47 protein-coding genes and 1 pseudogene (2 of these 48 cut by a window edge) are annotated in these 57,671 nt (G+C 38.5%); 15 read left to right on the plus strand and 33 right to left on the minus strand.

Annotated features, from left to right (window positions below; genetic code table 11):
• The 8 genes from asnB to OQX61_RS01500 all read right to left on the minus strand — a co-directional run.
• Window positions 1-1,606: the 5' portion of an asparagine synthase (glutamine-hydrolyzing) gene (asnB, locus tag OQX61_RS01465; protein ID WP_265839864.1), read on the minus strand. The gene continues 239 nt to the left of window position 1, outside the view; 1,606 of the gene's 1,845 nt are visible here — the first part of the coding sequence; it begins with the start codon at window positions 1,604-1,606; the stop codon falls past the left edge of the window.
• A gap of 19 nt (window positions 1,607-1,625) precedes the next feature.
• Entirely contained in the window at window positions 1,626-2,729 is a 1,104-nt protein-coding gene (locus tag OQX61_RS01470; protein ID WP_265839865.1) for a glycosyltransferase, read from the minus strand.
• Between the two features lies 1 nt (window position 2,730).
• Window positions 2,731-3,327: a sugar transferase gene (locus tag OQX61_RS01475; protein WP_265839866.1), complete on the minus strand. Its 597-nt coding sequence runs from the start codon at window positions 3,325-3,327 to the stop codon at window positions 2,731-2,733.
• Window positions 3,328-3,360: 33 nt separating this feature from the next.
• Window positions 3,361-4,038 (minus strand): methyltransferase domain-containing protein, encoded by a 678-nt coding sequence (locus OQX61_RS01480; protein ID WP_265839867.1) that lies wholly within the window; start codon window positions 4,036-4,038, stop codon window positions 3,361-3,363.
• 90 nt (window positions 4,039-4,128) lie between these two features.
• Complete coding sequence (locus OQX61_RS01485; protein ID WP_265839868.1) at window positions 4,129-5,229, minus strand: glycosyltransferase; 1,101 nt, start codon at window positions 5,227-5,229, stop codon at window positions 4,129-4,131.
• 40 nt (window positions 5,230-5,269) lie between these two features.
• Window positions 5,270-6,133, minus strand: coding sequence for a glycosyltransferase (locus tag OQX61_RS01490; RefSeq protein WP_265839869.1), 864 nt, complete (start codon window positions 6,131-6,133; stop codon window positions 5,270-5,272).
• A 63-nt stretch (window positions 6,134-6,196) separates the two neighbouring features.
• A complete protein-coding gene (locus tag OQX61_RS01495) occupies window positions 6,197-7,657 on the minus strand; it encodes a lipopolysaccharide biosynthesis protein (RefSeq protein ID WP_265839870.1) in 1,461 nt (486 codons plus the stop codon).
• A gap of 5 nt (window positions 7,658-7,662) precedes the next feature.
• Entirely contained in the window at window positions 7,663-8,955 is a 1,293-nt protein-coding gene (locus OQX61_RS01500; RefSeq protein ID WP_265839871.1) for a nucleotide sugar dehydrogenase, read from the minus strand.
• Between the two features lie 714 nt (window positions 8,956-9,669).
• Between OQX61_RS01500 and OQX61_RS01505 the strand changes: the two genes are divergently transcribed.
• The 8 genes from OQX61_RS01505 (at window position 9,670) to OQX61_RS01540 (ending at window position 15,385) form a co-directional block, all read left to right on the plus strand.
• Entirely contained in the window at window positions 9,670-10,080 is a 411-nt protein-coding gene (locus tag OQX61_RS01505; RefSeq protein ID WP_265839872.1) for a helix-turn-helix transcriptional regulator, read from the plus strand.
• Window positions 10,081-10,365: 285 nt separating this feature from the next.
• Window positions 10,366-11,322 (plus strand): helix-turn-helix domain-containing protein, encoded by a 957-nt coding sequence (locus OQX61_RS01510; protein WP_265839873.1) that lies wholly within the window; start codon window positions 10,366-10,368, stop codon window positions 11,320-11,322.
• A gap of 110 nt (window positions 11,323-11,432) precedes the next feature.
• Window positions 11,433-12,413: a helix-turn-helix transcriptional regulator gene (locus OQX61_RS01515; RefSeq protein ID WP_265839874.1), complete on the plus strand. Its 981-nt coding sequence runs from the start codon at window positions 11,433-11,435 to the stop codon at window positions 12,411-12,413.
• Window positions 12,414-12,611: 198 nt separating this feature from the next.
• On the plus strand, window positions 12,612-13,253 hold the full coding sequence (locus OQX61_RS01520) for a hypothetical protein (protein ID WP_265839875.1): 642 nt from the start codon (window positions 12,612-12,614) through the stop codon (window positions 13,251-13,253).
• Between the two features lie 106 nt (window positions 13,254-13,359).
• Window positions 13,360-13,824 (plus strand): hypothetical protein, encoded by a 465-nt coding sequence (locus OQX61_RS01525; protein ID WP_265839876.1) that lies wholly within the window; start codon window positions 13,360-13,362, stop codon window positions 13,822-13,824.
• Between the two features lie 124 nt (window positions 13,825-13,948).
• The gene (locus OQX61_RS01530) at window positions 13,949-14,560 is read left to right on the plus strand and encodes a MauE/DoxX family redox-associated membrane protein (RefSeq protein ID WP_265839877.1); all 612 of its coding nucleotides are present in this window, start codon (window positions 13,949-13,951) and stop codon (window positions 14,558-14,560) included.
• A gap of 101 nt (window positions 14,561-14,661) precedes the next feature.
• Complete coding sequence (locus OQX61_RS01535; RefSeq protein ID WP_265839878.1) at window positions 14,662-14,982, plus strand: hypothetical protein; 321 nt, start codon at window positions 14,662-14,664, stop codon at window positions 14,980-14,982.
• A 67-nt stretch (window positions 14,983-15,049) separates the two neighbouring features.
• Window positions 15,050-15,385, plus strand: a complete 336-nt coding sequence (locus OQX61_RS01540) for a hypothetical protein (protein ID WP_265839879.1) — start codon at window positions 15,050-15,052, stop codon at window positions 15,383-15,385.
• A 17-nt stretch (window positions 15,386-15,402) separates the two neighbouring features.
• Here OQX61_RS01540 and OQX61_RS01545 read toward each other — a convergent pair whose 3' ends face one another.
• The 5 genes from OQX61_RS01545 to OQX61_RS01565 all read right to left on the minus strand — a co-directional run bounded on the left by OQX61_RS01545 (window position 15,403) and on the right by OQX61_RS01565 (window position 24,015).
• Window positions 15,403-16,941, minus strand: a complete 1,539-nt coding sequence (locus OQX61_RS01545; protein WP_265839880.1) for a TlpA disulfide reductase family protein — start codon at window positions 16,939-16,941, stop codon at window positions 15,403-15,405.
• A gap of 2 nt (window positions 16,942-16,943) precedes the next feature.
• Window positions 16,944-18,341 (minus strand): RagB/SusD family nutrient uptake outer membrane protein, encoded by a 1,398-nt coding sequence (locus OQX61_RS01550; protein WP_265839881.1) that lies wholly within the window; start codon window positions 18,339-18,341, stop codon window positions 16,944-16,946.
• A 10-nt stretch (window positions 18,342-18,351) separates the two neighbouring features.
• Window positions 18,352-21,861: a SusC/RagA family TonB-linked outer membrane protein gene (locus OQX61_RS01555; protein WP_265839882.1), complete on the minus strand. Its 3,510-nt coding sequence runs from the start codon at window positions 21,859-21,861 to the stop codon at window positions 18,352-18,354.
• A gap of 316 nt (window positions 21,862-22,177) precedes the next feature.
• Window positions 22,178-23,281 (minus strand): FecR family protein, encoded by a 1,104-nt coding sequence (locus OQX61_RS01560; RefSeq protein WP_265839883.1) that lies wholly within the window; start codon window positions 23,279-23,281, stop codon window positions 22,178-22,180.
• Between the two features lie 146 nt (window positions 23,282-23,427).
• The gene (locus OQX61_RS01565; protein WP_265839884.1) at window positions 23,428-24,015 is read right to left on the minus strand and encodes an RNA polymerase sigma-70 factor; all 588 of its coding nucleotides are present in this window, start codon (window positions 24,013-24,015) and stop codon (window positions 23,428-23,430) included.
• 1,234 nt (window positions 24,016-25,249) lie between these two features.
• Here OQX61_RS01565 and OQX61_RS01570 point away from each other — a divergent pair.
• Both OQX61_RS01570 and OQX61_RS01575 read left to right on the plus strand, forming a co-directional pair.
• Window positions 25,250-27,721, plus strand: a complete 2,472-nt coding sequence (locus tag OQX61_RS01570; RefSeq protein WP_265839885.1) for a transglycosylase domain-containing protein — start codon at window positions 25,250-25,252, stop codon at window positions 27,719-27,721.
• 144 nt (window positions 27,722-27,865) lie between these two features.
• Window positions 27,866-31,051, plus strand: coding sequence for a basic secretory protein-like protein (locus OQX61_RS01575; RefSeq protein ID WP_265839886.1), 3,186 nt, complete (start codon window positions 27,866-27,868; stop codon window positions 31,049-31,051).
• Window positions 31,052-31,159: 108 nt separating this feature from the next.
• Here OQX61_RS01575 and OQX61_RS01580 read toward each other — a convergent pair whose 3' ends face one another.
• Window positions 31,160-31,510: a GIY-YIG nuclease family protein gene (locus tag OQX61_RS01580; RefSeq protein WP_265839887.1), complete on the minus strand. Its 351-nt coding sequence runs from the start codon at window positions 31,508-31,510 to the stop codon at window positions 31,160-31,162.
• A gap of 134 nt (window positions 31,511-31,644) precedes the next feature.
• Between OQX61_RS01580 and OQX61_RS01585 the strand changes: the two genes are divergently transcribed.
• The 3 genes from OQX61_RS01585 (at window position 31,645) to bioD (ending at window position 34,254) form a co-directional block, all read left to right on the plus strand.
• On the plus strand, window positions 31,645-32,421 hold the full coding sequence (locus OQX61_RS01585) for a helix-turn-helix domain-containing protein (RefSeq protein WP_265839888.1): 777 nt from the start codon (window positions 31,645-31,647) through the stop codon (window positions 32,419-32,421).
• 95 nt (window positions 32,422-32,516) lie between these two features.
• A complete protein-coding gene (locus OQX61_RS01590; protein ID WP_265839889.1) occupies window positions 32,517-33,641 on the plus strand; it encodes an 8-amino-7-oxononanoate synthase in 1,125 nt (374 codons plus the stop codon).
• A 1-nt stretch (window position 33,642) separates the two neighbouring features.
• Entirely contained in the window at window positions 33,643-34,254 is a 612-nt protein-coding gene (gene bioD / locus OQX61_RS01595; protein ID WP_265839890.1) for a dethiobiotin synthase, read from the plus strand.
• A gap of 106 nt (window positions 34,255-34,360) precedes the next feature.
• Here bioD and rplT read toward each other — a convergent pair whose 3' ends face one another.
• The 8 genes from rplT to OQX61_RS01635 all read right to left on the minus strand — a co-directional run bounded on the left by rplT (window position 34,361) and on the right by OQX61_RS01635 (window position 42,734).
• A complete protein-coding gene (gene rplT, locus OQX61_RS01600; RefSeq protein WP_265839891.1) occupies window positions 34,361-34,705 on the minus strand; it encodes a 50S ribosomal protein L20 in 345 nt (114 codons plus the stop codon).
• 74 nt (window positions 34,706-34,779) lie between these two features.
• On the minus strand, window positions 34,780-34,980 hold the full coding sequence (gene rpmI / locus OQX61_RS01605; protein WP_062547998.1) for a 50S ribosomal protein L35: 201 nt from the start codon (window positions 34,978-34,980) through the stop codon (window positions 34,780-34,782).
• Between the two features lie 28 nt (window positions 34,981-35,008).
• Window positions 35,009-35,578 carry a translation initiation factor IF-3 gene (gene infC / locus OQX61_RS01610; protein WP_008238148.1) on the minus strand — a complete coding sequence of 190 codons (570 nt, stop codon included), beginning with the start codon at window positions 35,576-35,578 and terminating at the stop codon, window positions 35,009-35,011.
• 13 nt (window positions 35,579-35,591) lie between these two features.
• Window positions 35,592-37,517: a threonine--tRNA ligase gene (thrS, locus tag OQX61_RS01615; RefSeq protein ID WP_265839892.1), complete on the minus strand. Its 1,926-nt coding sequence runs from the start codon at window positions 37,515-37,517 to the stop codon at window positions 35,592-35,594.
• 439 nt (window positions 37,518-37,956) lie between these two features.
• The gene (locus OQX61_RS01620; protein ID WP_265839893.1) at window positions 37,957-38,694 is read right to left on the minus strand and encodes a (Fe-S)-binding protein; all 738 of its coding nucleotides are present in this window, start codon (window positions 38,692-38,694) and stop codon (window positions 37,957-37,959) included.
• Between the two features lie 32 nt (window positions 38,695-38,726).
• Window positions 38,727-40,031 (minus strand): MFS transporter, encoded by a 1,305-nt coding sequence (locus OQX61_RS01625; RefSeq protein ID WP_265839894.1) that lies wholly within the window; start codon window positions 40,029-40,031, stop codon window positions 38,727-38,729.
• A 44-nt stretch (window positions 40,032-40,075) separates the two neighbouring features.
• A complete protein-coding gene (locus OQX61_RS01630) occupies window positions 40,076-40,786 on the minus strand; it encodes a head GIN domain-containing protein (protein ID WP_265839895.1) in 711 nt (236 codons plus the stop codon).
• Between the two features lie 55 nt (window positions 40,787-40,841).
• Window positions 40,842-42,734: an ATP-dependent DNA helicase RecQ gene (locus OQX61_RS01635; RefSeq protein WP_265839896.1), complete on the minus strand. Its 1,893-nt coding sequence runs from the start codon at window positions 42,732-42,734 to the stop codon at window positions 40,842-40,844.
• 72 nt (window positions 42,735-42,806) lie between these two features.
• Between OQX61_RS01635 and OQX61_RS01640 the strand changes: the two genes are divergently transcribed.
• Entirely contained in the window at window positions 42,807-46,049 is a 3,243-nt protein-coding gene (locus OQX61_RS01640; RefSeq protein ID WP_322973518.1) for an amidohydrolase family protein, read from the plus strand.
• Between the two features lie 89 nt (window positions 46,050-46,138).
• Here the strand turns inward: OQX61_RS01640 and OQX61_RS01645 are convergent, their stop codons facing one another.
• The 10 genes and pseudogenes from OQX61_RS01645 to tssD (OQX61_RS01690) all read right to left on the minus strand — a co-directional run bounded on the left by OQX61_RS01645 (window position 46,139) and on the right by tssD (OQX61_RS01690) (window position 54,907).
• Window positions 46,139-46,741 (minus strand): hypothetical protein, encoded by a 603-nt coding sequence (locus OQX61_RS01645; RefSeq protein ID WP_265839897.1) that lies wholly within the window; start codon window positions 46,739-46,741, stop codon window positions 46,139-46,141.
• A 37-nt stretch (window positions 46,742-46,778) separates the two neighbouring features.
• Window positions 46,779-47,435: a hypothetical protein gene (locus OQX61_RS01650; RefSeq protein ID WP_265839898.1), complete on the minus strand. Its 657-nt coding sequence runs from the start codon at window positions 47,433-47,435 to the stop codon at window positions 46,779-46,781.
• Window positions 47,436-47,444: 9 nt separating this feature from the next.
• Window positions 47,445-48,062 carry a hypothetical protein gene (locus OQX61_RS01655; RefSeq protein ID WP_265839899.1) on the minus strand — a complete coding sequence of 206 codons (618 nt, stop codon included), beginning with the start codon at window positions 48,060-48,062 and terminating at the stop codon, window positions 47,445-47,447.
• Window positions 48,063-48,135: 73 nt separating this feature from the next.
• A complete protein-coding gene (locus tag OQX61_RS01660; protein WP_265839900.1) occupies window positions 48,136-48,798 on the minus strand; it encodes a hypothetical protein in 663 nt (220 codons plus the stop codon).
• Window positions 48,799-48,978: 180 nt separating this feature from the next.
• Window positions 48,979-49,686: a hypothetical protein gene (locus tag OQX61_RS01665; RefSeq protein WP_265839901.1), complete on the minus strand. Its 708-nt coding sequence runs from the start codon at window positions 49,684-49,686 to the stop codon at window positions 48,979-48,981.
• 143 nt (window positions 49,687-49,829) lie between these two features.
• Window positions 49,830-50,489 (minus strand): hypothetical protein, encoded by a 660-nt coding sequence (locus OQX61_RS01670; RefSeq protein ID WP_265839902.1) that lies wholly within the window; start codon window positions 50,487-50,489, stop codon window positions 49,830-49,832.
• A 3-nt stretch (window positions 50,490-50,492) separates the two neighbouring features.
• The gene (locus OQX61_RS01675; RefSeq protein ID WP_265839903.1) at window positions 50,493-52,061 is read right to left on the minus strand and encodes a polymorphic toxin-type HINT domain-containing protein; all 1,569 of its coding nucleotides are present in this window, start codon (window positions 52,059-52,061) and stop codon (window positions 50,493-50,495) included.
• A 6-nt stretch (window positions 52,062-52,067) separates the two neighbouring features.
• Window positions 52,068-53,951: a phage baseplate assembly protein V gene (locus OQX61_RS01680; protein WP_265839904.1), complete on the minus strand. Its 1,884-nt coding sequence runs from the start codon at window positions 53,949-53,951 to the stop codon at window positions 52,068-52,070.
• Between the two features lie 226 nt (window positions 53,952-54,177).
• Window positions 54,178-54,489: pseudogene (tssD, locus tag OQX61_RS01685) on the minus strand (type VI secretion system tube protein TssD); the annotation flags it as partial.
• 22 nt (window positions 54,490-54,511) lie between these two features.
• A complete protein-coding gene (tssD, locus tag OQX61_RS01690; protein WP_265839905.1) occupies window positions 54,512-54,907 on the minus strand; it encodes a type VI secretion system tube protein TssD in 396 nt (131 codons plus the stop codon).
• Window positions 54,908-55,402: 495 nt separating this feature from the next.
• Here tssD (OQX61_RS01690) and OQX61_RS01695 point away from each other — a divergent pair, with 495 nt between their 5' ends.
• Window positions 55,403-56,257, plus strand: a complete 855-nt coding sequence (locus tag OQX61_RS01695; RefSeq protein ID WP_265839906.1) for a cupin-like domain-containing protein — start codon at window positions 55,403-55,405, stop codon at window positions 56,255-56,257.
• 186 nt (window positions 56,258-56,443) lie between these two features.
• Here the strand turns inward: OQX61_RS01695 and OQX61_RS01700 are convergent, their stop codons facing one another.
• On the minus strand, window positions 56,444-57,671 hold the 3' portion of the coding sequence (locus OQX61_RS01700; RefSeq protein ID WP_265839907.1) for an aminoacetone oxidase family FAD-binding enzyme. It continues 2 nt past the right edge of the window; 1,228 of the gene's 1,230 nt are visible here — the last part of the coding sequence; the start codon is cut by the window's right edge — 1 of its three bases falls inside, at window position 57,671; its stop codon occupies window positions 56,444-56,446.

Here is a 57,671-nt window from a genome sequence, read left to right on the forward strand (position 1 = left end):
TAAAACCTGATTTGGGACGGTCAAAGTAAGTTGCAGGTACATGCTCAAATAACAAATCCTTTAAAATACGTTTCTGATTATTGATCTGGTATTTAAAATCACTTGGTAAAGTCCTGGAGAATTCTATAATTCTATAATCCATTAATGGTGAACGTGATTCCAGGGAGAAAGCCATAGATGCCCGATCCACTTTTGTATTGATATCACCATTTAAATACGTTTTAATATCGAAATCGGAAACACGTTCTAACATGGGCTTGGAAGCATGGATCAACTGGTGCATGTGTGGACTTTCAAAGGCCAGACTTTGATTTAATATCCAGGAATCTTCCATGCTTCCGAGTAATTTAACATATAGGCTTTCTATTTCTGGCAAAGAAATACCCATAGCGATCAGTTTATGTCGGTAATTGGAGGAACGGCTTAGCAATGCAGCCATACTTCTGCGGACACCATGTGGCAATTTAAATATCCACTGCACTTTATCAATCCACCTATAGCGGTGATAACCTAGAAAGGCTTCATCCCCTGCATCACCACTTAAGGCTACTGTGACATGCTGTCTGGTATATTTACTAAGTAACATGGAGGGAATTGCACTGGAATCTGCAAATGGTTCATCGTAATACTTTGTTACATTTTCGATCAAATCGATTCCCTCATCATAATTACATTCTATAGTATGGTGTTCTGTACCTAAATGTCTGGCCACCTTTTCCGCATATACACTTTCATCAAACCCTACTTCATTAAATTTTATTGAAAAGGTCTTTAAATTACTGACCTGTTTTGAGGCGATCGCTGAAACAAGTGAAGAATCTATTCCTCCGGATAAAAACACCCCCAATGGTACATCAGCAAACATTCTTATTTTTACCGCATCGTTCAATAGTTCTGAAAGTTGATCTTTAGCATCCTGGTAACTCCCAATGAACTTATTGGTCCAATTGTAGTCTAAATCCCAATACCTGGTCAGCTTCAAGTCGCCCCGCAGCAAATCAAATTTAAAATAATAACCTGCGGGTAGCTTTTTAACTTCAAGATAGATAGAGTTGGGTTCGGGAATATAATTCCATACTAAATACGATGCTATTGCATTCTCATCAATACTTAAATTATTTTCTATATCAATTTGTGAAGGCTGACTTGCAAATTCGAAGGATCGACCCGAATGCATATAATAAAATGGCTTCTTGCCTAAACGATCCCTTGCACCGAATAACTCATTGTTTAAAGTATCATAAATTACAAAAGCAAACATGCCATTGAAATGTTGAAGGCATGCTGCTCCATATTCCAGATATGCGGCACAAATGACCTCAGTATCTGAACTGGTTTGAAATTGATAATTCCTGAGTTCCAGTTCTTTTTTTATGCTTTGGTAGTTGTAGATTTCCCCATTAAACACAATATGAAGATGCAGATAGGAAAATGGCTGATTAGAACGGGCATCTAAATCAATAATAGCTAATCTATTATGAGCAAAAAGTACGTGCTCATACCTTTTTATTCCTGTATAATCTGGTCCCCGAAAACTAATCCTTCCCATTTTCTCCCGAATGGTATCATCTGAGTAAGGCAGAGTTGTACCGTATATTCCACACATAATGCGATGCTTTAAAGTGTTAATGGATTAATTCCTCATACTTGGCACTGATTAGCCCCAAGGCGTATTTCTGATAAACATTGTGCTTAATTTCAACTGCATTCCAGGTATCTACGGTACAAGCTGAAATTATACTCCTCTTAAAACCCTGAAAATCACCTTGCTCTAAAACATAACCATTAAATCCGTTGATGATCAGCCCTGGTATTCCACCCACTTTAAAGGTGACCACCGGAAGCCCAACATTCAGGGCTTCCAATACTACATTGGGAAATCCTTCGGTGTAAGAACTAAGTACCATCAAATCATGTTGCATCATCACTTCCTGGGTATTGCTGATCTGTCCTAAAAACTCAACCCTTGAAATCAGACCTAATTCTTTTACTTTCTGAATGATTTCATTTTTCAGCACTCCAACTCCTACCAGACTTAAATGATAATTATCAGGTAGGTCCGCTAAAATATCAATCAGCCTGTCCAGTCCTTTTTCTAAGGTAAACCGGGCAACCACCAATAGTTTATAGATTTTAGTCCGCTTCTTCACTTCTTTTACTTTCAGTGTTTGAAGCACTGGATTCCCAATTACTGTGATCAGCTTAGGATTAACCGCATAGGTATTCACTAGACTTTGCTTCATTTCCTCCGATTGGCAAACGATGTGTTTATAACCTTTGTAGCTCAATCCGGTAAAATGCTCATAAAACCGAAATTTCGAACCTTCAAACAAGCGTAGTTCATGAGGAATATTTGATGCTCTGGCCACCAGAACAGGAATCTTTAAAAACAGGCTGACTAATGAGACTAAAATATTGATATGGTCTGTTGTAGAAAAAACTGCATAAGGCCGTTCTCTCTTCAAAACCGAATAAAGAGCGAAAAATGACCTGGAGGCTCTTTTAGTCTTAAGATCGATAAATCTCACCTGATCCAGATCCATTGAAAAACAATTTTCAGAAGCATCCAAAATGACAATGGTTACCTCAAATTTGCTTTTATTAAAGCCCTGAGCGAGGTTCCAAAACACTCGCTCAGAACCACCTGATGCCAGAGAACTTAAAACAAAAAACACTTTCCTTTTGGGTACAGGCGTTAGATTAACAGCCTCTTTTTCTTCAATACGCATATCAGTTGAGAATAATCTTGTTAATAGTTAACCATATTATTTTAAAATCACCTACCAGGTTATTATGGTTTATGTACCTCATGTTTTGATGAATTTTTGCTGGAATAATATTTTCTATATAATAAGCCTCGGGATCTGGTACTTTTTCAAGTAGCTCATTCTCATTGCAAAATTCCAATGAAGCCCAGTCAGTGATACCCGGTTTAACTGACAATACTTTTATTTGTTCCTCATTATATAAGTTCACATATTTTCTAACTTCAGGACGAGGTCCTACAAAACTCATATTTCCCCTTATAATATTTAATAACTGTGGTAGTTCATCCAACTTGTATCTCCGTAAAACCTCACCAACCTTAGTTATCCTACGATCATGATTTCCTATGGTCAGCAAATTTTGATCTGCAGGGTGAACATACATGGTCCGAAACTTATACAGATTAAAGTCCAGCATATTTTTACCTACCCGAATCTGGCGATAAAACACGCCCCCCTTAGAATCTATAAGAATCAGAACACTTATAATAATGAAAATTGGTGCTAATACAATTAGCCCAATTGTAGCTAATAAAAGATCGAAAACCCGTTTAGTGTCCATGTCTAATGTTTTTTTGTGCAATGATTCTTTAACTTACTTGGTAGCAATACCTATAATAATGTATCGGCACTTCCTGGGAATCATCCAATCAAAAAACTTATCTAGTTTCCCAAGGAAAATCCGTTGAGATTCATTTCTGCCAAAACAGCCGAAAAAACCTACCGTAGTATACTTTACATCACTAAAAGAGGAGAAAACAACATCCATATCACTTAATTTCAAATAATTCCAGTTTTTAGTGCCAAACCAATACCTTAAGATTTTATGAAAAATTGACGCCGATAAGTTTTCAGCAAATAATAATTTACCTCCAGGCTTAAGCGAGGTATGGATTTGGTTAATGGTCTTAATTTTTACCTGCTGGCCATCCACCCCTGGTATTCCTCCTAGAATTGATTTAAATGTTATAAAATCAAAATGATCAGCATATGGAATATTGGTTGCATCTATCGCTTCGTAAGCTATGTATGACAAACAATTATATTGATGATGAATCTTTTTCGTATTTGCATCTGGTATCTCAAGGTTTGAGCAGATCACACGGTTTTTATTCAGAGCCAACCATAAGGATAAACCGCCGCCATATGCCCCCAGTTCTAAACACTTATTATCACGCTGTTTAAGCTGTCCTAATTTTTCCCAAAAAGGAATTGCTCTTGACCAATTTTCTGTATCCCACCCTATAATGTCTCTTTTTAAATAGTCCTTCATAATGAATTTGTTAGGTAAAACATGACATGTTATATATGACTGTTTTATGGTTAAAATTTAAAAACCGTTATGCATACTCCACAACAAGAGTCAACCCTGATTTAAGATTAAACGGCCCCAGTTGGCTGAAATACTTTTTACTGAATTCGTTTTTTTTATTAATTGAGCATTACCTGCAATTTTTTTTCTGAGACTCTGGTTCGTTATTAGTTCATTCATAGCTTCGGTAAGTTGAATCTGGTTGAAATTTTCAACTAAAAGCCCGTTTACTTCATGATCTATAATTTCTGAAGGACCATATTCACAATCAACAGCGATACAAGCACAGCCAAAACTCATTGCTTCTATTAAAGCGTTAGGGTAACCTTCATTTCTCGATGACAATACAAATAACTCAGCCTGATGATAGTAATCTTGCAGGTTATCTTTAACACCTAATAATTTAACCCTTCCTACCAGGTTTAACTTTTCAATCTGTGCGTTTAATTTTTCAAATTCATTCCCATTCCCAACAATGATTAAATCAACATTTTCGGCATTAATTTTACTATATGCGTCAATTAATAAATCAAATCCTTTGATAAAATTGAGCCTTCCTACACCAAGAATAAATGTTTTGTCATTTACACTGGTATTAGACGGTTTGGGAAATACGTGTATTGGGTTCCTAATGATCTTAAAATTATTCAGCTCTTTATAAGATTCATTTCTTTTAATACAGTCAGCAATTCCTATCGCCGGAACGACAATAGCTTTAGATTTCCGATAGATTAAAAAAGATAGTTTTCTAAAAAAATAGTTAAAAGAATTAATGGTTCGATCTGGCATCGTGCGCTCTGAAACCACAAAGGGGACATTTGTCAGGCTACAAGTTAACCCTGTCCACAGATTTGCAGCGGTCATAAAAGAAACCACACAATAAGGTCTTTCTTTAATGAGCAAGGCGATTAACCTGAAGTAAATCAATCCCGCGTACCTGATTCTATTCCAAATATGCTCAGTACCTCTGCCCTTCAATAGGTTCACCCTCCTAATTTCAGGTGAGATTTTAAAAGCCGGTTCAGCTTCATTGAGGCAAACCATAAATACATTATAGCCTTGCTTGCTGAACTCATTGGCCAAAATAGAGATGACTCTTTCCGCCCCTCCACCCTGAAGATTATTAATAACAAAAAACAATTTTTTTTCCATGATTCCTCAATCCCCATTATTGAAATGGCATCAGTTAACTTTACAGTATCGTCCTCATTGTACCCAGGGCCCCCTGCAGACTACGTTCTTTCACCTCAAACAAAAAGTATTTCTTTATATAGAGGGCAAAAAGCTTAATCCTTTGGTTCCAGGAATATTTGAAAATTTTAATGATCAGATGCAAATCATGAAGTTCTTTTTGTTTTAAACTTCTAGGTTTTAATGAACTCCAGATCCCACCGGGATGCATCCTATAACAACTCATAGTTTCAGGCAGAATATAAATGCCTTTACCAGATACAAACGTTGTATAAAGTTTGATGAATCTATCCGGCGCGTTGCATTTTAAAAACCAATCTGCAGTATACATTTTCTTAATCTCGGCTGAGTTTCTAAATACAATGGTCAAAGTGGAAATTTCCGTTTTATTCTCAGTCATTACATCATTAAAAGAATAAATAAGCGGTGTAGGATTAAAATTCATATAATGAATTTCATTGTTTTCCGAGATCTTTTTAGAATAATGACCACACATGACAAAGGCTTCATTTTGTTCCAGGAAATCCACTTGTTTTTGTAGTTTTAAAGGATCTGTCCAGTAATCGTCCCCATCGCATATCGCAATGTACTTGCCCCTTACTGCTTTAAACACTCTGACAGCATTGTTATTCGCCCCCACATTAGATGGAGAGGTAATTAGTCTGATCTTATCCGGATATCTGGAAGCATATCCATCCAGAATTTGCCGGGTTCTATCCGTAGAGCAATCCTCACCGATGATAATCTCAATGGGGAAATTTGTTTGCTGCATCACAAAACCTTCAACTGCCTGAGCAATGTATTTCTCATGATTATAGGTTAGGCAACATACACTAACCATAATTTCCTGATTATTTCTTTCCATCTTATTTTTAATAAATCCGTCAACTTTCGGTACACAAGCCCTATAAACAATTTTACACAGACACTATAAAGTAGATAAGGGAGCTAGTCTTTTGAGAACTAATTGTTTGAAATCAATAATTGCTGATAATTTAAAGAGATAGCAGACTGCAAAATAGCTGATGAAATAACTAAGCCCTAAAACCATAATCCGGAGTAGATCGCCAAAATCAAATCTCAGCAGCACTTTGTCCAGAAAAAAACAACCTATCCCTATAAAACCTGATATAAATAAAGTGGGCAAAATATCTTCAACTTGCTTTTTAAATGGATAATTGATAAATCTGGCGCTATAACTAGAATTGATGTAAAAAGCGAAAAAGCTAAAGATCAACTGGAAATAAAGCAGCCCATATATACCTAATGGAAACACACAAAATATCCCTATCACACATAATACCTTCTTGATAATTTCCAATCTTAGAAATAAACTTGTTTGCCCTTTTACTTTTAAAATGTTCAGGTTATAGGCATGTATGGGATACATCACACCGGCGACACATAAAATTTGAAAGTAAGGAACAGCGGGTAACCATTTATCTGTTAAAACCAATCTGAATAAAGGTTCAGCTATGACACACAAAGCGATTAAACTGGGTGCCATCCAAAAAAGAACCTGCAGCATTATTTTTTTATACACATTCAAAAGTTGTTCAGCATCATCGGCAATTTTAACGAACATTGGAAAAGTAACTTTATTAATTGCGGATGAAATGATCCCAATTGGAAGCTGACTAATTGAATCGGCTCTGGAATAAAAGCCCAACTGTGCCGGGACGTAAAACTTGCCAATGAGAATCGCGTAAATATTTTGGTATAATTTATCCAGCAAACTGGATAAAGTGAGCTTATACCCGTAACTAAAATGATTTTTGAAGCTTTTGGAATCAAATAAAAGGATGGGCCTCCAATTAGAAAAGTACCAATGCAGCATTGTAGATATCAACGAATTAATTAGGCTCATCCATACCAGACTCCACACTCCGTAACCCAGTTTCGCTAAAACAATTCCTAAAATCCCTCCACCTAAAACAGATGGAATCTGGATCATGGTCATTGTTTTGAATTTCATTTCCTTAACCAGAAGTGTTTGCTGAATCCCGAAAAATGCATTGATGATGAGTGCTATTCCATAAACGCGGACAACATTTGTAAGCACTGGCTGATGATAAAACATTGAAATTAAAGGAGCTGTAAAAAACAAGATCAGGTAAACTACTGCACTTCCTAATAAATTAAAGTAAAAAACCGTGGAGCAATCATTTTGCGTCACCTCTGCGGTCCGAATAAGAGAAGAGGTCAAACCACTATCTAATAATGAATTACCAACGGCAATAAACACATATAACATGGCGATTAAACCAAATTCTGCTGGCGATAAGATCCTGGCTAGTATAATTGTGATAAAAAATCCAATAAATTTTGAGCTCAGTTCCTGCCCTACCGCCCAAAGAACACCATAAATTGTTTTCCCTTGTAGATCCATGATCTTTATAATCGGAAATCGACTGAGGCATTAGGAAGCAATGATTTGATATCGTATACCACAGTGTTCTTTTTACATAAGCTTGGCAGGTCAATGCTTTTAAACTCCTGATGGGCAACTGCTAATAATATCCCGTCGTATTTCCTGGTTTTAGACTCCCCATTCTCACATATAATTCCATACTCATGTTTCGCATGCGCCACATTTGCCCATGGATCATGAACGGTTACCTGTACGTTATACTCTTTTAATCTTTTGATAATATCAATCACTTTCGTATTCCTGACATCCGGACAATTCTCTTTAAATGTAAAACCCAATACCAGTACTTTTGCACCCACAATATGAGTGTCTTTTTGAATCATTTGCTTGATCAGCTGGTCTGCTACATAGGCGCCCATGCCATCATTAACTCTACGCCCAGCCAAAATAATCTCCGGGTGGTAACCCGCTTCCTGTGCCTTTTGCGCCAGATAATAAGGATCTACCCCAATACAGTGTCCACCAACGAGACCTGGTCTGAAATTTAAAAAGTTCCATTTAGTACTTGCTGCATCCAGTACCTCATTTGTGTTAATACCCAAACGATTAAAAATCATGGCCAACTCATTAACAAAGGCAATATTAATATCCCGTTGTGCATTTTCAATGATCTTGGCAGCCTCTGCAACTTTAATACAGGATGCTTTATGGGTACCTGCTACAATAATGGATTTGTATAATTGATCTACGATTTCAGCGATCTCAGGCGTAGAACCTGAAGTTATTTTAAGTATGTTGGCCACTGTATGTTTTTTATCCCCGGGGTTAATCCGTTCCGGAGAATAACCAGCAAAGAAATCAACGTTAAATTCAAGACCGGAGATTCTGGCTAATACGGGCACACATTCATCTTCAGTAACTCCCGGATAAACCGTTGATTCATAAATTACAATATCCCCTGGTTTAAGAACCCCGCCAACAGTAATGCTTGCGTTAATTAAGGGCATCAAATTAGGCCGGTTATTTTTGTCTACCGGCGTAGGCACGGTAACAATAAAAATCGTACAGTTTTTTAGGATTTCGGGATCATTGGTACAGTACAAACCTTGTGCAGTACTGCAGTCTCTGGTCAGGACTTCATTCAATAGCCCGGCATCAATTTCAAGCGTATGATCAAACCCGGAGTTGAGTTCGGAAATACGTTCTTCATTAATATCAAAACCCAATACTTTGTATTTCTTTGCAAATTCTACAGCCAGGGGCAGCCCTACATAACCGAGGCCGATAATACCAATTTTAGTGCGTGAGTCTAGCATGTTAAAGGTTTTATTAATAGATGAATCAGAAAATGATTATGAAATTTTTGCTTCCTTAAAAGCATATGGAGGCACAACATAGCTCATGATGGTGCTCCTTAATGTATTTGATTATTGCAAAATAATTGATGATAAGCTTAAATAAGTGTGGTCACTTATAGCTTCGCCACTTCAGTTACAGTAGCTGATTTTGAACTAAAATATCCGAGAAACATCTCCCCTCCCAAATAGAAATTGTTCCGCCAATTGTTCAGACTGTTTATCTTGAAAATTAGCTTCTGTATAAAATCACTTTTATATCAGCGATTTCGTAGAATAAAGCTAGGTAATTATTATGGAGAAAATAGCGAATATGTAAAAGTTGTCAATCTATTGTAAAGTCTATACAGACCATTTTACAATAGTGTAAAAATAAGGCCTCATAGGTGCATCTGCAATTCCCCATTTTTACTCAATTAACCAATCAGTTGTAAATATCAGCCTGGTAACAGAACTGTACAAGAAAATATTTCATTCTACAATTATATTCACAGTACTGGTTAAATTGAATAATTCAGTAATTATTCTCAATATGATGAATCAATATTGTACAGCAAACACAAAATTTGCTGATTTGGTATCATTTTTTCATGGTATTAGGTAAGATCAGCACATCCAACTGATCGGGTATATTTTGGTAATAGGATTAAGTTAAATTTAAACTACCTACAAATTATGACACCTAATAGAGGAGATGTGATCGAACGTGTAGTACGTAAAAAGATCGGAATCAGCGAGCTTTCCAGAAAGCTTCATGTTAGTAGAACAGCTATCTACAATTGGTTTGAATATGGCCAGGTAAACCTGGAGACCATCTGTAAAATTGGCGAGGCTATAGATTATGATTTCACAAAAGAATTTCCGGAGGAATTTGCAAGTGCTCAAAATTTAAAAATTACTGAGAATGCAAATAGCCAGGGAAAACAGGATGAGGATGGCAATCATGCAGTAGATTACTGGATGACCAAATACATCAGCCTGCTGGAGAAATACAATGATTTGTTAGTCGACATGACGCATACCAATTCAAATGTCAATTTAAATCCACGCGGTCCGGAGCACCCGACTCATTTAAGTATTCGGTAACCCGGGTCTTTCGCTTGCGCATAATAATTAAAAAGCCAGTTTTCCCATCAACAGTCGTTGCTACCCTGTTTTAACCGTTATATTTCTATCGGGACACCTGGTTAATGATCTTTTTTAAGCAAAACTTTTATCATTCCTTCAATTAAGATAGCCTAAAGGTATATTGTCAGTAAAAAAAAGTAAAATATTCTGTCGTGAAAACACAAATGTTATATTTAATTTTATTAAGTTTACATAAACAATTTTAACATTGTTTGCGCTCAAACCAACGAACAGCTTTCCTGTATGAAAAATATTGCTCGTTTACTGAATGATTTAAATAACATGAGTCCGATTTCGGCTGGCTTCTGGAATGATATCCAGCCAATGATGATTGAAAAAAACAGAAAAACGGGTTATGTATTTATAAAACCAGGTCATATCGCCAATAAAGCCTGGCAATTGGTTTCCGGGTTTATTTTAACCATTAGAACCGGTCCGAATGGGGAAGAAATTGTGGCGGGGATATATTACCCCAATGATATTGTCACAGACTTAGAAAGCTTTTTTGAAACCATTCCTGCCCGCTTTAAATTCATAGCCGGAAGCGATGTAACTGTACTGGAAATCAAAAGATCCGATGTAATGAAGCTGGAACAATATCCGGAAACAAATAAACTGATCCAACATGTTGCCATTATAGGGAAGAAAGGCACAGAAGACAACAATCAAATGCTTCGGCTACCTGAAGAAGAAAGGGTTAAATTCTTTCTGGAAAACTACCCTGTTACTGGTTTACCTGCTCATTACTGTGCTTCCTTCCTAAACTTAAACATAGAAAGTTATTTAATAAAAGTGGAAGGTTTAATGTCTTCCGATCAGATCAAATCAAGGGAAGCAGGCACAAATCAACAAAATGATCTGGAAAAAAGCGGCAGTATTGCCTATAAGATCATCGCCTTTTTAATAGCCAATTATACTAAACCCGATATCGGCAATACCCGGAAAATCGCCGCATTATTTAACATGACGAGTGTGACTTTAAACCGGTTGTTTATTAAGACTTTTGGTTGCACCATACCTAAATTTATTACGAAACGCCGAATGGTGGATGCAGAGAAGATGCTAAGGAACGAGACATTGACTGTGGGAAAAGTAGCAATTGCTGTCGGATACAAAAACATCTACCATTTTAGCAAAGCTTTTAAAAGTTATTATGGATATCCTCCTAAGCAAGGAAAACCAAACAAATACACCTTTTAGTAGTTATTTATACTTTTTATACACCGAATTGAAGTTTTTATACAAAAAATGTAAATTTTAGCTGTTTTTTTTCGGAGACGAAGTGATTAAGTTTGATAAAAGACATATTCATGCGCTCTCACGTTAAATTACTTCAAAAGCCATTATCGGTAATTAACTGCCCCATCGATCAACGATCTGCTTTGACTCAGCTTCCTTTGAAACTGGCAGAGGCCTGTTATGTGACTTTAGAAAAGTCCGATATTTTGGTGCAATCTATCAGGCATCATCTGTTTTATTTTCAATGTTATGATTATAAGGTGAAAACGAATTTCGAAATAGATTTTGAAATCACGGAGAATTCGTTTTTTATGCTCGCCATACAGGAAAGCTCTTCTATTCTTTATAACCATTCCGGTGATATTTTATCAGAAATGTCAGGTGATTCCTGCAGATTGGCTTACCTCAAAGCAGGGAAATACAAGCGCAGTTTATCGGCAGGAAACTACCGGGTGGTATTGTTAACGATCAGACCGGAATGGCTCATTTCCAAATACGGAGAACTCGAGGAGCTCAGTGAATTGATTAGCAGCTTTAAAAACGGCGTATTGGAGAGCTATAGTTTACCTGGTTTTAATATCGCAGCACAGTTATTCAATAGCCTCAGGAAGCTGAACACCCTATCTGAACGAAGAGATGCCGAAATCGACTTGTATATATTTTTAAATGATTGCATCCGTAGGTACATGCTTAAAGTGAGCCAGGGGCTGGTCAATGTAAAATACCAGGAGGGCAAAGCAAAGGAAATCGCAGACTTTGTAACAAAGAATTATGCCAGCAAAGTGGTTGGTGATGAAACTGGTTTGGCCGATCGGTTTATGATGTCTAAAACAATGCTGGTCAGACTGGCAAAACTTGCTTTTGACAGGCCTTTGCATCAACAGGTGATTGAACTGCGGATGCATCATGGTTTGAAAATGCTTTTGACTACTCAAACTACTGTCCGGGAGATTTCTGCAAGCGTTGGTTATGGTGACCCCAAATATTTTAGCCGCGCATTTAAAAAGAGATTTGGCATTGCCCCGAATGAAACCAGAGTCACCGTGAGGTAGCCAGTGGCAGGTGGACTTTTCCTTTACAACTTACAGTTCTATTTCAATTTATTTTGAAAGAAAAGTCCGTTTGAACGCAAAGAATACGTTTGTAACTTTATAACAATCAACACCTTACAAACAACCTCTCAAAATGAATAACGCAAACAAAATCTCCTTCCCTATCCGAATTTGTTGTCACATTTTTAATCAGGAGCTATGAAAGCACGTGGAAATGAATCAAACAGAGCAAGATTAAAACTGATCATGAACAAAGAAATAATTCCAAAAATGGAATTACTGGTCGGCCCCTTAACCCGGGAATGCATTGAATTTATTATGTCAAGCAGCAGGTTAAAACAGATAAAAAAAGATCAATATATTGAAGAAAGCGGACCTTTTGAGGATGGTCACTTACACTATCTCTACAGTGGAATTGCCCATAGTTTCTACTATCATGACGAATCCGACAAAACATTTGTTACGCGTCTATGGAAAAAGGATGATATCCTGTTTGATGTAAATAGTTTCGTAAACTATGAAGACAGAAAAGAGGATATCCAAATGTTAGAAGACGGTGAGCTCATCTCCATAGGTCATTATCATCTAAAAAGTTTACTCAACAATTCTCCGCAGCTGCTAACGCTCTCCACTCACTTACAGATAGAAAGGGAAACTTACAATAAGTTTTATCAGCATCTGTTAAAATCAAATGTTGAAGAGCGACTTAGCTTGTTTCTAAAGCATAATCCAACCATTATCAATAGGATAAACAAGGATTTTATTGCGCAACACTTAAATGTCTCCAGATCCAGGTTGAGCACAGCCTATGCCCAATACAAGCTGAATAGAGACCATTAAGCTGCGAATTCTGTTACATATGTAACACGCGTTTGTTGCATATGTAACAAAAATCAGTTAAAACACCCCTTACATTTGGTATAACAAAACGCTAATCATTAATACTATGAACGCTGATAAAAGAATCTATTTCGTAAAACCAAAAAGGTATGATGTGATGGATGAAGTCTATGCTGTTTTTGACAACAAAGAAAAAGCGCAGCAGTTTATAGGAGGTTTTAAAAGTGACGCTTGTCTTGAAATCATTGATGGGATCTTAAACCCGGATCCCATCTCTGATCAAAAGCAGAGTGCCTACTATATCTCTATTGAACAAACTAATAGTACAGCCAGAGATATTTTTATGTGCGATAGCACTTGCGATATAGAAGAAACAAAAAATGAAGAACATAACATCTGCTTTTATGGAGGAGCAGAAAGTCATCATGGTTTATTTATCTCGAAGGTATTTGCAGAAAATGAAGAACAGGCATTAAGAAAAGTAATTGACATAAGAAATGAGGCGATTGTAAGTGGTGAATGGGATTTCGCCTGGGAAAGGCATAAGTTACACCAGTCGCGGTTTAAATAGTAAGCAGGTAACACACATAAAACCAACTTAATATAGTTTTTAATCTGAAAGGGCCGCGGGCTGAAATTCGGGAATTAGTCCCGGTCTCTTTCCAGAAAATTGATGTTGCAGGAAAATATAGAGTATGATGATTTCGAATGCCAGCTTACCAAATCCCGATCACGATAACCCTGCGGGTTATGGCACAGATGGATTACTCAACAAATCAACTCTATATGACTTGCAACAGCTAAAGAAATTAATAATTGCAGGGTCAAAAATTACAAAAATGGAAACAACATTGAAAAAATCATCGAGATTTCATCTTTCTGAAAAAGCAAAAGAGATTACCATTGATGCTGTAGCGTATGTTTTTATCGCGCTGTTCATTTATACGGCAACAGATAAATTCTGGAACATGGAGGTGTTCGTGAAGTTCATGAGCAGACTTGATCTGATACATGCTACAGGGAAGTATATAGCTTGGTTGATTCCGATAACTGAAATTGTAATTTCAATCTTTTTGATGGTTCCTATAACACGAAAGAAGGGGCTCATTGCGTCAGGGGCATTGATGACGGTATTTACGCTTTACCTCATTTATATGAAAATATTTATTGCAGTGATTCCTTGTCATTGTGGAGGAGTAATAAGCAAATTATCCTGGACAGAACACATTTGGTTCAACCTGATTTTTATTCTTTTAGCGGGAATTTCAATTTTCTTTTCCCATAAAAACACTAACATAACTTACTAAGAACCATCCATATGGCTTATAAAGAATTTACGCGTAATGCAGGTTAAAGCTGTGTCCTGAGTAAAATACGGCAGCATTAAATCACTTAAACTATAAACATTATGAAAAATTTATTTTTTAGCCTGCTAGTTGTAGGCGTAGCTTTTGCTGGAAGTGCATTTACCAACCAAAAAATAGTTGCCACTAAACATTATGTACAAAATCCAGACGGATCTTATACTTTGATGACAGAAGAATTTGACCCAATCAACTGTTTAGCAGACAACAATAGAACCTGTGCATATGAACAGATCTCAACAGATGAACTATTACCTACTTTATCACTTGAAGAAGTAATTCTGCTAGCAGCTCCTCAAACTCCAAGTAATCCAGTAGCTCCAAAACTACAACCAGTTGGTATTGCTACAGGCACTTACAATTAAAACTAAAAGAGGGTGTTCTATCTGAACCCCCTCTCTATTCTATCTATTAATTTTTAAATTAAACAATATGAAAAATTTATTGATTAATCTAACGATCTTAGCATCAGTATTTATCGGAAGTGTATTCGCTAATAAAAACATAACACATGCAACCTTCTATGTACAAGACATCCAAGGTCATTACAATCGCATAGATAGCCATGATTTTGATGCAATTTTCTGCTTTAACAATACCACGGGAATTTGTGCTTATTTAGATCTTTCAAATGAAAGTTATCCCCCAGCATTACCCACAACCCTCACAGCGGAACAAGTTCGTCAATTATCAGACCCAGCAAATGGTCCAATAACCCTTGAACCCTTGATGATCGTTTCAAAAGGGTACTACGATACTTCAAATTAAGAAGCATTTTTTTTTAACTAAGGTAAAAAATAATTATCCCTTAAAGCTTCCTCAATCAATGAAATAAAAGCACTTCTTGCCTCTATGTTGTTTGTAAAAGCAGGCCCCAGTCTGGGGGGCGATGATGAAAATACAGTTCCATTTTTCAGTACAAATTGTGTTGGATAACTACGGATATTATATTTTTCTATCAATGAATGAGAAGTCCCTAAACCACTGGTATACAAATTTAGACTCTGGGGATCAGTGTACTTTCCAGAAGCTACACTTTTCAACCAAGCCAATTTATCTTTGTCAACACTAACTGAGACAAACTCAACTTTAGGATTATTTTTAAATTTTTCTACGATAGGCTTCATTCCTTCATGAAGTATAATACAATTTGTACAACCAGTGTACCAAAAATCTAATACCACAACCTTTCCACTAAAATCTGACAGCCGAATTGTGGTTCCATTCGTATCCTCCAGCTCGAATGGGAAGAAAGCTACACCTTTAGTTCTAGTGTCTTTTATATTTAGTAGAATGTCTTTAATTTCAGTATTTTCCACATACGATATTGCTTCATCCAGGTATGGATAGCTTATTGAATAATCTTTATATCTCAAAAAAAACATTGCTAGAAGTTTTTCTCTAAGCAAGCCCCGATGGTTGTTTTTAATTGCATTAAAAACAAATGTTGGCATTTCAATTTTTGACCGCAATGTGAGCGATTTAGGGTCTATCGAATTTTCAGCAGTAATTTTCTCAAGGAGAAAGTTACAATAAGTTGTTGAGCTGATCAAAATTGTAGGATCAAGTTTTTGGTTCAAACTCATGTCTATACTTCTATAGGCATCACTTTTTAAAAACGCCGGAAGGAGATTACGGTCATTTATTCTAGAGCTCATAATTACAGAACTTATGTTTGGAGCATATCTATTCCCATATGCGTTGGCCAACATAATCTCAGTCATCTTTCTTCCAAGTTTTATGGCATGTTTATTTACGATCTCAACCTGAAGTTCAAATATCGAATCCAATATTTTTTTAGTGACCCTAAATAAGGTTTCATATTGTTTATCACGATACAGTTTACTTTCTTTTACTCCAGATCTGTATTGAAGATCATACATTTCGCTTTGACAGTTGAGCTTTTCCGCACCCTTCCCATAAAATTCATAACTATTTCCAGACACCCTACACTTTACGCTATCACCTTTTTCAAAAATATAGTAATTATTTAGAAACCCCCGCTTTTCCATACCTTCAAACTCAAAATGGACATAGGTAAAATTAGTGGTTGAGGGCAGGGAAATTTTAAAAGGTTTATCAGTACTTAGAATAGTAGTGTAAACTTTTCGGGGAGCAATAGAAATATCTGAACCGAAAGTAGCTATACTTAATCGCACACTAAGTTCCTTGTTTAGTAGTGGTTGATCGGCATTATCCAGCAAATCAATTTCAATAGTAATTTGATCTGCCATAGATCCCATTTTAGCCTGAGCAATTAAGGATTCTGTAATAACACACAAAAATAACAGTATTAAACCTGCAATTTTATTTATATTTTTCATGTTTATCTTGAATTTTGTTGAATACCACTTAAATTTACTTCGTCATCAGGAATAGGAAACACAGACCTTGGGTCATTAGGAGGCAAAGAATAAGTTTGCCCATTAATGGTACGCCTCAAAGTTATATTAGCGCCGGCTCTGTTAAAACGCCTTAAATCATCCCATCTAGATCCTCTAAATACCAGTTCCTTCCGTCTCTCCAGTAAAACTTTATCTAGGGCTTCCATAGAATTAGCAGCCATTACATTCTTATAAGGCACCTCAGGTGAAGTTGCTTTTGGATTCCAGCGAGTAATTAAAAGCTTATTCAAGACATCCATGCTCGGTTGAACCTCTCCTCTCCTCGCGAGGCATTCTGCCTTTATTAAATATATCTCATCTGTAGCTAAACCTACAAAAGGCATAGCGCCTGAGACACCATAGTAACTTCGTTTAATATCATAAGTTCCGTCTGTTTGTTTACTATAAAAAACACTCAATCTTAAATCATTTGGTCCGTAAAGTGCCATAAGATCTGGAGCAACTTGAATATAGTTATTAGTAGGTCCTAACCTAATTGCATTTTCTATAGTCGCAATCCTAGCATAAATTTGCTCATCGTGATTATTTACAAATGGGGTAGAACTGGTCTTACTCAGGGTATTATAATCAATTAATTTACTATAGAGGCCCAAACATACATCGGCATTCGACTCAGCTTGATTATATTTACCCATATTTAAATAGATTTTGGCCAATAAGGCATGAGCAGCTACTTTTGAAGGCCTTGATCGTGCTGTAGGAAGCGCGGTATTTAGCAAAGTTGTTGCTTCATCAAGGTCTTTGAAAATTCTTTCAAAGACTATTTCTACAGATGAACGCGGCAATATTTCATCAATGGAAGGGTTTAATCGTAAGGGAATTCCTAAATCTTTTGCTGCAGTCTTTTCGTTGTAAAATGGAGCGAAATTATTCACTAAATCATAAAAAGAATAAGCTCTTAAAAACAAAGCCCATCCTTTTATTCTATCCCATTCCACTGCATTTTTAGGTGTTCTCTCAATTTTTTCAACTCCAGTCAATACATTATTAGCATAAAATATAGCTTGGTATGAACTTGACCAATGAAAAGTTATAGTTCCTTCATAAATATCTTTAGCCCATATATAAGAATTCCGAGCTGTAACTGATGGCGCAGAGAGCCAAGTTGCATCGCTGCTATATTGGTATTCATCTGCTGCGAGAACCCCCATACCAACACCATAATTTAAATTAGTGTTATCAAGGAGCAACTGAAAATCTTCCAGGGTTATTGGTTGAACAATATTAGTACTGGGTTTTGCGTTTAAAAAATCTTTTTTACATCCATTGATTGTTATTATAAGCATACAACTGCTTAAGAGGAGTATAAATTTTTTCATGATATTTTAATTAAAAGTTAGTTTTTATCCCAAATGCTATAGTTCTGGGATTAGGGTATGTATTAACTTCCGGATCTAGGTCGGACTTATTTGCTTTCCAAAGCAAACCAAAATTCGTAGCGTATGCATAGATATTTATGGTATCAAATGGAAGTTTAGGGAGTTGCTTTCTAGTTAAGGTATAGTTCAGCTGAACATCCTGTAAGCGAATATGATCTCCCCGTTCTACCAGGATCGCCGAACCCGAATAAAATGAATCCCGCAAACCATTTCCAGGATAAACAAGGGATGGTACATTAGTAACTAATTCGTCTCCTTGTTTTTGCCATCTGAAATCGTAATCTTTAATTCTAAAATTACCTCCATAGAGATTAGCATTGACTAAAGAATTTTTCCTGAAATAATACCCCATCTTATAAGTAACATTAAAGGAGATCTCCATGCTTTTATAAGAAAAAGTATTTCTAAGTCCACCATGGATGGTTGGGACTGTCGAACCAAAGAACTGAAGTTGGCTCGGATCTGTAGTATCCATAATTTTTCCATAATCAGTACTAACTACTCCATTTAAATAACCTTGAGGATTACCTGATGCATCTAAACCGGCCCATTTGAAGGCAAAAACTGAATTAATGGGATAATTTACCAATGGAGCCAATCCAGCACTAGCAGCTGCAACAATCGTAGAATTTGTGCCAACAACAGTCTTATAACCAGTAACTTTATCTTTTACATAGTTAAAAATATAAGTTGTATTCCATTTTAACTCTCGATTAAAATTTACTGAATTTAATTGAAGATCAATGCCCTTCGTCTGGGTATCGGCGGTATTTCCTGTGAAAATCGAAACACCCGTTTGAGGAGCTATGGGGCCAGCTGCAATTAAGTCCTTTCCATCCTTAATATAAAATTCCAAACTTCCAGAAATACGTGCGTTTTTTGTAGAAAAGTTCATCGCTGCATTGATGTTTTTCACCTTCTCCCATCTTAAATTGTCATTTGGCGGATTCATTATAGCATAAAAATTAAGTCCTGAGAAGTTATTCAACTGAGAGTCAATTTTAGCGGTTAAGTAAGCCGATATCGATTTATTTACATTTCCATTGTATCCAAACGTTGCTTTCAATTGTAAAGTTGATAACCAATTCACATTAAAAAAAGGCTCTTTATCAACGTTCCAAGCCAAACCGGCAGACCATAAAGGAACTCCCTTTTGATTTGCTTTGACGCCAAATAAATTAGACTCATCTTTACGGTAGCTACCTGAGACAATGTATCTACCATCATAAATGTAAGACGCATTTCCAAATAACGAAATATAACGGTCTACTGTACCTCTTTCCGAAGACTGTTGCTCTACACCTCCTATTTTTTCTTGAATACCAGTAATGTAATTTGTAAATGACGAAAATTGGTCTACCAAAGTACTTGTTGCTGTTTCGGGATTATATCCATAAACATTAAATGCATTACTACGCCATTGGTTATCCCGAATCTCATAACCAACAATAGCAGAAATGTTGTGTTTTGTTGCAAAGGACTGATTAAAATTCAGCTGGGCTCTGCCCTGATTAGATTCTCTACGCTCATACCTAGTTCTAAAGACATCCCCTATAGGAATCGGTCTGGTTACAATTTTGGTTAAGGGATTTATTTGAGAATAGGTATTGATTAAATTCCTTGTAGAGAACGAATTAACACTATTATTGCCTTCTCCCCAAGTACTTGCATTATAATATTGATAATTAGCAGTAAAATTCAAGGCACCAATAATCTTATAGGTCAGCCCCAGGTTAATCCTATAATCGGTAAGGTCCTTAGAGTCTTGAGAATAACCTTTCCTTAATTCCTCCAAAGGTTTATATGCCCAGTCTAATAATTGACCATTACCAACCCCTTCGGTATAGGCCGTTCTCAATCCACCACCTCTTAATATTGCTAATGCATTGCCATTTTCATCTGCCAATTGTTCATAAGGGACATAGGTATTGTAACCATAAACATTTGAATTCTTGGTTTGAGATTTTGAAAAGGTAATATCTGTATTCAACTGTAATCGGTTTTGAAGCAAATTGTAGCTATTGTTTCCTTTAAGAGTTGTCCTTGAATTTGATAAAGCAACTGAACTAGGTAGATTCTTATCGTATCCAGCAAAAAAATAATAAGTCTGAGCAGTACCTCCTCCCCTCACTTCTGCAGCGTACCGTTGTTGGATGCTTTTTCTGAAATAATATTTGTTGTATTGATCCCTATAGTCAACCTCTCTTAACGCATCAATCTCCGCCTTTCCCTGAACAGCGTAACCTTTATCAAGCTTAATCTTTTGCAAGATGGCAACTACCGGAGAGATGGTAGTATAACCGTTTTTGATTGTAGCATCATACACTCCTTTATCAAAAAGAAACTGCTCTACATCGATAAATTGGCTGCTACTTAATTGGGGCTCGTAATACAGATCAGGCTTACTACCAACCGTTAAATCTGCTTTTAAACTAATTGATGGAGCTTGATTGAGCTTACCTTTTTTTGTGGTAATCACGATAACCCCATTACCAGAAGATGCACCCCAGATTGAAGCTGCTGCTGCATCTTTTAGAATGGTCACACTTTCCACCATGTCCGGATTTATCGTATTGATATCACCCTCAAACGGAAAATTATCCACCACAATTAAGGGCAAGCTATTGGAGAAAAGCGTGCTCTGCCCTCTAACGCTAAAACCACCATTTTTAGTCACTAAAACTCCATTTGTAACTCCTCTTAATCTGGACATGATATCCGGAGACACTGAACGGTTTAGTAGTTTATTATCTACGAGTGTAAACGACCCCGTCGCCCTCTCTTTTGGCAGATTTTGATAACCCGTACTTACAATTTCCACCTCATTGAGTTTATCATTACTCAATACTAATTTTATGGAATTTGAAGATTCTGAGGCAGGGATTTCTAATGTCTGATACCCCAAATAAGAAATGAGTAAAACCGCTTTATCCCCAACATTTTTTAAAGTAAACTCACCATTATTATCGGTTACTATAACTGTTTTTGTATCCTTTACTCTTACTATCGCTCCCACCAGCGGCTTACTATCTTCATCAAGAACGCGGCCGCGAACATCAATTGCAGGAACAACCATACTGACCTTAGCACGAAATGAAGGCAAATCCCTCCTTATCACGATCATTTCGTCCTGTACTATATAGGTTACGGGCTTCCCTGCAAGGACTTTCTTCATCACCTCATCAATAGTTGCATTGGTAAAATTGGCATCTATCGGTTCGCTCGTTTTGATCACATCATCAGACCATAATACTTTATAGCCGGTTTGTGCTTTTATAGCATTAAAAAGATCCCATAAATTTGTCTTTTTCTTCACGTAGGTGATCTTCTTTTGGCTAAAGCCTGAGGCACTGACCTGCAATAGGGTAGCGATAAGAATAACGGTGGTTAGGCGCATTACCAGCAGTATTTTAAAAACATACCTTTTCGGTATGTCGGGTTTATAGCATATTTTGTTCATTTCGTCTGATACGACAAGTCTTAGCGGCAGATAGAACCGTTATTTTGCTTAATGGCGAAAATTTTCTAAGTTTGCTTGTCTGGTTTTTTAGGTTACACTCAATTATCTGTAATTTCCGGCATTTGGCCAGGAAGTGTATCGAGCACTCCTGGCCTTTTTCATGCCTCATCCCACGGGGGGGGATTAAGTTGAATTTCTTACTACGCTCTTCATCTTTAATAGCTTTAAATTGTTCATATACTGTTTATTACAACACCCATTAGCCCAGATTCCCGGAATAAATAAGATTAATTGAGAGCATTAATCATTGAGAACCCTAATTTGTAACTATAATTTTTTTACCGGCAATTTTAAACTTTACATCTCCGGTGAGCTCCAACATACAGAGCACTTTTGACACCTTTTCGAACCTGGAAATTGACCCTCCAAACAGTTTCGCCTTAGCTTGAGGATCTTCATAAACCACTTCTACATCATACCATCTGGATACATTTTTCATAATATTTTCCAGCGACTCATTCTTAAATGCGAATTCCCCGTTTTTCCATGCAATAGCCAACCCCGGGTCTACCTGCTTTACTTCAATAGCATTCCCGGAATTAAGGGCTAGCATCCCCGGCTTAAGAATTTTGGTTTCACCTGATACAGGACTTCCTGAGGCAGATAAAATAGCTACACGAACACTACCTTCCAGAAGCGTAGTTTTAACTGCTTGTTCATCAGTATAACTATTGATGTTAAAATGTGTCCCCAGAACAGTAACCATTTGTTTAGCTGTACTTACAACGAATGGATGCTCCTTGTCTTTTGCGACTTCAAAATAGGCCTCCCCAATCAGTTTCACCCGACGGCTACCTCCTTCCCCTTTTAAAGGCGGACTATAAGTTAAACTTGATGCTGCGTTTAGCCATGCAACTGAACCATCCGGAAGGCGGACCTGATAGGTTCCGGCACGTGGGGTGGAAATTGTAAAAGTCTTTGATTGTTCATTATTAATTACCGTTCCGTCATTATAGGTCAATTTCGATGCATCAACGACAATACCTGTCTTTGCTTCACTCAACTCAATTTCCTTACCGCTTTCTAAGGTTAGTACAGCTTTATTACCACCCGGCTTAACATCACCTGCATAGTTAATTGAATTTGTCTCTTTTGTAAAGAGAACAGTGAACAATCCACAAACAACTACTATTGAAGCAGCAATCAGCAAAAGATTCAGCGGCCAGTTTCTCCTCCTGATTTTCCATGGAATACGAGCCGCGGCATCTTTATAACCCATCAAATCGGTTTCCATCCCAAGAAGATCCTGAGGCGTAGCACCTTCATCAATGATATAGGATTCCACAAGAGCTAATTCTTCTGGTGTACATTCGCCCGCTTTATACTTATTTAGTAATTGCTCAGGATTTATATTGCTCATCTGATTGAATAATTATAACTACCACACAACAGTGTATTAGCTTAGTATTCAAAAAATGTAAATAAATTACTAACTCAGGATTTAGAGCAAAAAGGAACCGCCAGTCGTGATCACAACCGGCGATTCCTTTAGTAAAAATTCAACAACTATAGGAAGGGAAAAAGTACAGACAGATTTCCTGAAGGCAGTTTAACCCTTAAGATTTTTAATGAGCGCTGTAGATTAGTTTTCACCGTGTTCTCTGGAATACCTAAATACTCAGCGATCTCTTTACGGTTCATAGATTTTTTCCTGCTGAGCTCAAACACAATCCTCAATTTCTCAGGTAGCGCAGCTATTTCTTTTTCAATCAATGTAGACAGGTCATTGTGACGCACCAGATGATCTGTATTGTTTTGGACATTATTTAGATACTTCCCGAAATTCTCAATATACTTTCTGGATACCTGCTGATGTTTAAAGTAGTTCAATACCTTATTCTTAACCATCTGTACTAAATAGGCTTCCAATATTCCCTCAATTACCAGCATCGCTCTCTTTTCCCAAATGGTTGCAAATGCATCGTGAACTAAATCTCTTGCCTGTTCCTTATTATCAATTCGCCGATAGGCAAATGAGAACAGCAAAGTATGATAGCGGTTTACGATTTCAGTGAAAGCAATAGCATTGCTTTCTTTCAATAAAAGGACAAGTTGACTGTCGGGAAGTTCAGTATAATCAGCTCTTAATGCCATATGGTTTAACCTAAAAATATCGATGCTTGACGCTTAACAATTATTACGCCTTTATGGGATGTTTAAACATTTGGGTTTTATTCATTTTATTCATTCTAAGAACGTTTGTGATCACGCTTTTTTCCAGGACTGTGTTCAGTCCTTCAAAAAGGCAAAACCAATAAAAATGCTGCTTCAAAATCATCAGAAAAGAGACAAAAGCTATAAAAAGAGGGATTCTGCTTATTTTTATAGCTTACGTAATCCAAACTAATTCAGTTTTTGAAAGAAGTAAACATTTTGCAACATCAACTTTCACAAAACACAACTACACAGGACCTTAACACTATTTTGAGTAAATAAAACACGATTTAGATTCGTTTTCTATGGAGGTTGGAGGATTCGGAATGAACAAAAATAATGGGTGTGTTTTTTATACATATTTGACAATTTTAACTGTATTAATTCACCTTGATTACAGGAGATACTGACCAAATTATCTGATTTAAAAAACAGTAATGTCTAGTCAGGACTTAGCGCAAAAAAAACTTATAATTCGCAAAACATTTCGCAACCAAATAACTGATAACCAAACCATTTGATCCACAAAAAAAACTAATAAAAACAGGGTTAAAAATTTAATGGCCGCTAAGGCCTGTGATCTGAATCATTGTCTAAAACAGTATAGCTGAATTAGATAATTTAAAAAGGATCCTTACCCGAATTCTCCGGTGATTTATTTTTGATATCCGGACATTTAAAAATGAATCAAAAATTGAAGGACCGCCAAAACAGCAATGGAACTCCATGATAAAAAAGAAGCTTATTGGAATTTGAAGAATCAAAAATTCAATTGCCTGATACGGGAATTCACATGGAATTGATTTCAAAAATATTAAACAAAGCGCTATTTAGTTTATCTTCAGTAACTAATATAACCATAATAATCGAATTAACAAATTATTTTTCTCATTAAGACAATAAGAAACATACTTCTCTGGCCGACACTGAAAACAATTAACCTCCAAAAGGAATAACAAACCATTTTCCTGAGGACAATTTACAAACCTTTTCAATAGTAAAGATGTTATTGATCCTGGAAGGATGTTAAAATCCCCGCTTTACCTCTAAAAGAAACAACAAACGCTTTTAAACAACAAATAAGAACATTCGCAATTTTTTTACGTTAATTTGCGTTACAAGTTTTAACACTATTTAACACGAACTGTTTTACGTTTTTTTGATCTTTACTTCCATGTTTAAAGAAATCCGCAATAAGTATATTCGCTATTTTAGCATATTCCTATATTGCATCATTATATTCTTCTGTGCGCTCCAACTCAACTTTTTATGGCTATTTGGGTACTCCCCATCATTTAAAGACATCAAAGCACCCACCCAAAGTGTAGGCTCTGAATTATACACTTCCGATGGAAAATTAATCGGCCGTTATTATAAAGAAAACCGTACTCCGGTCAGCTTTAAAGAGATCTCTCCAAGCGTGGTTGAAGCCTTAATTGCCACAGAAGATGTTCGTTTTTACAGTCACATGGGTATAGATTTCCGATCCCTGTTATCAAGCGGAATCTCTACTGCTACCGGCGACAAACGTGGCGCCAGTACCATCACCCAACAACTTGCCAAAAACCTTTACCGAACCCGTTACAACAAGTCCCAGGGTATCATTAAACATATCCCCGTAGTACGAACCATCGTTTCCAAGTTAAAAGAATGGATGACCGCTGTAAAACTGGAAGCCAATTACTCTAAAAACGACATCCTGACGATGTACCTCAATACCGTCTCTTTCGGGAACAATGCTTTCGGTATCAAAACAGCTTCAAGAGTCTATTTTGATAAAGGGGCGAATGACCTTCAGGTGCCGGAATCTGCATTACTGGTAGGAATGCTAAAAGGAACTTCTATTTACAATCCCGTGAGAAATCCTGAAAAGGCACTGGAACGCAGAAATGTGGTGCTAGCTCAGATGAACAAATACAACTACATCAGTAAAGAAGAACTAAACACTTATAAAAATACCCCCATCAAACTTAAAGAAGGCAGTATAGATGATGGAAGTGACGGAGATTCTTATCTACGTGCCGCAGTAGACAAATACCTTGAAAAATGGGCGGACGACAATGACTACGATCTTTATGAAGATGGTTTGAAAATCTACACCACCATCGACTCCAAGCTACAGAAATACGCAGAAGAAGCAGTAGCAGATCAAATGAAAATCATTCAGAAAAGATTTTATAGTGTCTGGGGAAAAGAAGACCCATGGCAGGATTCTGAAAAGAAAAAAGTAGACTATCCTGATCGCGCCATGCGTAAATTACCTGTCTATGCGATATTAGAGAAAAAATTCAGCAACACTCCGGATTCCATTAAAGCGTATTTCGATAAAAAGAAAAAGATGAAAGTCTTTACCTGGAAAGGTGATCGTGACACCCTTTTCTCTACCATGGATTCTATTCGTTATTACGGAAAGATCATGAATGCAGGAATGATGACCATGGACCCTTTCAGTGGGAAGATTAAAGTATGGGTTGGTGGTATTGACCATAAGTTTTTCAAATATGATCACGTTAACCAAAGTAAAAGACAAGCAGGTTCAACCTTCAAACCTTTTGCTTACCTCGCTGCGCTGGAATCAGGCATGAGTCCTTGCGATACCTTCACAGATAAACCTGTAAAAATCGCCTATCAGGAAAAAGGAAAAACACTTTATTGGGAGCCTAAAAATGCAGATTGGAACTATAGTTACAGAGAAATGTCCTTAAGATGGGCCATGGGTAAATCTGTAAATACCATTACCGCACAGGTTACTGAAGCAGTAGGCGCTGATAATGTCGTAAAATGGGCAAAAGAATGTGGAATTGAAAGTCCACTACAAGCCGTACCATCTGTGAGCCTTGGCCCAAATGATGTTTCCGTTTATGAAATGGTGAGGGCTTATAGCACCTTCCTGAATGAAGGAGTAAGAACAGATCCGATTTTAGTGGAGAAGATTACTGATCAGGATGATAATCTAATTGAAGACTTTAAAGCGAAAACAAAAAGAGTGCTTTCTGAAGAGATTGCATGGCTGATGTTATACATGCTTCGTGGAGGTATGGAAGAACCAGGTGGAACTTCTCAGGCACTTTGGGAATGGGATCTTTGGAAAAAAGGAAATCAGATTGGTGGAAAAACAGGTACTTCCTCGGATTATGTGGATGCCTGGTACATGGGTGTAACTAAAGATCTGGTAACCGGTGTTTGGGTAGGCTGCGATGAACGTACCGCTCACTTTAACAATGGTGCAACCGGAGAAGGCTCAAGAACAGCATTGCCAATCTTTGCCAAGTTCATGGAAAAAGTATACCACGATCCAAGTACAGGTTATACCTACGGCCCTTTCCCGAAAGCGAAAGTCAAAATCACAAGGAACATCGATTGCCCTAGTCCGAGGATAAGAGTAGATACAACCACTACCGATAGTCTTGCTGTAGATTCTACCAGCACGGATGAACCAATAACGGACGATCAGCCACCGGTAATCAAAGAAGAAGATATCATCAAAACGGAGGATAAGAAAACTCCGGAACCGGTAAAACAACCTGCTGCTGAAGTCCCATTAACCAGAAAAGAAAAAAGAGAGCAGAGAAAGAAAGAACGTGAAGAAGAAAAGGAAAAAGAACGTATAAAAAAAGAACAGGAGAAAGTTAAACCTGCTAAATAGAATGGCTTAAACCATATTAATTCAAAACATCTTCTTGTATAGCGTATATCGCTTTTAAATATTGTCTTATGAAATAAGCCTGACTACCGGCTTATTTTATAAGACATTTTTGTATAAATTTAACCAGAACAAATATAATCACCTATGAATCTAAGCGCTCCCCTATTTAGACGATTACTTCCTCTTTTGATTATTCTCAGCATATCTGCCGGCACAGTCCAGGCTCAGGTTTTCGGACAAAATATTGTCCGATATAAGAATGAGAAATTCAAAGTATTACAAACGCCACATTTTGAGATTTACTACTACCTCAAAAATGAAAAGATGGTTAAGAAGTTTGCTGAGGATGCAGAAACATGGTATAAAATGCACCAGGAGATCTTTAAAGATACCTTCGTAAAGAAGAATCCAATCATACTTTACAACAACCATCCGGATTTCCAGACCACCACTGCCTTAAGCGGAGAGATTGGAATAGGGACCGGTGGGGTAACTGAAGCGTTCAAAAACAGGGTGATTATGCCAGTCATGGAACTCAACAACCAAACCCGTCATGTATTAGGGCATGAGCTTGTGCACGCTTTTCAATACCGCCTGCTATTAGAAAAAGATTCGATAGGTCTTGAAAACATCAGCAATACCCCATTATGGATGGTAGAGGGAATGGCGGAATACCTATCCGTAGGAAAAACAGATGCCTTCACTTCGATGTGGATGAGAGATGCCCTGCTCAACAGAGATGTTCCTTCCTTAAAAGACCTGACCAAATCCAATAAATACTTCCCATACCGCTATGGTCAGGCCTTCTGGACTTTCGTAGGTTCTGTTTACGGAGATACCACTATTGTCCCACTATTTAAAGCAACAGCCAAATATGGGTATGAGAATGGCTTAAAATACACTTTTGGTTATGACGACCGTACGCTTTCCGGCCTCTGGAAAAGTGCCATCGAAGCGCATTACCGCCCGATGTTAAAACCAGACAGTTCCCAGATCAAAATTACAGGCACTAAAATCGTAGACAACAAAAACGCGGGCAATATGAATGTGGCGCCGGCAATTAGTCCGGATGGACAATACCTGGCCTTTTTATCAGAAAAAGACTTATTTGGGATTGACCTGTTTCTCGCTGATGCGAAAACCGGAAACATCATCAGGAAACTGAGCAGTCAGGTCTCCAATTCCCATATAGACGACTTTAACTTTCTGGAATCCGCAGGAACCTGGTCGCCGGACAGCAAGCAGTTTGCCTTCAGTATTTTCAGCAAAGGGATAAATCAATTGATGATCATTGATGTCGCTTCCGGAAAAACAATCCTACGCGCTCCTATGGGGGATGTTGCTCAATTTGGAAACCTTTCCTGGGCAGCCAATGGCGATGACATCGCCTTCTCAGGTATGGTGGAAGGTCAGAGTGATATCTTTTCCTATAACCTAAAAACAAAACAGGTGACCCAAATCACCAACGACAGCTATTCAGACTATGCGCCAAACTACGCAGCTGATGGGAAAAAGATTGTTTTCTCATCAGATAGAGCATCTATGTCTCATCAAAGCAACAATGCCGTTCATCCGCTCAACCTAAGCATCTACGATATAGACCACAAAATGATTTCTAATATCCCTGTATTTCCCGGAGCCAACAATTTAAATGCCCAGTTTTCCGGAGACAGCAAAAAGATTTACTTCCTTTCCAACAGGGATGGTTTCAGAAACCTTTACGAGTATACACTTGGGGATCAAAAAGTACAACAACTGACAGATTACTTTACCGGCATCAGTGGCATCACCGAATTCTCTCCCGCAATAAGTGTGTCCAGAAATGATGACATAGTTTATAGTTATTACCGATCGCAACGTTACACTTTATACCATTCTCCCCGTAATAACTTCAAGGCTAAGCCGGTAGATGCAAACGCAGTTAACTTTGATGCGGCCGTACTCCCTCCTATGGAAAGCAATGGGGTAGACATCGTAAACACGAATCTGGCTAACTTCGAACGCTTTGAAAAGGTAATTGCAGATTCCATGAGACTCGTGCCTTACAAACCAAAGTTCAAACTGGATTACCTGGCCAATAGTGGCGGTGTAGGCGTATCAACCAGTAGATTTGGAACAGGTGTACAAGGAGGAATTTCCGGTAGATTCAGTGATATTCTCGGCAAAAATCAAATCATTGCCAACCTTGCCATTAATGGGGAGATTCAGGATTTCGGTGGTTTAGTCGGCTATATCAATCAAGCCAGCCGAATCAACTGGGGAGCGGCCATTTCCCACGTTCCTTATGTAACGGGCTATAGAGATGTCGTTGCAGAACAGATTGACGGAAGTGATGGTAAAATTGATGTAATCAATGACAGAACCAATATCATACGTACTTTTGAAGAGCAGGCACAGCTATTTGCGGCTTATCCTTTCAACAAAGTACACCGGTTTGAACTGGGCGGAAGCTTATCAAGATATAGCTACCGGGTAACGCGTTTCAACAATTACTATGATAATATTGACGGGCGTGCAGGGCGATACATCGGTTCAGAGAGAACTAAGGTGCCTACCGCGCAAGCTGCACAGGAATTAGGCTTCTCTTTAGACGCTTTCAAACTGATGCAGGTGAATGCCTCATTTGTGGGAGACAATTCGGTTATGGGCCTTGCTTCCCCGCTTGATGGCTTCAGATACCGTGTTGGCCTGGAGCAATATTTTGGAGATTATAAGTTTTATGCTGTTGCGGTAGACATTAGAAAATACATCCGCGTTAAGCCATTCACTATTGCGGCAAGAACATTCAACTACTTCAGAGTAGGAAAAGAAGGTGAAAATCTTTACCCTTTGTATGCAGGTTACTCCTATTTCATCAGAGGATATGAAGCAAACTCTTTCTATAAAAGCCGCAATTCAAGCACAGGTGATTTTGATATCAACCAACTTTCAGGAAGTAAAATGTCCGTCTTTAATTTTGAGGTACGTTTGCCTTTTACGGGACCTAAGAAGCTCGCTCAAATCCCATCAAAACTATTGTTCACAGACCTAAACTTATTCTTTGATGCAGGATTGGCCTGGAATCAGGGAAATAAAGTCGTTTTCAAAAGTCAGCCCAACTACCAGATTGAACCTGCAAAAGATGGCCAGGGAAATCCTATCCTCGATAAAGATGGCAATCAACTCCTAACCCAGGTCACCAATGAACGTGTACCCGCATTGAGTGTTGGAATTTCCCTCAGAGTCAATGTGTTTGGTTACTTTGTATTAGAACCCTATTACGCCTTTCCACTACAGCGAAAAGATGCTAAATCCGGCGTGTTTGGGTTAACCTTCGCACCAGGCTGGTAACAACTATCCGCTGGAAATGGAACACCTTGCCCCGGATCACAAGGTGTTCCATTTAACCAGAACCTAAATTCAATAGCATCCAAAACGCAATCGCAGAAAGCCAAAACCTCAGGACAAACTGTGGAATGGCAGATTCACCTGGGTAATTATGGGCTTACTGCTGAGGATGTGTTCAAAATCCAAACCGATCGTCAAATCAATCCAATTTGGATTACAAGCCCTGATCATCCTTTCCTTCTGCATCCTTGTAAAGCGGCTGATTAATTTAAACCTTCCCAAAGCCTGGGCCTCAGTCTTGAACTCTTCGAAATATACCAACCTGGTGAGCTGCTGCCCGCAATCAAAAAACAGATTCGGCATCTGCTTATAAAAATCAAGGGTTTTAATCAGATCAGAACTCATTCCAACATGTAAACTCTTGCGGTTTCTATCGGTTACGATATATACAAATTTCTTCATGACTGTAGGTTTAAATGATACAAGCTAATTAAGTTAGTACAGCTATTTGGTATTCAAATTAAAATTACTAACTTTATTGGTACAATACTACTAATATTATTAGTAAAAACAAATAAATACTAAACTTTTATTTTATGTCAAATATATCCCCTAACCTAAAGTACCTTAGAAAGAAAAAAGGCCTCACACAACAGCAATTTGCTGATGCCATGGAGGTTAAGAGATCACTAATCGGAGCCTACGAAGAAGACCGTGCGGAACCGAAATATGATTTGCTAAAAAAAATAGCAGAATATTATGACCTCACTATCGACGAATTTATTAACGAAAGAATCAACGATAGCTGGAAACCGAAGCTAAAAAGTCAGGGATCTAATCTAAGAATACTCAGTATCTCGGTAGATAATGACAATAAAGAGAATATAGAAATGGTGCCGGTAAAAGCAAGTGCTGGTTACCTGAACGGCTTCGCAGATCCGGAATACATCAAAGATTTACCAAAATTTCAACTGCCACTACCTTTCTTAAAACAAGGTACATTCAGAGCTTTTGAAATCTTAGGCGATTCGATGCTACCAATCCAATCCGGCAGTATCATCCTTGCCGAATACCTGGACAACTGGAATGACATTAAAGTAGGTGAAACCTATATTGTCATCAGCAAAAATGAAGGCGTAGTCTACAAAAGAGCCGGAAATAAATTCAAAGAGAACAAAGAATTGAAGCTGGTCTCCGACAATAAACTGTACGATCCTTATACCATTCCTTCAGATGAGATTCTGGAAATATGGAAAGCAAAAGCGTTTATCTCTTCTTCGCTTCCTGAACCAACACCAGAACCGAGCATTGAAACCCTGAGCAGTATGATGGCACAAATGCAGAAATCCATTTCCCAGCTGAACAAAAACTAAAATAACCGCTTCAAAAGCGTTAAAAAAACCAAAACACAGGCATAAATTAAAAATAAAGAAAGCAGGTTCATCCTGCTTTCTTTATTTTTGGGGCAATGAACAAGACCTGGCAGTTTATACTACACAAGTTACAGGATAGAAAAGAAAAAGGATCATTGAGAAAATTATCCAGCCTGCCTTATCCTGTCGACTTTTGCTCCAACGATTATCTGGGTTTTTCCAGGTCAGCGGAATTGCAGCAAAACATCACAGCTACCTTAAGCCAGATCCCACACTCGCCCATCGGTTCTGGTGGATCCCGACTGCTCAGTGGCAACCACTCCTATACGGAAGAAACAGAATCTTTTATTGCTGATTTCCACCAGGCAGAAAGCGGACTGATCTTTAACTCCGGCTATGATGCAAACGTTGGACTGATTTCCAGTTTAGCACAGCGTGGAGACACTATTATTTCAGATGAACTCATTCATGCCAGTCTGATTGATGGCGCGCGCCTCAGTCACGCAAACCGCTATACCTTTAAGCATAATAACATAGAAGCACTGGAAGCCAAACTTAAACTGGCCACCGGAAATGTTTATGTCCTCGTAGAAAGTGTCTATTCTATGGACGGCGACCTTGCCCCTTTACAGGAAATCAATGCCTGCTGTAAGAAGTATGATGCCAATCTTATTGTAGATGAGGCACACGCAGTAGGTGTTTTCGGTCCTTACGGAAAAGGAAGAGTGCAGGAACTTGGTCTGCAAAAAGAAGTATTTGCAAGGGTGGTCACCTTTGGAAAAGCCCTGGGTTGTCATGGTGCAATTGTTCTTGGAAATGCGCCTTTAAGGGAATACCTGCTCAATTATGCGCGGTCATTTATTTATACCACCGCGGCACCACTCCATAGCATCGTTAGTATCAACTGTGCTTATCAATTACTCGCTTCAGCAGACCATACACCATGGCTTCAGCAAACAATCACGCAGTACAGTGATGCCTTGAAATCTGCAGGTTACAGGGGGCTCACGAGTATTAGTACCATTCAAACCATCCGTTACCAAAGCAATACAGCGGCAAAAAATGCAGCGGCAAGCCTGCAACAAAAAGGCTTTGATATCCGTGCGATTGTGAGTCCAACGGTTCCTATTGGAACGGAAAGATTAAGAATCTGCCTGCATACCTATAATACAGAAGAAGAAATTAACGACCTGATCCAATCTTTGGTCTTATTAAAATAACATGAATAATACGTATTTCATTACCGGAATTGGTACAGGCATCGGAAAAACGATTGTCAGTGCCATCCTTACCCAAAAACTCCAGGCAGATTACTGGAAACCTATACAATCAGGAGATCTGGATCAAAGCGATAGCTTATCAGTACAACACCTGATCAGTAATACAAAAACGATCATCCACCCGGAACAATACCGCTTAAGCAGGCCCTTATCTCCGCATCTATCAGCCAGATTAGATGGAATAGAAATTAATGTAAATGCATTCAAGGTACCTGAAACCAATAACCACCTCATCATCGAAGGTGCGGGCGGATTAATGGTCCCTATAAATGAAAAGGAATTGTTACTAGACCTGATCCCTGTATTAAAAGCGAAAGTCATCATCGTTTCACAGAATTACCTGGGTAGTATCAACCATACTTTGCTGACGCTGGAGGTATTGAAATCAAGAAATATACAGGTGGAAGGAATTATTTTCAACGGGGAGGCTAATCCTGAATCTGAAAGCTATATCGCAAACTATACAGGTATCCCTATACTCGGGAACATCCCAAAATTAGCATCTTTAGATCAGCAAGCCATTGCTGAAGCCGGACAGTTCATCCAGCTTTAAAAATTAATCTGGCTATAACTAAGAAACAACCAGCTTTAAAAAACATAACCCAATAAAAAAGGGAGCTTTTGGCTCCCTTTTTCTATGATTAAAATGATCGTTAGATCTATTTTACTGCATCAATAACTGCTTTGAAAGCTGTTGGATGGTTCATTGCTAAGTCAGCTAAAACCTTACGGTTTAAACCGATGTTTGCAGTCGCTAATTTACCGATCAATTGAGAGTAAGAAATACCATGTTGACGAGCTCCAGCGTTGATACGTTGAATCCATAAACCACGGAATTCTCTTTTCTTAACTTTACGGTCACGGTATGCATATTGCAAACCTTTTTCAACCGTGTTTTTAGCGATTGTGAAAACCTTACTTCTTGATCCCCAATAGCCTTTGGCCATATTAAGGACTTTTTTCCTTCTTCTTCTCGAAGCTACTGCGTTTACCGAACGTGGCATAGTGTGTTGTTTTTTGATAAACGGTGTTGCGTATTACAGCAAACTTACTACCGGGTACCTGGTTAAAAATTTAATTATTTACCGATAGCAAGCATACGCTTAACGTTGCCCATATCAGCTGCGGACACCATTGAAGTGTGACCCAAATTACGCTTACGTTTAGTCGACATCTTAGTTAAGATGTGGCTTTTGTAGGCATTCTTCCTTGCAATTTTACCTGTTCCAGTAAGCTTAAAACGCTTTTTAGCACTGGAATTGGTTTTCATTTTTGGCATAACCTGTGTTTATTAATATGTAATTTATTTATTTCTTAGCAACTTTTGGAGCCAGCGTTAAAAACATACGCTTGCCCTCTAACTTAGGTAATAATTCAACCTTACCGATATCTTCAAGCGCTTGTGCAAACTTAAGAAGCAGGATCTCTCCTTGTTCTTTGTAAACAATTGCTCTACCTTTAAAGTGAACATAAGCCCTAACCTTTTCCCCGTTTTCAAGGAAACTAACCGCGTGCTTCAACTTAAATTGAAAATCGTGATCATTTGTATTAGGTCCAAAACGGATCTCCTTAATGACGGTCTGTTTTGCGTTTGCTTTAATCTCCTTCTGCTTTTTCTTCTGCTCGTAAACAAACTTACTGTAATCGATGATCCGACATACCGGAGGCACTGCATTTGGAGAAATCTCAACTAGATCTAATTCCAATTCGTCGGCAAGGGCTAAAGCTTTTGCCAAAGGATAGATCCCTGGTTCAACATTATCTCCAGCTAATCTAACCTCCTGAGCCCTGATAAACTGATTAATATTATGTTCTGCTTCTTTTTTCTTAAAAGGAGGACGTGGTCCCCTGTTAAATCCTGGTCTGCCTAATGCCAAATTTATATACTATTTAAATTGTTATTTCTTTGATTAATAATTCACTAAACTCTTGCTGAGTCATTTCACCTAAATCTCCTTCACCGTGCTTCCTTACTGACACCTTGCCTTCCGCCATTTCCTTCTCACCGATAATCAACATATAAGGGATTTTTTTCACCTCAGCGTCCCTGATTTTTCTTCCAATCTTCTCATCACGGAAGTCAATCAAACCGCGAATATCGGAATTATTTAGCTCATCTGAAACTTTTTTTGCATAATCTTCGTACTTTTCTGAGATAGGAAGAATAATAAATTGCTCAGGTGACAACCATAATGGGAAATTACCAGCGCAATGCTCAATCAATACCGCGATAAAACGCTCTAGAGAACCGAATGGAGCCCTATGGATCATTACCGGACGGTGTTTCAGGTTGTCGCTACCAGTGTATTCCAATTCAAAACGCTCAGGTAAGTTATAATCTACCTGGATCGTTCCCAACTGCCATTTTCTGCCTAACGCATCTTTCACCATGAAGTCTAACTTCGGACCATAGAATGCAGCCTCACCATATTCAACTACCGTAGATAATTCCTTTTCTGCTGCAGCCTCAATGATTGCCGATTCGGCCAAAGCCCAGTTTTCATCCGTACCAATATACTTCGTTTTGTTCTCAGGATCTCTCAAAGAAATCTGTGCAGTATAGTCCGTAAATCCAAGAGATTTAAACACATATAATACCAGGTCAATTACTTTCTTGAACTCTTCTTTTACCTGATCCGGGCGACAAAACAAATGCGCATCATCCTGAGTAAACCCACGAACTCTGGTTAAGCCATGAAGCTCTCCACTTTGTTCGTAACGGTATACGGTTCCAAACTCTGCAAAACGCAAAGGAAGGTCTTTATAAGAACGCGGTTTCACTTTATAAATCTCACAGTGGTGAGGACAGTTCATCGGTTTAAGGAAAAACTCCTCCCCTTCCTGTGGGGTTTTAATCGGTTGGAAAGCGTCTTTACCATACTTCTCGTAGTGACCGGAAGTGATGTATAAATTCTTATGTCCGATATGAGGAGTTACTACCTGCTCATATCCTGATTTTGACTGTGCTTTTGTTAAAAACTGAACCAAACGCTCACGCAAAGCAGCACCTTTAGGCAACCACAATGGCAATCCCATACCCACTTTCTCAGAGAAAGCAAATAATTCCAGTTCCTTACCCAACTTACGGTGATCTCTTTTCTTCGCCTCTTCAATCATATGAAGATACTCAGTCAGCTCACTTGCCTTAGGAAAAGTAACCCCATAAATACGGGTCAGTTGTTTTTTAGTTTCATCACCGCGCCAGTAAGCACCTGCAACATTCATCAATTTTACCGCTTTAACAAAACCGGTATTTGGAATGTGTGGCCCACGACAAAGGTCAGTAAATTCACCTTGATTATAGAATGTGATCTTTCCATCTTCCAGACCTTCTAACAGGTCTAATTTGTACTCGTCACCTTTTTCTGTAAAATATTTAATCGCATCAGCTTTAGAAACGCTTTCCCTTACAAAAACTTGTTTTTGCTTGGCCAGCTCAATTATTTTGGCTTCAATAGCTTTAAAGTCGTCCGAAGAAAACTCTCTGTCGCCGAAATCTACATCATAGTAGAAACCGGTTTCAATTGCAGGACCAATACCGAATTTTGTACCCGGATATAAAGCCTCCAATGCCTCAGCCATAATGTGCGCAGAAGAATGCCAGAAAGTAGCTTTACCAGCAGCATCATTCCAGGTCAGCAACTTTACAGTCGAATCACTTTCAATTGCTCTGGAAGAATCCCAGATTTCACCGTTTACTTCCGCAGCTAATACGTTGCGTGCTAATCCCTCTGAAATAGAGAGTGCGATTTGATGAGCTGTTACGCCCTTTTCATACTGACGACTAGAGCCATCAGGTAGTGTAATATTAATCATCTACAACTATGATTTAAGTTAATTAATTGATTTGAAATGATTTATATAATTCTTATTCTACGTGTAATAAAATATTATATAAATAATGGTGGTGTTTATCTCCGCCACTGGCACAAATATAACAATTCATTCAGAAATCAGGTTCTAGTTATGGGAATCATTTTATTAATTTCACATCAGATGTGATGATCCTGATCAGGATTAAATATTCAAGGGAACTAAACCCAATTGGTTTAAGCCTGCTTAAAGTTTTACAAACATGCAGTACCAATGCCATACAACTGCTATACTGGTTGTAGTTACTGAAGGGTTGATTAAGAGTTGACGAGGGATTGATGAGGATTATCCACAGCAACCATTAACCAAGCCCTCATCAACCCCTCGCCAACTCCCCGCCAACGAGCACTAGTATAGCACTGCTATAGCATCAGCGTAGCGCCTAATATTCTGTACTTTCCAACCAGCCGTTGGCTAAAACATCCGCTAAATGCATTGTTTTCAAAGGAATGTTGTTTTTATCGATATACCCTTGCAAATGCATCAGGCAGGATAAATCTGTGGAGATCACATATTCTGCGCCTTGTTCCAGCGCATTATTTACTTTTTGCTCGGCCATTGCCGAAGAAATCGCATCAAATTTCACAGAAAACGTACCGCCAAAACCGCAGCACATATCCGTATCCTTCATTTCTACCATTTCCAGTCCATGAACTTTAGACAACAGCTGACGAGGTTCATCCTTAATCTTACACTCTCTCAATCCGCTACAAGAATCATGGTAAACGGCTTTTCCGTCTAGCTCTGCACCGAAATAATCTCTTTTCAATACGTTCACCAAAAAGTCAGAAAGCTCATAAACATGCTGTTGAATACTGCGGCATTTATTATGAAGATTGGTATTGGTAAATAAATCGCTATAACCATTTTTCACCATGCCAACGCAGGATGCAGATGGCGCAACAATATAATCTGTACCGGAAAAATCGTTTAAAAACTTTGTTCCTGTTTCTTTGGCCTGCTCCCAGTATCCGGCATTATAAGCCGGTTGTCCGCAGCAGGTTTGTGCAGAATTATAAAACACCTCACAACCCGCTTTCTCCAATAGCTTTATCGTATTAAATGCAGTCTCAGGATATAACTGATCAACAAAGCAAGGAACAAACAATTCTATCTTCATGTGTATCTAATTCTTATTAAAATCTATCATGGTTAACCTTTAACCAATTTTGGTTCTGTCTTTTTTAACAACAGCAAAAATATCAAACCTATTACAAAAAAGGAGGCCAATGCCAGCACAGAATTCCTGATGCTACCCGTTTGTTCCTCAATATAAGCAAAACTAAAAAGACCAATCACTACGGCCAGTTTTTCCGTTACATCGTAAAAGCTAAAAAATGAAGCTGTATCCGGTGTGTTTTCTGGCAAAAATTTAGAGTAAGTAGACCTTGATAAAGACTGGATACCCCCCATAATCAGGCCAACTACTGCTGCTAAGCCATAAAATTCAAATTCGTTGGTGATAAAATAAGCAGAAACACAAGCCCCTACCCATACCACCACGACCAGAATCAGCACATTGACATTCCCAATTTTCTTTGCCAGCTTCGACATCAATATGGCGCCCCAAATGGCAACCAGCTGCATGATCAAAATTACAGCAATTAATTTAGAAGTTCCTAAATGCAGTGTTTTCTCTCCAAAACCGGCTGCTGCCAACATCACTGTCTGCACGCCCATGGAGTAAAAGAAAAAAGCAATCAGGTAACGTTTTAAAAACGCCATCTGCTTTAACTGCTTCCAAACCTTGCTCAGCTCTTCAAATCCGCTATGCACTAAATTCTTATTGACAGGGATAAAATTTGGACTTCCGGCAGGCAATTTACGAAAAGGAATTTGCGCAAAGGCGATCCACCAGATTCCAACCAGCAGAAATGACAACCTTGCGGGTAAAGAAGCATCGGTAATGCCGAAAAGTTCAGGTTTTAAGACAAATACAAAACAGATGACCTGTAAAATAACACTTCCCACATAGCCGTAGGCAAAACCCTGGGCGCTCACCCGGTCTTGCTGGTCTTTGCTGGCAATCTCCGGAAGGTAAGAATTGTTAAACAAGACCCCACCGATATAGCCCATGGCTGCAATGGCAAAGAGTATAATGCCCAACTCCAGGCTTTCCAGTTTAAAGAAAAACAAACCCATACAAGCAAAACCGCCGATATAGGTAAAGATTTTCATAAATATTTTCTTGTTGCCACGAAAATCCGCAGTGGCGGAAAGCAGAGGCATCAGAATCACCATCACTAAATAAGCTGCCGAAAGCGCATAATTTGACAATGCGGTATTCGTAAAAGTATGCCCGAAAAACGTCACTTTATCGCCATGCCCGGCAGTGGTGGTAATAATCGTATAATAAGCGGGAAAAATAGTAGAGGTAATGACTAAGTTATAAGCAGAATTTGCCCAGTCAAAAAAAGCCCATGACCGGATGACTTTCTTGTCGTTTTTTTGTTCCATGTATCAAATAAGGGCGCTAAAATAGCTAAAAAACAACAATCCGGCTAATTAACTTTCTCTAGTTTCGCTGCTCCCGATTTTTTCTCGCTTACATTTTTAGGATTACCTTTATAATAGATCTCACTTGCTCCGGAAGTCTTTACTTTCAAGTCGTTCAGTACATTGATATTGGCTTTTCCGGTACCATCAATATTAATGTCATAAACACCGGCAACAAAACTAAAAGCTTCCAGTTTAGCATTGCCACTGGTTTTCAACACATGAGTTCCGGTTTGGCCAGTCAGGGTTAGTTTTCCGATACCATCAATTTTTGAAGTCAGCTTACTTGCATTTAAGTCCAGGTTTACATCAGAACTACCTTGTAAATCAAGGTCAAGGTCCTTCACATAAATCGGCCCATCTCCAACTACACGCACCATACCATTGGTTTCTAATTCTTTCAGCTCGCCAATTCCTGCATAAATCACAACAGAATCAGTCCCACAATATTTTCCGTTTTCCAGTTTAAGTTCCAGTTCTCCACCGCTCACCCTTGATCTGATTAAGGGTACCACATTAGAATCTGCCTGAATCTTTACATTAAAGGTGCTATCCTGCGTTAAAATAAGCTTAATCGTACCGCTCACATTAATTTTATCGTAACTTTTCAGTTCTACGACTTTAGTGATCTGAACTCCGGAATCTTCGATACATTTAGAAGTACATCCTGCCAGAAGTGCAGGGATAGCCAATACGATAAGTTGTAGTTTCTTCATAGGGAATATATTTATTGCAATTTAGTGTTTTCGTAACTAAGGTATCAACCCAATTTTAAAGGTAAAAGTTTTTACCATCTGTTTTAATTTTTCCCGCATCCATCAATTCACGGATACGAGCCATCCGTTCATCTTCATTACCGGTTTTAATCTCCTTCACCAGACTGTCGAAGGAATGCATTTTCGTCTGCAGTAACGTAACCAGCTCAAAATCGATCCTATCGTCACGAACGTCCCGGTCGTCTGCTCTTTTCTCTGCCAGACAAACATCGCAAACGCCACATTTATCAGCATCCGGCTCATCGAAATACCTCAGCAACTGCACACTCCGGCATTTGTCATTTTCCGTATAGTCCAATACCGCATTGATCTGATCCAGTTGAATTTTCCTTCTCATTTTCATGTACTTCTGGTCAATATCCATATGTACAAAATCCACTCTCGGACGAATATATTGAAGCTGGGGCTGATCTGATTGAGGCAGATAAGACAACAAACCCTGTTCTTCCAGGTTGCTGATCATCTTTCTGGCCGTACTAAAAGACAATCCTACTTTTTTAGCAATTTCATTTTCTTCAATTTTCACATACTGATCAAATGCACCGCCATAGGACCTTAAGATCGCTTTGATCAAAGGATCATATCCCGCATTCTCTATTTGAAAACGGTAAACATCTTCATGAGAAGCGGTAAATAACACTCTGGAAGGTAAAAATATGTTTTCAGAAAGTGTCAGGTAGCCATCATGCTCTAAAAATTTAAGGGCAGCCATGGTCTTGATCACACCGACCTTAAAACGCTTGCAAAAATCAGCAAGGTCAAAATTAAAAGTCAGGCCCTCACCAGCGCCAAAAGCAAGCTGAAAATAATTCCCGAGGTAATGGTATATCTTTTTAACATCATCAACTGTTGGGAAATTATCTGCGTATTTAGCTTTTAAATCCATCCGGTCTGATTTATTGGCCAGTAAAACGGCATACGCTTTTTCTCCGTCTCTACCTGCCCGGCCAGCTTCCTGATAATAGGCTTCCAGGCTTTCCGGTAAATCCAGGTGTACCACAAAACGAACATCAGGCTTATCGATCCCCATCCCAAAAGCATTGGTTGCGACCATCACCTGAATTTTATTCTTTTTCCATTCGTCCTGTTTACGGAAACGGTCTACCTTGTCAACTCCTGCATGGTAAAAATCGGCAGCGATCTGATTTCTGCTTAAAAAAGCAGCAACTTCTACGGTTTCTCTCCGGTTACGTACATAAACCAAACCGCTTCCTTTCACGTTTTTCACGATACTGATTAGTTTCTTATACTTATCATCCTTATCGATCACTACATAACTCAGATTTTTACGCGCAAAACTCTGCACAAACACCTTTGCGTCGTTAAATTTCAACTTTTCTACGATATCTGCCCGTACAAACTTAGTTGCCGTTGCCGTCAGGGCAAGAATGGGTACTTTAGGATGAATATCGCGGATTTCAGCGATCTGCTGATAGGGAGGCCGAAAATCATATCCCCATTGAGAGATACAATGCGCCTCGTCTACTGCAATCAGATTTACATTCATATAAGAAATACGGATGCGCACAATTTCTGATAATAATCTTTCCGGAGACAGGTATAAGAACTTAATCTTCCCATAAATACAGTTATCGAGCAGGATATCGATTTCTCTTTTTCCCATTCCTGCATAAATTGCTACCGCTTCAATTCCTTTGGATTTTAGGTTTTCCACCTGATCTTTCATCAGGGCAACCAGTGGCGAAATGACAATACAAATCCCCTCCTTTACCAATGCAGGTATCTGAAAGCAAAGGGACTTACCTCCTCCGGTTGGCAATAATGCCAGGGTATCATGGCCATTTAAAACGGAACTGATAATATCCGACTGTAGTGGTCTGAAACTATCAAATCCCCAGTATTTTTTTAGTATCTCGGCTTCGCTCATAAAAAGGTTAACATCAAAACTATAAAAATGAACTGATATTATTAAATTGCAAGCTTATTTACACTGACCTACATGATGAAAAAAACTTTACTACCGTTGGCTTTGGTATTCATTTTTCAGTCCGCCTTTTCTCAGGAAAAGAAATGGGACATCGAAAAGTATCAGGGGCCAACAAAAACCTTCAGCATTGATACCGACGAAGGAACCTGGATGAACCTGGATGTTAGCGCTGACGGTAAAGATATTGTTTTTGATTTATTGGGTGACATTTATAGTATGCCTATTACCGGTGGAGCGGCTACCCTGCTTAGTGGTGGCGTACCCTGGGATATCCAGCCACGTTTCAGTCCGAATGGAAAATTCATTTCCTATACCAGTGATAAAAACGGCGCCGACAATATCTGGGTCATGAACCGCGATGGTTCCGGCAAAAGACAAGTCACCAAAGAAACTTTCCGTTTGCTTAACAATGCAACCTGGATGCCAAACAGCGAATACCTGGTGGCACGTAAACACTTCACAGGCTCCCGTTCCCTTGGCGCAGGAGAAATGTGGATGTACAGCGTTTACGGTGGTGAGGGTGTACAATTAACCAAAAGAAAAAACGACCAGCAGGATGCCGGCGAGCCAAATATCAGCCCTAATGGCAGATACCTTTACTTTAGTGAAGACATGGCTCCGGGCCCTAACTTTGAATACAGTAAAGATCCGAATGGAATGATCTATGCCATTCGCCAACTGGATATGGTGACCGGGAAATTCACTAATCTTATTGCACAACAAGGTGGTGCTGCCCGTCCACAGATTTCTCCTGATGGAAAAATGATGGCCTATGTAAAACGTGTCCGCTTAAAATCTGTGCTTTACGTACAAAACCTGCGTACTGCCGAAGAATGGCCGGTATATGAAGACCTTTCTCATGACCAACAGGAAACCTGGGCCATATTTGGTGTTTATCCAAACTTCGCCTGGACGCCTGACAATAAAAACATTGTATTTTATGCTAAAGGAAAGATCAAAAGAATTGAGCTGTCTACCTTAATCAGCAACGACATCCCTTTCCAGCTGACCAGCAAACAAACCGTTCAGCAGGCGCTACATTTCCCTCATCAGGTTTTCAGCAATGAATTCGATGTGAAAATGATCAGACAACTGACCACTTCCGCAGATGGGAAAATGGTGATCTTCAATGCCGCAGGATTCTTATATAAAAAAGACCTTCCTGATGGAACTCCGGAACGTGTAACCAACGGAATCGATTTTGAGTTTGAGCCTAAAATCAGCAATGACGGGAAATATGTAATCTATACGACCTGGAATGATGAACTGAAAGGTGCCATCAAAAAAACAGACCTGAAATCAGGAAAAACAACCACGCTAACGGACGAAAAAGGCTTCTACTACTCTCCTTCTTTTTCCAATAAAGGCGATAAAATCATTTTCAGAAAAGGAATCGGGAATGATGTTTTGGGTTATGCTTATGGCAGAGGTACAGGAATTTTCATCATGTCGGCCAATGGCGGACCGAAAACCCTGGTCTCCGATAACGGCATCAAACCACAGTTCAACACAGACGATACCCGTATTTATTTCCAGGGTTCTGAAGGTGGCAAAAAAGCTTTTAAAAGCATCGATTTATATGGTGCAAATGAAAGAACGCATTACACTTCTACCTACGTAAACCAGTTTACACCTAGTCCTGATGGCAAATGGATGGCTTTCACAGAACTGTTTAACGTGTATATCACCCCAATGATTACTGTCGGTTCTCCATTGGAGTTATCCGCAAGTAATAAAGCAATTCCGCTGACCAAAATCACCAAAGATGGCGGAACTTATATCCATTGGAGCAATGATAGTCAGAAGTTATTCTGGACACTAGGTGATCAATATTTTAATAAAGACATCAAATCTGCTTTCAATTTCAATGAAGCAGGTGTACAGACTGCAGAAAAGCAGGATGCTGATGGTCTGCGTATCGGATTAAAACTTAAAAGCGATCAACCGACGGGCTTACTTGCTTTAACAGGCGCCAGAATCATCACGATGAAAGGCGATGAGGTGATTGAAGAAGGAACAATACTTGTTGAAAACAACAAAATCATTGCCGTTGGAAAGTCGGCAGAAATGACGATTCCAGCACAGGCGAAGGTGATTGATGTGACTGGCAAAACAATTATGCCGGGAATCGTTGATGTCCATGCCCACCTGAGAACTAGTCCGGATGGCATTTCGCCACAACAAGACTGGTCGTACATGGCCAATCTCGCTTTCGGCGTGACCTCTTCTCATGATCCTTCCAGCAATACAGAAATGGTATTTAGCCAGGCGGAAATGCTGAAAGCAGGTAGAATGGTTGGTCCTCGCTTATACTCTACAGGATCGATTCTTTACGGTGCCGATGGCGATTTTAAAGTAGTGATCAACAGCCTTGAGGATGCTTTATCTCACCTGAAAAGGTTAAAAGCAGTAGGTGCATTTTCGGTAAAATCTTACAATCAACCGAGAAGAGATCAGCGTCAGCAGATCATTGAAGCGGCCAGACAGTTGAAAATGGAAGTCGTGCCGGAAGGTGGATCTACGTTTTTCACTAACATGAACATGATTGCAGACGGACATACCGGTATTGAACATAGTATCCCTGTAGCACCGGTTTATAAAGATGTGACCTCTTTCTGGGGCAACACATCAGTGGCATATACCCCAACCCTGATTGTGAGTTATGGCAGTCAGTGGGGAGAAAACTACTGGTATGACAGAACCAATGTCTGGGAAAACGAACGATTAATGGCCTTCACACCACGTGCTGTTATTGATGCACGTGCCAGAAGAAGAACCACTTCCGAATATGGCGATTACGGACATATTGAAGTGGCCAAAGCCACCAAACAGATTGCTGATGCCGGTGCTAAAGTAAACCTTGGTGCCCACGGACAAATACAGGGACTTGGCGCGCATTGGGAACTATGGATGCTGGTACAAGGCGGCATGTCGCCATTGCAGGCCATCCGTAGTGGCACTTTAAACGGTGCTGCTTACCTTGGCATGGATAAAGAAATCGGTTCTCTGGAGCCAGGAAAACTAGCCGATCTGGTGATCATGGATGCCAACCCGTTGAATGACATTAGAAACTCTGAGAAAATTAAATATGTGATGATTAATGGTCGCATTTTCGACAGTCTTTCTATGAATGAGATTGGTACGAGAGAAAAGCTTCGTGGTAAATTCTGGTTTGAAACCGGTAAAGGAATGATCTATACTTTCCCTACAGGTGTGGCAGAAACTTATACTTTTACCATACCTAACTGCGATTAACCCCATTACGTAAGCACTCAAAAGACAATGCCCCCAAGGCATACAAACCAGCAAAATCGAGTTAGCAGCAGGAGGTTATCCTCCTGCTGCTAAGATGCTGGATTGTGGTGTAAAATATCTAAAGGAAGGTCTCGATCCAGGCGGATTAAAGATTTATATGCTCCAAAAGCCGGGTATGCCTCATACAATCCGCTAATGTCAAATTTGCGATTGCTTTCATAGTCTTCAATCTTTTGATTTTTTTCATCATACTTTCTGTAATTAACATTCCCTTCTTCATCGAATACAAAATGGAGTCGATAGTCTTCATTTTCTCCATGCTCAGAAGTAAAATGATAATACCAGATTTCTCTGATAAATAATTCTTCTGTTTTAATTGAAGATTTTCCAAAAAGATAGTTTAAATACTTTCTCCCTTCAAAATCTAAAAACTCTACTCCTGCATGGCTGTTCTTTAAAACAAGATTTGCATAACAAAATGGATATTGATCACTTTGTTCATTAAAAGCACAAAATTCATATCCAAGCCCCTTATTATGATTTTCTCTAGCAACATCCTCAGAGGTTAATTCTGCACTTTCGACTTTTGGTTTATATTTTGTTTTATTCCATAAATCCCACCTACCAACAGCCCCTTTTTCCGTATTCATTTCTTTATAGCCATCAAGCCATGTTTTGAATATTATTTCCATTAAATTATTAATATAAGTTTCTACAATTTCAACTTTATTAGTTCTTATTCCAATCTGGTGATAGCCAGGGATTCTTTAGATGATCAGGGTTCCCATCTGTATGATCATCGCCAGGAAAAATATCTAAAGGAAGGTCGCGATCCAGGCGTATTAAAGATTTATATGCTCCAAAAGCCGGGTATGCCTCATACAATCCGCTAATATCAAATTTGCGATTGCTTTCATAGTCTTCAATCTTTTGATTTTTTTCATCATACTTTCTGTAATTAACATTCCCTTCTTCATCGAATACAAAATGGAGTCTATAATCTTCATTTTCTCCACTCCCGGAAGTAAAATGATAGCACCAGATTTCTCGAATAAACAGCATACGGTCTTCCTTTACTTCATGAAATAAATAAGTAAGATAATTTCGTCCAGCACCATCAATAAAATTTACGCCAATATGCTTGTTCTTAGGAACAATGGTAACATAACAGTATGGGTATTGATCATCATGCCCATCAAATGAACAGAATTCATATCCAAATCCTTTACTATGATTCTCTCTGGCAACACTTTCAGAAGTTAACTCTGCACGTTCTACTTTTGGTTTATATTTTGTTTTATTCCATAAGTCCCACCTACCTACAGTCCCTTTTTCCGTATTCAGCTCTTTATAGTCATCAAGCCAGGTTTTGAATATTATTTCCATTAAGATTTTTTATATATCAACATCATTTAAAAGATCACCTGGCTTAATGAGAGATTCATAATCCAAAAGATCATTATATGCTCCATATTTAGGTGTTTTTACCCAATTCTGAGAGACATTTACAGGGTGGACTGCTTCCTTTTCCTCTCGTTCGATTTTCAATGAGGGTTCACGGATAATTTTTGCTGTAGTAACACTAAGGTTTCCATTGGGTGTAAAAACTAAATGCTGATCCTGTAAAAGGTCTTTTAACATTTCATCATTTTTACCTGAATAACTTCTTACCCAGACCTCAGTCAAAAACATTACCTCTTTATCTTCTTTTTTAAAAACCAGACTTACGGTCCAAAACAATCGTTCATCGAGAAACTTGATATGTAATGTCTTTTCTGTATTTACAATATAGGCATATGGTTTATTGTCCTTATAAATGGTAGTAGGATACCAAAGATGATGAGCATGTGCGTATTTTGCCCAGTCTTCTGTTGTTTTTCCATATTCTTTCCAAATGCCTTTCGAAATATCATCCTCAACCCTTGTTTTGATATTGGCTAAGCTTTTTTCCTCATCCATTATGGAATAACGGACATTGTTATAAAATTTATGATCAAATGTTATAATACTCATTCATTCTAAAGGCAAAGTCCAATAACCATAAAAGGGTTTCAAATCCTTCCATAGTAAAGAACAGTTATTAAAACTAATTTTTATTCCAATCTATTGGTAGCCATGGATTTTTGGGACGATTAGGATTCCCGTCTGTATGATCATCGTTAGGAAAAATATCTATAGGAAGATCGCGATCCAGGCGTATTAAAGATTCATAGTCTCCAAAAGACGGGTATGATTCATATAATCCGCTAATGTCAAATTTGCGATTGCTTTCATAGTCTTCAATCTTTTGATTTTTTTCATCATACTTTCTGTAATTAACATTCCCTTCTTCATCAAATACAAAATGAAGTCTATATTCTTCATTTCCTCCATGCTCAGAAGTAAAATGATAATACCAGACTTCCCTGAGAAACAATCCTTCTGTTTTAATTGAAGATTTTCCAAAAAGGTAGTTTAAATACTTTCTTCCTGCAAAATCTAAAAACTCTACTCCTGCATGACTGTTCTTTAAAACAAGATTTGCATAACAAAATGGATATTGATCACTTTGTTCATTAAATGCACAAAATTCATATCCAAGCCCCTTATTATGATTTTCTCTAGCAACGTCCTCAGAAGTTAATTCCCCATTTTCGACTTTTTTCTTCTGCTTAGTACCATTCCATAAATCCCATTTACCAACAGTAGCTTTTTCAGTGCTTATTTTTTTGTTTACGTTCCAATAATTAATATATTTAATCAATTTCATTGCTTAGAATGAGTTTAAAATTTCACATGTTATATCTCTTATCTGTACAAAGTTATCAGAAGCATTTTCCAAAACTTTCTTTGATATTTCTCCTGCTTTTAAGATGCTGGATTGTGGTGTAAAATGTCTGGAAACATAATCAGATTTTAAATTGCTCAATATACAGAACAGTTATTAAAATTAATTTTTATTCCAATCTTTGGGCAGCCAGGGGTGATCATTTTTCACATCTTCTGGATCCATATTAATTTCAGGGGAAGGGACTGGGGCATTTATATCAACCCCATTTAAAAGATCACCAGGCTTAATGATAGATTCATAGTATAGAAGCTCATCATATTCTCCATACTTAGGGATTTTTTTCCAATTCTGAGATACATTTACAGGATGGGCAGCTTCTTTATTCTCCTCAATAACTTTAACTTTATCTTCTCTTAGAAAAGTTCTTTCTCGAACATTTAAACCTCCTTTTTGCGAAAAAATGAGATTAATATCCCGTTCAAGGTCCATCAAAGGCTTATCAGCTTTATTGCTATATGAGCGAATATATATTTTGGTTAAAAACATTTTTTCAGTATCTATCTTTTTGAAAGCCATATATATGTATTCGAACATCCTCTCTTCTAAGAAATAGACCTCTATATACTCAGCGCCATTGCTAATATATGCGTAAGGCTTATTGTTCTTATATATAGTTGTAGGATACCAAAGATGATGAGCATGTGCATATTTTGCCCAGTCTTCTGTTCTTTTTCCATATTCTTTCCAAATGCCTTTCGAAATATCATCCTCAACCCTTGTTTTGATATTGGCTAAGCTTTTTTCCTCATCCATTATTGAATAACGGACATCGTTATAAAATCTATGATCGAATCTTATATTATTCATTTTTAAGTTTAATATCCGATACCCTTGAATATATCTCCAATGCCTTCTACAATTTCAATTCTCTGGTCGGCGGCATGGTCCAAAAGCCGGGTATGCCTCATACAATCCCTTGAAGAAAAAGCAGCTGAAAAGCTGATTTTTTATTAGTTCTTATTCCAATCTGGTGATAGCCAGGGATTCTTTGGATGATCAGGGTTTCCATCTGTATGATCATCACCAGGAAAAATATCTAAAGGAAGGTCGCGATCCAGGCGTATTAAAGATTTATATTCTCCAAAAGCCGGGTATGCCTCATACAATCCGCTAATATCAAATTTGCGATTGCTTTCATAGTCTTCAATCTTTTGATTTTTTTCATCATACTTTCTGTAATTAACATTCCCTTCTTCATCAAATACAAAATGAAGTCTATAATCTTCATTTTCTCCACGCTCAGAAGTAAAATGATAGTACCAGATTTCTTGAAGAAAAAGCGTACGGTCTTCCTTTACTTCATGAAATAAATAAGTAAGATACTTTCGTCCAGCATCATCAATAAAATTTACGCCAATGTGCTTGTTTTTAGGGACAACGGTTACATAACAGTATGGGTATTCAGCATGATGCCCATCAAATGAACAGAATTCATATCCAAATCCTTTACTATGATTCTCTATAGCAACATTTTCAGAAGTTAATTCCCCATTTTCGACTTTTTTCTTCTGCTTAGTACCATTCCATAGATCCCATTTACCAACAGTAGCTTTTTCAGTGCTTATTTTTTTGTTTACGTCCCAATAATTAATATATTTAATCAATTTCATTGCTTAGAATGGGTTTAAAATTTCACCTGTTATATCTCTTATCTGTACAAAGTTATCAGAAGCATGTTCCAAAACTTTTTTTGATATTTCTCCTGCCTGTTTAGGTACTTCAAGTATCATTTTTCCTGAAAGTTCCTTACCGCCTTTTGCAATTGCATCAGCATTTCTTGCCGTTTCTTTTATGGCTGTACCAGGAGCATATTTTGTTGCCAATTCATCAATATACTTCTTTGCTGTTTCTTCAGTAACATTAGCTAGCTGCGTAAACTTCCTTGATACAATTTCCTTACCAGGAATATAGCTATCTACCCTTTTTCCCGTTGATAATACAACTTCATTAAAACCTCCCATTCTTTTATAGAAGCCTTCACGTATAAAATTAAAGTAATTTCCTTTATACATTCTGGCTAACCAATCAGGAAGATGTTTTATCTGGCTTAAGCAAGGTCTTGCATTATGCACCAACCAAGCCAATATCCCTACAAAATAAGTATGCCAGCCCTCTACCTCAAAGTTAAAAACTTTACGCTTTTCGTAAGCAAATTTGTGTGATTTTATAAATCGCCACTCCCCTTCCTTTGTTTTTAGCTCATCGTTCGGGCTTAAATCTGCCGCATCTTTCCAGCCTTCACGGGTATAGAAAGGGTGTTCGGCAGTTGTTTCAATGGTTTCTCCTTCCAGGGTTATTTCTACAGTGGCATCAACCTCACGTTGCATAGTGGCGGTTACTACCCTTAGGCCAATGGTACCACTTTCCTCATCCCAGGCCCAAACTTCATCACCAGCTACAATTTCCTCTATATTTTTTTGCCCGGAAGCGGTATGCACAGGTGTACCTTCAGGGAAACAAGCAAACACACAGACTTTCATTGTAGCCTTTGCAATATCATCTACGTGTTTGGCTACACCTTTAGCCAATGCTTTTGCGCCCTGTTTGGTCAACACTTTTCCCGCAGCCCCTAATGCTGCTTTCCCGGCAACTTTTAGTCCTGCTTTTAACCCTCCTTTTGCTGCGGTAGAGGCCACAGTAGTTGCGCCAAAGCTAACTACTCCTGCTACATCCATCGCCAAAAAACCAACATTTGCAGCTGCCATCCACCAGTTCCCTTTTGCTGCAGAGCGAACAATTCCAATCAGACTTCCTACAACGGGAATCAGCTCTGCGGTATCCCACCAGCCCCAACCTTCCTCTTCTTGTTCTTCACTATGCTCATCGGTCATTTGAGCTAAATCCGCTTCGCTGACGGGAATTTGCCCACTCGTCATAAATTCGATTTTACCACCAATGCCACAAGGCAACGTTGACTTAAACAGCAGCGTTTCTTTCCCCTTAATTTTTACTTTGTAGGTATCTGTCCAATCTACGGGTGCTGGTGCACAAGTAGAATTCGTAACACTACATACCCCAAAAGAAGGAATATTCGCAATGGCGATTTTATCGGCCTTAGTGCAGGCCATACAGCCATTTATTTTAACATTCTGATTGGCTAACCCTTTAAAAAAATTAGGCGAAGCACCTTTATCACAATGACAGACAGCTTTATCAACAATATATTCTAATTCATCAGGCATAATTCTTTAGGTTATATCAGTATCACCAGAATTAATTCTTATGGTGGTTGTTCCGCTCATTTTAACATCAGCGCCATCAATATTGGTTTCGGTACTTCCTGTAAAGGATGCAGATGCGGTAGTACTTTCCAGGCTTACATCGGTTTTACCTTTAATGGCGATACCCATGGTGGTTGCATCGATGGTTATCCCCTCTGTATCTGCTGTTGCGGCAATGGTTTTCTTTGCGCTAATGGCAATCGTTCCTTCGCCACCACCCTCTTCTCCTGGTTGGGCATTAATCGCAATGCTATTGCCGGCATTAACAATAAAATCTTTTGTGTTAATCGCACTGCTATTGCTGGCATTAACAACAAAATCTTTTGTGTTAATGGTGAAAGAATTGGGTGCTGTTAAAGTCACTTCGCCATTGCCATGCATAGTGATTACGTTACCACTTGGATCTTTAACGTTAATGCTACCATTATGATCATCCATAATGATGGTATTGCCGCTTCTCGTGGTTAATGATTTTGTTTTATTGGTATCGCCGCCCCCGGTACCAGATTTCCCATGAAAAACACTACCTAATACGATTGGCCGGGCTACATTACCCTCTTCAAAAGCAATTACAACCTGGTCACCAGCTTCTGGAACAAAAGAGAAACCCCTGTTTTTACCACCCTTTTCACTGCTTCCGGCATCGGGTGTAATTACCCGGAGCCATTCGGTGGCATCATTGGTTTGGCATTCCCATTTAAACTTCACCTTAACACGGCCATGTCCTTTTGGATCGGCATTATTTACCACATCAGCCAGCTGCATATCAGGATTTGGTTTGTTATACTTTTTGACCAGAATACGCTCTGTTGTAGCAACAACCCCTTCGAAAGTATTGTAATATTTACCTGTATCGTCTATATTATGGCTAATATTCGTGATCAGAAATTTGCCTAAACTTTCGGTATTAAAAGAAAGTTCTTTTCTGATACTCATGGTAATTTCGGCAATATTACCTATTCCTAGTGCTGCATTATCGCCACTAGCCGTGACTTTTAATAACTCACTGATATTTGCCTTTTCTTCATTATCTACGTGGCTTTTAATATCGCTGCTATTATCAACCCTAATTAACGATGGCTGACTAAATACTTTGCTATATGTTGTATTGGAAGTCTGGATCGCATGATACAAATCGGGTGATCCATTAGCAGTGGCAGCACTTTCACTGTACAGCATCTCATCCTGTTTAGAGTTGTAAGCAAACCGCTTATTTTTTATCGGCGCAATCTCCATCGCGTATTGCAGATTTTGCACGTCACGGCCATAAATAAGCGTAATTTCTTTCTGATCATCTGGCTTACCAAAGTTTAACTGTTTACCATCATAAAAAAACCATTCGTGGTACTCTCCCGATAGCCGGTTAAGGAAATCGAAATCACTTTCTCTATATTGTATTAAATAATCAATGGTTGCTTTTCTGGAAGCGTTGGCCACAATTTTAAGGTCGTTTTGTGGAACGTCTGAGGTGGCAAGAACTACAATGTCATTTAAATCTTTATCTAAGTAAGAACCCAAATCAGGTCCGCGATCGATCAAAATAGTTGGACTATAGCCGCTCACAATCAATACACCATGGTAACCATGATTCTGTGACAACTCTACTTTGGTTACCAAACCGGCAAATTCCTGTAAACTGCCAGTGTCATAACCAAATGATGCAGTAAGGGTCTTACCTACAAAATCGCGGCTATCATTTAAGCTGATCATCCCTGGCGAACCCATTTGATCGTGATTAAAACGTAGTTCGAAATAATGATGATCATTAAAAGCTTGTTTCAAGCTAAATGAGACAAAATAGGTAATTGCCTTATCTTCTATGTTAATTTCGATGATTAATTTCTTTTCCATGCGGATTAAATAATAGATGATTACGATTTGAACACTCCATCGCGAAAGGTTAAAACATTTCTTTTCCAGTAGATATGAACAGAAAAATCATTTTCATTCTGATATTAAATGATATTCTGCACATGCCACATGGTACCTGAACAGGAGGAAAGTCATCACACTTCTAAAGCAGCATTCATTATTAACACCGGTTTGTGGCCGGCGAATAATAATGACTTGAATGGGACTACGCTTTAGGCCAATCGTTTTCGTGTTCTGCGTTGCCCAGCTTTAGTTTTCGGGCCGATAGCACAAAACTTAAGGTCATCGGGGTATTGTCGTTTACCGCAATGCCTTCAGTATATTGGATGATATAACCGTCTTCGAAAGACAGTTCTTTCATTTTTGAATCTTCTTCGCCTTTTTTGAAAACCAATGATCCGGAAAGTGGCTTGTGCTGGTTATTAACCATCGATTCGATCACTGAAGTATCTTCAGTCGATTCAATTTCGATGTGGATGGTACCACCATAAACACCTGACGATGGACGGCCTTTTGCGTCGCGCCTTCTACCTCCCTAACTAGGCTTTTGGCCAATCGTTAAGATGCTCAGCGTTGCCTAATTTAAGCTTGCGGGCAGAAATCTGGAACTTAAGCGTCATCGGGTGATCGCCCACAATGTTTATCCCTTCGGAATATTTAACAATGTAGCCATCTTCGAAGTTAACTTCTTTCATTTTGGCATCTTCCTCTGCTTTCTTGATCAGCAGGGTTCCTGTAATGGGTTTGTACTGGTTATTTACCATCGCCTCGATAATTGAGGTATCTTCGGTTGATTCAATCTCAATGTCGATGGTACCGCCGTAAACTCCGGAAGATGGTCTTCCTTTAGCATCTACATCACGGTTTAACGCATAGGCACAATGAAGCACATCGTACTCCTTGCCTGAAAAGTTTAATCTAGCTTTGAAAGCCATAGTTTTAAAATTTAAAGGTTAAAAAAATCTGTTCTCGTAGCGTCCGCTACGCTAAATATAACCCAAATACTAAGCCAATCATAACATATACTACTCATACACAGCAACTAACAAAACCAAACCATTCCAAAAACCATCCTAAAAGCTACCTGATCGCCGATTTTTGCCAGGAAAAAAAAATGATTTCTTTCAAAAACAACTGATTCTCATTTTTAACACCGCATAAAACCTAAAAAAATGCAGCCTTTTGACAAAAAATATTACGATTAGAAACAAAATATCAAACAAAAACTGATTTTTATACCATTGTAAAAGATGAAGCCTGTTCACGAAAAAGGACAGCAATACCGATGTAATCGAACCTGATGAAAAGGGAGATGATTGAAAACCATCTCAGCGGAGCAACAAAGTTTTTAACTCTTCCATAAATTACTTAACTTTAATAAGCGATTTGCTTAGTCTTAAGAATAAAAAACAGCTCAACAAAGGGAAAGTATGACAACAATTGACAGAAGGAAAGACCTCTCTTACAAAGAATTCATAGAGAAGTATCAAAAGCCCGGTATTCCGGTCATCCTTGAAAACGCAACAAAGGTCTGGAAATCCAACCTGATCTTTACGCCGGACTTTTTCAGAGAAAAGTTTGGCGACCGAACCACCTGGTTCTCCAACAAGCAATATACCATATCAGAATTACTGGATTTAACCGCCAACAGCACCAAAGAAAACCCGGCACCTTACCCTGTTAAATTTAATATCCTGACCCAGCTTCCGGAAATTCAGGAATACATGGATCCCATGGACATGAACCTGGTAAAACCAAACTGGCTGAATCACAAAATCCTGAAAAACAAATTGGGAAACGGGATGGATTTACATATTGGTGGTGCAGGAAACCATTATTCTGTGCATAAAGATGCCTATGATGTCCATGCCTGGCTGATACAGCTGTATGGTGAAAAAGAAGTCATCATTTTCCCGAGGGATCAGGAAGAATTAATGTATCCGGGAAAAGGAGGGTTATTAGAATCCAGATCACCGATAGATATTTCTAATCCGGATTACGAAAAGTACCCAAGGTTCAGGGAGGCCACGCCTACCACCATTACTTTAAAGGCAGGAGAAGTGTTGTATATCCCCAGTGGGATCTGGCATACCACCAAAGCCCATGGTCAGAACATCTCTACAATCATCGATCAGGTGAACAGTTCGAATTATAAAGCCTGGAGAAGAGATGTTTACGTCTATAAGAAATACCACAATAAATACCGCGCAATACTTGATTATAGCGCAGCAACGGCCATCGGCAACGTATTTAAGCTAAGGGAACTGATGGGAATGAAGTTTTAAACTAAAAACCTGTACACCAAACTATTGGCATACAGGTTTTTATTAATATATTAGTGTTCTAAATCGCCCACCTATGGAATTCCTTTTAGAGTTACTATTTGTATTAGTTAACATCATCTGCGCTAAGACTAGCCGTACTCCGCGAAAACCGGCATCCTGATCAAGCCTCTTTTCTAATTGAGCTGCTTAGATATTCTGCGCAATCACATAACCATTCGCCCAGGCCCATTGGAAATTATATCCACCTAGCCATCCGGTTACATCCACACATTCGCCACCGAAATACAATCCCGGGATGCTTTTACATTCCAATGTTTTCGACGACAACTCATTTGTATCAATACCACCCCTCATCACTTCCGCCTTATCATACCCTTTATCTCCTGCAGGTTTCACTTTGAAAAAATGAATCGTCTGCTGAATCGTTTCCAATTCCGTTTTAGTCAGGGCAGCAACTTGTTTTTCTAAAGGAAGGAACTTCCCTAGTGCGTCCGTGAATTTCTTTGGATAATAACGGTTAAGCAAGGTAGAAAGCAACAACTTTCCATTAAACTTACGCTCTTCTTCTATCAGTTCTAAAATCGATTGCCTCGGCAACAAGTCAATATTGATCGACTCCCCTCTTCTCCAGTAAGAAGAAATCTGTAAGATTGCCGGACCACTTAATCCCCAATGGGTAAACAAAATGTTCTCCTCAAAAGAGATGCGGTCGTTGCTCACCTCACAAAAAACGGAGTTCCCCGACAAAGCCGCATACCAGTCCTCATCTTTTCCGGTGATCGTAAGCGGTACCAATGCAGGAGCTGTTTCTACGATATTCAGTCCATGTTTTCTCGCAAAGCGCAAGGCGAAATCTGTAGCGCCCATTTTTGGAATCGGCAAACCACCTGTTGCGATCACCAATTTCGGGGCCTTCAAAATTTTCGATTTGTTTCCTTTATCGAAGCTCACTGAAAAACCATCCGCGGTTTGCTCAATGTCTGTTACCTGCGCATCGCAAATGATCTGCTGACCAAAATCATTACAAATCTCTGTAAATACGCCCACAATATCCTTCGCATTTTTGCCATCAGGAAAAAGCTGTCCTAAAGTTTTTTCTTTTCCGTTGATGCCGTAAGTTTCAAAAAAGCTGACCGTATCCTCAACTGTCCACTGCGTAAAAGCAGATTTCGAGAAATGTTTGTTGTTGGAAATAAACTGCTCATCACTGGCAAACAGGTTGGTATAGTTACACCTACCCCCACCGGAGATCAAAATTTTAGCGCCTGGTTTATCACTTTTTTCCAACAATATTACGCGCTTCCCCAAATAGCCCGCTTGTACTGCACACATTAAACCGCATGCACCAGCACCAATAATTATAGCATCTGCCTCCATCAATCCGTTTATATTGTTATTTTTGTGCAAAATAAGC

This window comes from Pedobacter sp. PLR, assembly GCF_026239675.1.
Lineage (GTDB): Bacteria > Bacteroidota > Bacteroidia > Sphingobacteriales > Sphingobacteriaceae > Pedobacter.

What these genes read in the sequence shown, in the direction of transcription:
- OQX61_RS01620 (WP_265839893.1), bottom strand. Translation starts at nt 38,694, where the DNA reads ATGAAGATAGAATTGTTTGTTCCTTGCTTTGTTGATCAGTTATATCCT.
- OQX61_RS01485 (WP_265839868.1), bottom strand. Translation starts at nt 5,229, where the DNA reads ATGGAAAAAAAATTGTTTTTTGTTATTAATAATCTTCAGGGTGGAGGG.
- OQX61_RS01695 (WP_265839906.1), top strand. Translation starts at nt 55,403, where the DNA reads ATGACAACAATTGACAGAAGGAAAGACCTCTCTTACAAAGAATTCATA.
- OQX61_RS01510 (WP_265839873.1), top strand. Translation starts at nt 10,366, where the DNA reads ATGAAAAATATTGCTCGTTTACTGAATGATTTAAATAACATGAGTCCG.
- OQX61_RS01665 (WP_265839901.1), bottom strand. Translation starts at nt 49,686, where the DNA reads ATGAATAATATAAGATTCGATCATAGATTTTATAACGATGTCCGTTAT.
- OQX61_RS01575 (WP_265839886.1), top strand. Translation starts at nt 27,866, where the DNA reads ATGAATCTAAGCGCTCCCCTATTTAGACGATTACTTCCTCTTTTGATT.
- OQX61_RS01635 (WP_265839896.1), bottom strand. Translation starts at nt 42,734, where the DNA reads ATGAGCGAAGCCGAGATACTAAAAAAATACTGGGGATTTGATAGTTTC.
- OQX61_RS01545 (WP_265839880.1), bottom strand. Translation starts at nt 16,941, where the DNA reads ATGAAAAATATAAATAAAATTGCAGGTTTAATACTGTTATTTTTGTGT.
- OQX61_RS01550 (WP_265839881.1), bottom strand. Translation starts at nt 18,341, where the DNA reads ATGAAAAAATTTATACTCCTCTTAAGCAGTTGTATGCTTATAATAACA.
- OQX61_RS01570 (WP_265839885.1), top strand. Translation starts at nt 25,250, where the DNA reads ATGTTTAAAGAAATCCGCAATAAGTATATTCGCTATTTTAGCATATTC.
- OQX61_RS01515 (WP_265839874.1), top strand. Translation starts at nt 11,433, where the DNA reads ATGCGCTCTCACGTTAAATTACTTCAAAAGCCATTATCGGTAATTAAC.
- bioD (WP_265839890.1), top strand. Translation starts at nt 33,643, where the DNA reads ATGAATAATACGTATTTCATTACCGGAATTGGTACAGGCATCGGAAAA.
- OQX61_RS01630 (WP_265839895.1), bottom strand. Translation starts at nt 40,786, where the DNA reads ATGAAGAAACTACAACTTATCGTATTGGCTATCCCTGCACTTCTGGCA.
- OQX61_RS01475 (WP_265839866.1), bottom strand. Translation starts at nt 3,327, where the DNA reads ATGGACACTAAACGGGTTTTCGATCTTTTATTAGCTACAATTGGGCTA.
- OQX61_RS01480 (WP_265839867.1), bottom strand. Translation starts at nt 4,038, where the DNA reads ATGAAGGACTATTTAAAAAGAGACATTATAGGGTGGGATACAGAAAAT.
- OQX61_RS01660 (WP_265839900.1), bottom strand. Translation starts at nt 48,798, where the DNA reads ATGAAATTGATTAAATATATTAATTATTGGAACGTAAACAAAAAAATA.
- OQX61_RS01580 (WP_265839887.1), bottom strand. Translation starts at nt 31,510, where the DNA reads ATGAAGAAATTTGTATATATCGTAACCGATAGAAACCGCAAGAGTTTA.
- OQX61_RS01655 (WP_265839899.1), bottom strand. Translation starts at nt 48,062, where the DNA reads ATGAGTATTATAACATTTGATCATAAATTTTATAACAATGTCCGTTAT.
- OQX61_RS01535 (WP_265839878.1), top strand. Translation starts at nt 14,662, where the DNA reads ATGAAAAATTTATTTTTTAGCCTGCTAGTTGTAGGCGTAGCTTTTGCT.
- OQX61_RS01540 (WP_265839879.1), top strand. Translation starts at nt 15,050, where the DNA reads ATGAAAAATTTATTGATTAATCTAACGATCTTAGCATCAGTATTTATC.
- OQX61_RS01555 (WP_265839882.1), bottom strand. Translation starts at nt 21,861, where the DNA reads ATGAACAAAATATGCTATAAACCCGACATACCGAAAAGGTATGTTTTT.
- OQX61_RS01670 (WP_265839902.1), bottom strand. Translation starts at nt 50,489, where the DNA reads ATGAAATTGATTAAATATATTAATTATTGGGACGTAAACAAAAAAATA.
- OQX61_RS01645 (WP_265839897.1), bottom strand. Translation starts at nt 46,741, where the DNA reads ATGGAAATAATATTCAAAACATGGCTTGATGGCTATAAAGAAATGAAT.
- OQX61_RS01625 (WP_265839894.1), bottom strand. Translation starts at nt 40,031, where the DNA reads ATGGAACAAAAAAACGACAAGAAAGTCATCCGGTCATGGGCTTTTTTT.
- OQX61_RS01565 (WP_265839884.1), bottom strand. Translation starts at nt 24,015, where the DNA reads ATGGCATTAAGAGCTGATTATACTGAACTTCCCGACAGTCAACTTGTC.
- OQX61_RS01470 (WP_265839865.1), bottom strand. Translation starts at nt 2,729, where the DNA reads ATGCGTATTGAAGAAAAAGAGGCTGTTAATCTAACGCCTGTACCCAAA.
- OQX61_RS01590 (WP_265839889.1), top strand. Translation starts at nt 32,517, where the DNA reads ATGAACAAGACCTGGCAGTTTATACTACACAAGTTACAGGATAGAAAA.
- OQX61_RS01640 (WP_322973518.1), top strand. Translation starts at nt 42,807, where the DNA reads ATGATGAAAAAAACTTTACTACCGTTGGCTTTGGTATTCATTTTTCAG.
- rplT (WP_265839891.1), bottom strand. Translation starts at nt 34,705, where the DNA reads ATGCCACGTTCGGTAAACGCAGTAGCTTCGAGAAGAAGAAGGAAAAAA.
- OQX61_RS01500 (WP_265839871.1), bottom strand. Translation starts at nt 8,955, where the DNA reads ATGCTAGACTCACGCACTAAAATTGGTATTATCGGCCTCGGTTATGTA.
- thrS (WP_265839892.1), bottom strand. Translation starts at nt 37,517, where the DNA reads ATGATTAATATTACACTACCTGATGGCTCTAGTCGTCAGTATGAAAAG.
- OQX61_RS01650 (WP_265839898.1), bottom strand. Translation starts at nt 47,435, where the DNA reads ATGGAAATAATATTCAAAACCTGGCTTGATGACTATAAAGAGCTGAAT.
- OQX61_RS01585 (WP_265839888.1), top strand. Translation starts at nt 31,645, where the DNA reads ATGTCAAATATATCCCCTAACCTAAAGTACCTTAGAAAGAAAAAAGGC.
- tssD (WP_265839905.1), bottom strand. Translation starts at nt 54,907, where the DNA reads ATGGCTTTCAAAGCTAGATTAAACTTTTCAGGCAAGGAGTACGATGTG.
- OQX61_RS01495 (WP_265839870.1), bottom strand. Translation starts at nt 7,657, where the DNA reads ATGGATCTACAAGGGAAAACAATTTATGGTGTTCTTTGGGCGGTAGGG.
- OQX61_RS01490 (WP_265839869.1), bottom strand. Translation starts at nt 6,133, where the DNA reads ATGGAAAGAAATAATCAGGAAATTATGGTTAGTGTATGTTGCCTAACC.
- OQX61_RS01675 (WP_265839903.1), bottom strand. Translation starts at nt 52,061, where the DNA reads ATGCCTGATGAATTAGAATATATTGTTGATAAAGCTGTCTGTCATTGT.
- OQX61_RS01520 (WP_265839875.1), top strand. Translation starts at nt 12,612, where the DNA reads ATGAAAGCACGTGGAAATGAATCAAACAGAGCAAGATTAAAACTGATC.
- OQX61_RS01525 (WP_265839876.1), top strand. Translation starts at nt 13,360, where the DNA reads ATGAACGCTGATAAAAGAATCTATTTCGTAAAACCAAAAAGGTATGAT.
- OQX61_RS01680 (WP_265839904.1), bottom strand. Translation starts at nt 53,951, where the DNA reads ATGGAAAAGAAATTAATCATCGAAATTAACATAGAAGATAAGGCAATT.
- rpmI (WP_062547998.1), bottom strand. Translation starts at nt 34,980, where the DNA reads ATGCCAAAAATGAAAACCAATTCCAGTGCTAAAAAGCGTTTTAAGCTT.
- OQX61_RS01530 (WP_265839877.1), top strand. Translation starts at nt 13,949, where the DNA reads ATGATGATTTCGAATGCCAGCTTACCAAATCCCGATCACGATAACCCT.
- OQX61_RS01560 (WP_265839883.1), bottom strand. Translation starts at nt 23,281, where the DNA reads ATGAGCAATATAAATCCTGAGCAATTACTAAATAAGTATAAAGCGGGC.
- OQX61_RS01505 (WP_265839872.1), top strand. Translation starts at nt 9,670, where the DNA reads ATGACACCTAATAGAGGAGATGTGATCGAACGTGTAGTACGTAAAAAG.